The organism is Motilimonas sp. 1_MG-2023, assembly GCF_030547455.1.
In the GTDB taxonomy this organism is placed as follows: Bacteria; Pseudomonadota; Gammaproteobacteria; order Enterobacterales; family CBDFNC01; genus Motilimonas.
Genome location: NZ_JAUOPX010000012.1, coordinates 57,672 through 115,342 on the forward strand (window position 1 = coordinate 57,672; position 57,671 = coordinate 115,342).

General features: G+C 43.8%; 49 protein-coding genes and 2 pseudogenes (2 of these 51 cut by a window edge). 36 read left to right on the top strand and 15 right to left on the bottom strand.

All coding sequences use genetic code 11. The features are described from left to right. A protein-coding gene (sfsA, locus tag Q4519_RS08500; protein ID WP_232803499.1) for a DNA/RNA nuclease SfsA crosses the window boundary here: on the bottom strand, nt 1-334 show its beginning. The gene continues 383 nt to the left of window position 1, outside the view; the window shows 334 of its 717 coding nt (coding positions 1-334); its start codon is at nt 332-334; the stop codon falls past the left edge of the window. Between the two features lie 163 nt (nt 335-497). Between sfsA and hrpB the strand changes: the two genes are divergently transcribed. The 3 genes from hrpB (at nt 498) to Q4519_RS08515 (ending at nt 6,097) form a co-directional block, all read left to right on the top strand. Continuing rightward, nucleotides 498-2,957 (top strand): ATP-dependent helicase HrpB, encoded by a 2,460-nt coding sequence (gene hrpB, locus Q4519_RS08505; protein ID WP_303511577.1) that lies wholly within the window; start codon nt 498-500, stop codon nt 2,955-2,957. Between the two features lies 1 nt (nt 2,958). Continuing rightward, on the top strand, nt 2,959-5,301 hold the full coding sequence (gene mrcB / locus Q4519_RS08510) for a penicillin-binding protein 1B (protein ID WP_303511579.1): 2,343 nt from the start codon (nt 2,959-2,961) through the stop codon (nt 5,299-5,301). A 61-nt stretch (nt 5,302-5,362) separates the two neighbouring features. Next, nucleotides 5,363-6,097 carry an OmpA family protein gene (locus Q4519_RS08515; protein ID WP_303511580.1) on the top strand — a complete coding sequence of 245 codons (735 nt, stop codon included), beginning with the start codon at nt 5,363-5,365 and terminating at the stop codon, nt 6,095-6,097. A gap of 1,130 nt (nt 6,098-7,227) precedes the next feature. Here the strand turns inward: Q4519_RS08515 and Q4519_RS08520 are convergent. Then, nucleotides 7,228-9,669 carry a glycoside hydrolase family 2 protein gene (locus tag Q4519_RS08520; protein WP_303511582.1) on the bottom strand — a complete coding sequence of 814 codons (2,442 nt, stop codon included), beginning with the start codon at nt 9,667-9,669 and terminating at the stop codon, nt 7,228-7,230. Nucleotides 9,670-9,923: 254 nt separating this feature from the next. Then, nucleotides 9,924-11,204, bottom strand: a complete 1,281-nt coding sequence (gene hemL / locus Q4519_RS08525; protein WP_303511583.1) for a glutamate-1-semialdehyde 2,1-aminomutase — start codon at nt 11,202-11,204, stop codon at nt 9,924-9,926. Between the two features lie 278 nt (nt 11,205-11,482). Here hemL and Q4519_RS08530 point away from each other — a divergent pair, with 278 nt between their 5' ends. The 16 genes from Q4519_RS08530 (at nt 11,483) to Q4519_RS08605 (ending at nt 25,839) form a co-directional block, all read left to right on the top strand. Further along, entirely contained in the window at nt 11,483-12,352 is an 870-nt protein-coding gene (locus Q4519_RS08530) for a DUF6776 family protein (RefSeq protein WP_303511584.1), read from the top strand. Between the two features lie 108 nt (nt 12,353-12,460). Continuing rightward, nucleotides 12,461-12,811 carry an iron-sulfur cluster insertion protein ErpA gene (erpA, locus tag Q4519_RS08535; protein ID WP_232804087.1) on the top strand — a complete coding sequence of 117 codons (351 nt, stop codon included), beginning with the start codon at nt 12,461-12,463 and terminating at the stop codon, nt 12,809-12,811. A gap of 391 nt (nt 12,812-13,202) precedes the next feature. Continuing rightward, nucleotides 13,203-14,303, top strand: a complete 1,101-nt coding sequence (locus tag Q4519_RS08540; protein ID WP_232804086.1) for an efflux RND transporter periplasmic adaptor subunit — start codon at nt 13,203-13,205, stop codon at nt 14,301-14,303. Beyond that, nucleotides 14,296-17,442: an efflux RND transporter permease subunit gene (locus tag Q4519_RS08545; protein WP_303511587.1), complete on the top strand. Its 3,147-nt coding sequence runs from the start codon at nt 14,296-14,298 to the stop codon at nt 17,440-17,442. Before Q4519_RS08540 ends, Q4519_RS08545 begins: the two co-directional genes overlap by 8 nt. A 143-nt stretch (nt 17,443-17,585) precedes the next feature. Next, nucleotides 17,586-18,206: a trimeric intracellular cation channel family protein gene (locus Q4519_RS08550; RefSeq protein ID WP_232804084.1), complete on the top strand. Its 621-nt coding sequence runs from the start codon at nt 17,586-17,588 to the stop codon at nt 18,204-18,206. Between the two features lie 8 nt (nt 18,207-18,214). Beyond that, on the top strand, nt 18,215-18,718 hold the full coding sequence (locus Q4519_RS08555; RefSeq protein ID WP_303511589.1) for a nuclear transport factor 2 family protein: 504 nt from the start codon (nt 18,215-18,217) through the stop codon (nt 18,716-18,718). Between the two features lie 129 nt (nt 18,719-18,847). Beyond that, a complete protein-coding gene (locus Q4519_RS08560; RefSeq protein ID WP_303511591.1) occupies nt 18,848-20,218 on the top strand; it encodes a peptidoglycan DD-metalloendopeptidase family protein in 1,371 nt (456 codons plus the stop codon). A 143-nt stretch (nt 20,219-20,361) separates the two neighbouring features. After that, the gene (locus tag Q4519_RS08565) at nt 20,362-21,030 is read left to right on the top strand and encodes a hypothetical protein (protein ID WP_232804081.1); all 669 of its coding nucleotides are present in this window, start codon (nt 20,362-20,364) and stop codon (nt 21,028-21,030) included. Between the two features lie 297 nt (nt 21,031-21,327). Beyond that, nucleotides 21,328-21,678, top strand: coding sequence for a RidA family protein (locus tag Q4519_RS08570; protein WP_232804080.1), 351 nt, complete (start codon nt 21,328-21,330; stop codon nt 21,676-21,678). A gap of 136 nt (nt 21,679-21,814) precedes the next feature. Next, entirely contained in the window at nt 21,815-22,054 is a 240-nt protein-coding gene (locus Q4519_RS08575) for a YdcH family protein (RefSeq protein WP_233054117.1), read from the top strand. 189 nt (nt 22,055-22,243) lie between these two features. Beyond that, nucleotides 22,244-23,038: a nuclease-related domain-containing protein gene (locus tag Q4519_RS08580; RefSeq protein WP_303511596.1), complete on the top strand. Its 795-nt coding sequence runs from the start codon at nt 22,244-22,246 to the stop codon at nt 23,036-23,038. 311 nt (nt 23,039-23,349) lie between these two features. Beyond that, a complete protein-coding gene (locus tag Q4519_RS08585; RefSeq protein ID WP_233054115.1) occupies nt 23,350-23,919 on the top strand; it encodes a DUF4304 domain-containing protein in 570 nt (189 codons plus the stop codon). Nucleotides 23,920-24,017: 98 nt separating this feature from the next. Next, nucleotides 24,018-24,395 carry a hypothetical protein gene (locus Q4519_RS08590; RefSeq protein ID WP_233054114.1) on the top strand — a complete coding sequence of 126 codons (378 nt, stop codon included), beginning with the start codon at nt 24,018-24,020 and terminating at the stop codon, nt 24,393-24,395. A gap of 440 nt (nt 24,396-24,835) precedes the next feature. Beyond that, a complete protein-coding gene (locus Q4519_RS08595; protein ID WP_303511600.1) occupies nt 24,836-24,976 on the top strand; it encodes a hypothetical protein in 141 nt (46 codons plus the stop codon). 101 nt (nt 24,977-25,077) lie between these two features. Continuing rightward, the gene (locus Q4519_RS08600; protein WP_303511602.1) at nt 25,078-25,398 is read left to right on the top strand and encodes a hypothetical protein; all 321 of its coding nucleotides are present in this window, start codon (nt 25,078-25,080) and stop codon (nt 25,396-25,398) included. 150 nt (nt 25,399-25,548) lie between these two features. Next, nucleotides 25,549-25,839: a carboxymuconolactone decarboxylase family protein gene (locus tag Q4519_RS08605; RefSeq protein WP_232804074.1), complete on the top strand. Its 291-nt coding sequence runs from the start codon at nt 25,549-25,551 to the stop codon at nt 25,837-25,839. A gap of 79 nt (nt 25,840-25,918) precedes the next feature. Here Q4519_RS08605 and Q4519_RS08610 read toward each other — a convergent pair. After that, nucleotides 25,919-26,927: pseudogene (locus tag Q4519_RS08610) on the bottom strand (IS4 family transposase); the annotation flags it as partial. 673 nt (nt 26,928-27,600) lie between these two features. Here Q4519_RS08610 and Q4519_RS08615 point away from each other — a divergent pair. Next, a complete protein-coding gene (locus Q4519_RS08615) occupies nt 27,601-27,957 on the top strand; it encodes a hypothetical protein (RefSeq protein WP_233055136.1) in 357 nt (118 codons plus the stop codon). An 88-nt stretch (nt 27,958-28,045) separates the two neighbouring features. On the opposite strand, the pseudogene Q4519_RS08620 reads toward Q4519_RS08615, so the two are convergent. After that, nucleotides 28,046-29,246, bottom strand: a pseudogene (locus Q4519_RS08620) (IS4 family transposase). Nucleotides 29,247-29,539: 293 nt separating this feature from the next. On the opposite strand from Q4519_RS08620, the gene Q4519_RS08625 reads away from it, so the two are divergent. From Q4519_RS08625 to Q4519_RS08675, 11 genes are all read left to right on the top strand, one after another. Continuing rightward, on the top strand, nt 29,540-29,962 hold the full coding sequence (locus Q4519_RS08625) for a YbaY family lipoprotein (protein WP_303511604.1): 423 nt from the start codon (nt 29,540-29,542) through the stop codon (nt 29,960-29,962). 87 nt (nt 29,963-30,049) lie between these two features. Further along, the gene (locus Q4519_RS08630; protein WP_303511605.1) at nt 30,050-30,223 is read left to right on the top strand and encodes a hypothetical protein; all 174 of its coding nucleotides are present in this window, start codon (nt 30,050-30,052) and stop codon (nt 30,221-30,223) included. Nucleotides 30,224-30,532: 309 nt separating this feature from the next. After that, a complete protein-coding gene (locus Q4519_RS08635) occupies nt 30,533-31,099 on the top strand; it encodes a hypothetical protein (protein ID WP_232801792.1) in 567 nt (188 codons plus the stop codon). 106 nt (nt 31,100-31,205) lie between these two features. Beyond that, nucleotides 31,206-32,828 carry a hypothetical protein gene (locus tag Q4519_RS08640; RefSeq protein ID WP_303511606.1) on the top strand — a complete coding sequence of 541 codons (1,623 nt, stop codon included), beginning with the start codon at nt 31,206-31,208 and terminating at the stop codon, nt 32,826-32,828. Between the two features lie 68 nt (nt 32,829-32,896). After that, on the top strand, nt 32,897-33,466 hold the full coding sequence (locus tag Q4519_RS08645; protein WP_303511608.1) for a type II secretion system protein GspG: 570 nt from the start codon (nt 32,897-32,899) through the stop codon (nt 33,464-33,466). A gap of 202 nt (nt 33,467-33,668) precedes the next feature. Next, nucleotides 33,669-34,175 (top strand): endonuclease V, encoded by a 507-nt coding sequence (locus Q4519_RS08650; protein ID WP_303511610.1) that lies wholly within the window; start codon nt 33,669-33,671, stop codon nt 34,173-34,175. A gap of 234 nt (nt 34,176-34,409) precedes the next feature. Beyond that, nucleotides 34,410-34,772 (top strand): VOC family protein, encoded by a 363-nt coding sequence (locus Q4519_RS08655; protein ID WP_303511611.1) that lies wholly within the window; start codon nt 34,410-34,412, stop codon nt 34,770-34,772. Nucleotides 34,773-34,940: 168 nt separating this feature from the next. Next, entirely contained in the window at nt 34,941-35,336 is a 396-nt protein-coding gene (locus tag Q4519_RS08660) for a hypothetical protein (protein WP_232801799.1), read from the top strand. Nucleotides 35,337-35,517: 181 nt separating this feature from the next. Then, on the top strand, nt 35,518-36,474 hold the full coding sequence (locus tag Q4519_RS08665) for a S9 family peptidase (RefSeq protein ID WP_233051908.1): 957 nt from the start codon (nt 35,518-35,520) through the stop codon (nt 36,472-36,474). 365 nt (nt 36,475-36,839) lie between these two features. After that, nucleotides 36,840-37,457, top strand: coding sequence for a trimeric intracellular cation channel family protein (locus Q4519_RS08670; RefSeq protein WP_232801801.1), 618 nt, complete (start codon nt 36,840-36,842; stop codon nt 37,455-37,457). 210 nt (nt 37,458-37,667) lie between these two features. Beyond that, complete coding sequence (locus Q4519_RS08675; protein ID WP_232801802.1) at nt 37,668-37,841, top strand: hypothetical protein; 174 nt, start codon at nt 37,668-37,670, stop codon at nt 37,839-37,841. 124 nt (nt 37,842-37,965) lie between these two features. Here the strand turns inward: Q4519_RS08675 and Q4519_RS08680 are convergent, their stop codons facing one another. The 3 genes from Q4519_RS08680 to mtnN are packed head-to-tail and all read right to left on the bottom strand — an operon-like array spanning nt 37,966 to nt 40,053. Beyond that, the gene (locus tag Q4519_RS08680; RefSeq protein ID WP_303511618.1) at nt 37,966-38,358 is read right to left on the bottom strand and encodes a rhodanese-like domain-containing protein; all 393 of its coding nucleotides are present in this window, start codon (nt 38,356-38,358) and stop codon (nt 37,966-37,968) included. Nucleotides 38,359-38,386: 28 nt separating this feature from the next. Further along, nucleotides 38,387-39,355, bottom strand: a complete 969-nt coding sequence (locus Q4519_RS08685) for a cobalamin biosynthesis protein (RefSeq protein WP_232801804.1) — start codon at nt 39,353-39,355, stop codon at nt 38,387-38,389. Then, nucleotides 39,355-40,053, bottom strand: a complete 699-nt coding sequence (mtnN, locus tag Q4519_RS08690; RefSeq protein WP_232801805.1) for a 5'-methylthioadenosine/S-adenosylhomocysteine nucleosidase — start codon at nt 40,051-40,053, stop codon at nt 39,355-39,357. The genes Q4519_RS08685 and mtnN overlap by 1 nt, the downstream gene beginning before the upstream one ends. A gap of 480 nt (nt 40,054-40,533) precedes the next feature. On the opposite strand from mtnN, the gene tyrS reads away from it, so the two are divergent. After that, a complete protein-coding gene (gene tyrS / locus Q4519_RS08695) occupies nt 40,534-41,814 on the top strand; it encodes a tyrosine--tRNA ligase (RefSeq protein WP_232801806.1) in 1,281 nt (426 codons plus the stop codon). 74 nt (nt 41,815-41,888) lie between these two features. After that, the gene (locus Q4519_RS08700) at nt 41,889-42,161 is read left to right on the top strand and encodes a hypothetical protein (RefSeq protein ID WP_303511621.1); all 273 of its coding nucleotides are present in this window, start codon (nt 41,889-41,891) and stop codon (nt 42,159-42,161) included. 42 nt (nt 42,162-42,203) lie between these two features. Here Q4519_RS08700 and Q4519_RS08705 read toward each other — a convergent pair whose 3' ends face one another. The 6 genes from Q4519_RS08705 to gltB all read right to left on the bottom strand — a co-directional run bounded on the left by Q4519_RS08705 (nt 42,204) and on the right by gltB (nt 50,606). Continuing rightward, complete coding sequence (locus tag Q4519_RS08705) at nt 42,204-42,611, bottom strand: hypothetical protein (protein WP_232801808.1); 408 nt, start codon at nt 42,609-42,611, stop codon at nt 42,204-42,206. A 131-nt stretch (nt 42,612-42,742) separates the two neighbouring features. Next, complete coding sequence (locus Q4519_RS08710) at nt 42,743-43,126, bottom strand: hypothetical protein (RefSeq protein ID WP_303511623.1); 384 nt, start codon at nt 43,124-43,126, stop codon at nt 42,743-42,745. After that, nucleotides 43,108-43,734 (bottom strand): hypothetical protein, encoded by a 627-nt coding sequence (locus Q4519_RS08715; protein ID WP_303511625.1) that lies wholly within the window; start codon nt 43,732-43,734, stop codon nt 43,108-43,110. Before Q4519_RS08715 ends, Q4519_RS08710 begins: the two co-directional genes overlap by 19 nt. Nucleotides 43,735-44,170: 436 nt before the next feature. Then, entirely contained in the window at nt 44,171-44,578 is a 408-nt protein-coding gene (locus tag Q4519_RS08720; RefSeq protein WP_303511627.1) for a hypothetical protein, read from the bottom strand. 142 nt (nt 44,579-44,720) lie between these two features. Next, nucleotides 44,721-46,136: an FAD-dependent oxidoreductase gene (locus Q4519_RS08725; protein ID WP_303511629.1), complete on the bottom strand. Its 1,416-nt coding sequence runs from the start codon at nt 46,134-46,136 to the stop codon at nt 44,721-44,723. 9 nt (nt 46,137-46,145) lie between these two features. Next, on the bottom strand, nt 46,146-50,606 hold the full coding sequence (gltB, locus tag Q4519_RS08730) for a glutamate synthase large subunit (protein WP_303511631.1): 4,461 nt from the start codon (nt 50,604-50,606) through the stop codon (nt 46,146-46,148). A 382-nt stretch (nt 50,607-50,988) separates the two neighbouring features. Between gltB and Q4519_RS08735 the strand changes: the two genes are divergently transcribed. Both Q4519_RS08735 and Q4519_RS08740 read left to right on the top strand, forming a co-directional pair. Then, entirely contained in the window at nt 50,989-51,924 is a 936-nt protein-coding gene (locus Q4519_RS08735; protein ID WP_303511651.1) for a TIGR01212 family radical SAM protein, read from the top strand. 138 nt (nt 51,925-52,062) lie between these two features. Beyond that, nucleotides 52,063-54,501: a diguanylate cyclase gene (locus Q4519_RS08740; RefSeq protein WP_303511633.1), complete on the top strand. Its 2,439-nt coding sequence runs from the start codon at nt 52,063-52,065 to the stop codon at nt 54,499-54,501. Nucleotides 54,502-54,580: 79 nt separating this feature from the next. Here the strand turns inward: Q4519_RS08740 and folE2 are convergent, their stop codons facing one another. Next, nucleotides 54,581-55,507 (bottom strand): GTP cyclohydrolase FolE2, encoded by a 927-nt coding sequence (folE2, locus tag Q4519_RS08745; protein WP_232801814.1) that lies wholly within the window; start codon nt 55,505-55,507, stop codon nt 54,581-54,583. Nucleotides 55,508-55,690: 183 nt separating this feature from the next. Here folE2 and arcB point away from each other — a divergent pair, with 183 nt between their 5' ends. After that, a protein-coding gene (gene arcB, locus Q4519_RS08750; RefSeq protein ID WP_303511635.1) for an aerobic respiration two-component sensor histidine kinase ArcB crosses the window boundary here: on the top strand, nt 55,691-57,671 show its 5' portion. 344 nt of this gene lie beyond the right edge of the window; 1,981 of the gene's 2,325 nt are visible here — the first part of the coding sequence; it begins with the start codon at nt 55,691-55,693; its stop codon lies beyond the right edge, outside the window.

A 57,671-nucleotide genomic window follows, 5' to 3' on the forward strand; every position in this document is an offset into this window, starting at 1 on the left:
TCACTTCTGCTTGAATGGTTGAATATTGCGCGAGTTCGGGAATGCGCTGTTCAAGCAACGCTTGCTTTACAATTTGGTTCGCTCTTTGGGTGTTTACACAAATAAGCTGGCCAGTTTGGGTTTGGCTTAACTCCCAGCTATAAGCATATTTTCTTTTACTGTTGTCAGAATAACTTAGCCAAATAGTGTCACCTGGCGAACCACAGTTAGTCATGGCTCCTGTATTAGCAATGTGTACCGTGACTTCGCGGCCATCTTCTAGTATGACATCGGCTAAAAAACGTTTGTAGCGCTTAACTAATGTGGCGGCTTGTAATGGCGGGGTAAATTGCATGTATGCTCCACTGGCGATGGTAGATGGCAGGCAGGGTAAAGATCTTTCGTTATTGAGGCAATTTTTTTAAAGAGATAAATAAAATAGAGGGCGGGTTAGAGTTTTTAGTCAAGGGCGCTTGCGTTAAGATAGTGCCAGCTATTATCTAACTGCGGTCGTTGTTGTGTTGCCCATAGAAAGTATATTTCCAGTCTTACAGTCTAGCTTATCTAGTCATCAGCAAATTATATTACAAGCGCCAACGGGGGCGGGGAAGTCGACAGCATTACCTTTATTCTTATTAAATCTTACGTCCCATGTTCAAGGTAAAATTATCTTGTTAGAGCCTCGTCGGCTTGCAGCAAAAAATATTGCTTATTACCTGGCTGAGCAGCTTAATGAAGAAGTCGGTGATTCAGTGGGTTATAGAATGCGTGGTGAAACGGTTGTATCAAAGCATACGCGTTTAGAAATTGTCACCGAAGGTGTGCTCACTCGAATGCTACAGACAGATCCTGAACTGACTGGGATAGGGATGGTGATCTTTGATGAGTTCCACGAGCGTAACTTACAGGCAGACCTAGGTTTAGCGTTATGCTTGGATGTACAAGCTGGATTACGTGACGATCTACATATATTAGTGATGTCAGCGACATTGGATAACCAACCCCTTACTGAGTTAATGCCTGACGCTAAGGTGTTAACTTGTGAAGGTCGTATGTATCCGGTTGAGCTTCATTACCGGAGCCCGAAAAACCAGTATATAGAGCAAGATTTAGCGCTGTTGATCAAACAGATCGTTGCCAATGAAAGCGGTAATATTTTGGTTTTTTTAGCGGGTAAAAAAGAAATTGTTAACCTCGCTAAATTGTTACAGCAGCAAGAATGGCAAGATGTGAATATTTGCCCTCTTTATGGAGCGATGCCTCTCAATGAACAACGTCTTGCGATTGCTGAGCCACCAGCGGGTAAGCGTAAAATTGTGCTTGCTACTAATATCGCAGAAACCAGTTTAACCATTGCCGGCATCAGTGTAGTGGTGGACTCGATGCGCGAGCGGCGCTTAAAACTTGATCACAAAACCGGCATTGGCACCTTAACCACACGTTTGATTAGTCAAGCGGCTGCTACACAGCGTATGGGGCGAGCAGGGCGGATTCAAGCAGGTAGTTGTTATCGACTGATCAATAAAGAAATGTATGCGAGTTTAGAGCAATACAGTTTACCTGATATTATGGTGGCTGATTTGAGCGCTCTGGTGTTAGAGCTAGCGGGTTGGGGCGTGCAGCAAGCAAATGCGCTATCTTGGTTGACTTTACCGCCTGAGCGCAATTGGCAGCAAGCCGTTAACATACTCAATCAACTTGGCGCCCTCACGCCAGCGGGCCAGTTAACGGCTCATGGTCAAGCCATGTTAGCTTTTTCTGGCTCGCCGCGCGAAGCACATATGTTATTGGCCGCTAAGGAATTAGAGCAACAATTTAATCTGGTTGGCTTTACTGCGTTAGCAGCAAAATTAGCGGTTTTATTAAACCAGCAGCAAAGGGAATTTGATTTATCCCGCGCAGTGGAATCAAAGTTTAATAGGGTCGACCAGCAGCAGTATCTGCAAACCTTGAACAAGTTAGATTTAGTCCCCCCTGCGGCTTTACCCGTGGCATTAACAGGCCTGGCTTTGGTGCTGGCTTATCCTGATCGCATTGCTCGTAAGCGAGCGGGGACGAATAGTGACAATTGGCTACTTAGTTCAGGTTTGGGCGTGAAACTTTTTTCCGAGCAAAGCTTGTTTAATCATGAGTGGTTGGTGATCCCGCAACTTGGCGGTGTTGGCAAACAACAAGCGTTACAGGCTTTTACGGCTGCTCCTCTTGAGCTGTCAACCCTCAAGCAATATCAGCCACATTTATTCAACACGCATCAAGAGGTGTGTTGGGACAGCAGTAGTAATAAGGTAAAAGGAACGAAGCAGGAGCGTGTAGGGTCGATTGTATTAAGCAGTCAACCGCTGACAAAAATCAACGCTGAGCAGCGCTCCCAAGCATTGCTGCAAGGTATACTCGCTTTGCCCGAATTGCCGTTAAGCAAGGCTGCGTTAGCTTATATCGGGCTGGTTGAATATGCGCGGGGATTAATGCCTGAATTAGCGCTGCCAGTGCTCAATCAAGACAGCTTACGTCAGAATATTGATGCTTGGTTAGCACCTTATATCACGGAGCTCACCAGCTTAGAGCAAGTGAAAAAATTGGACATGTTAAACCTGATTAAACAAAGGTTAACTTGGCCACAACAACAAGCTTTGGCAGACTACTTTCCGCACAGTTACACTACGCCAGCTGGCTCCACGGTAAAAATAGAGTATGAGGGAAATAAGCCCCCTGCTATAGCGGTAAAAATGCAGCATATGTTTGGCTTAAGTGACACCCCAAAAATAGCCAATGGTCGTGCTGCAATCACAATTCTGTTATTGTCTCCGGCGGGTCGACCTCTGCAAACTACTCAAGACTTAGCGGGCTTTTGGCAAGGCAGTTATAAAGACGTGCAAAAAGAAATGAAAGGACGCTATCCCAAGCATTATTGGCCTGATGATCCTCGTTCCGCGCAGGCGACTACTAAAACCAAAAAATTCATGAATTCAGAGCAGTAATATGGCTACTCCAAAAAAAACAACGCTTCGAGCGCCGCGTAAGCGCAGTAAAAAAAAGCCAAAATCGAAATTTAATCGACAAAATATTTTTGCATGGTTTTGGAAAACAGGGCTTAAATTCAGTCTAGTGATGTTTGCTGGTGTGCTGATTTATGGCATTTATCTTGATAGCAAAATACGTACTCGAATGGATGGCCAACTGTGGCAACTTCCGGCGCAAGTCTATGCGCGCCCGTTAACCTTGTATCCCGGCATGGCGCTCGATAAAAGTGAAATGATCGCCGAGCTTAAGTTACTTAATTATCGCTATGTGCAATCACCGCGTCGAGCAGGGGAATATGCTCAATCAAAAACACGCATTGAGGTTGTGCGTCGTGGTTTTGTATTTAAAGATGGGCCGGAACCAGAAAAACGCATTTTGATTGAATTCAACGGCGCCACGGTGAGCACCATTACCTTAGTCGAAACTGGTCAAAAGCTTGGCTATGTTAGGCTTGAGCCATTGTTAATTGATCGTATTGGCACCAATAATGCCGAAGACCGCATGATGGTCACGCTAGATAAAATGCCTGATTTATTAATTGAAACCTTAATGCTGGTTGAAGATCGCGACTTTTATCAACATCAAGGCGTTTCTGTGATGGCCATTTTACGTGCCATGGTGGCTAATGTTCGAGCGGGGCAAACGGTGCAAGGCGGTAGTACTCTTACTCAACAGTTAGCCAAAAATATCTTTTTAACACGTCAGCGTTCATTGCTACGCAAAGCTCAAGAAGCTTATATGGCACTAATCATTGATTTTCGTTATGACAAAAATCGTATTCTTGAGGCGTATCTAAATGAGGTTTACCTCGGTCAAAATGGCGCCAATGGTATTTATGGCTTTGGCTTAGCAAGTCATTTCTACTTTGGTCGTCCTGTGTCTGAGTTATCTGCCGGCCAAATTGCGCATCTAGTGGCATTGGTTAAAGGCCCTTCTTACTATGACCCGTGGCGCGCACCTGAGCGTTCACTCGCAAGGCGAGACCTTGTACTTAAGCTAATGGCTGATAATGACTTAATTGAGCGCCATGAATATGATGTTGCTTCTTCGGCGGATATTGGTGTGATTAAACGCGGCGCGATGGGTAAGCAAACGGCGCCAGCATTTTTATCTTTAGTGCGGCGTGAACTGGAAGAAAAAGTGGGCGGCACAGACGTGATTCAATCTGGGGTGCGGGTTTTTACTTCTCTTGATCCTGTGGCGCAAGCCAGTGCTGAAAATGCTTTAGCCCAAGGTTTAACAGATATAGAAAAGGCGCGTAAGTTATCGGGACTTGAAGGGGCGATAGTCGTTTCAGACAAACGCAAAGCGGAGTTGATTGCGGTTGTGGGTGGCCGAGATGTGAAATATGCCGGATTTAACCGTGCCATGGATGCGGTGAGGCCGATAGGATCATTAGTAAAACCTGCCGTTTACGTTACTGCACTTGAGGGAGATTATAATCTTGCCTCTATCTTAAAAGATAAGCCGATTAAATTAAAAAATAAGTCTGGCAGCGTTTGGGTACCAAAAAACTATGATAAGAAATATCGCGGCAGCGTGTCGTTGCATGACTCTCTGAGTTCATCACTGAATATTCCGACTGTTAATCTTGGTGTAGCTGTTGGCTTAGATAACGTAGTGAAGACCTTAAATAAGATGGGCTTAGATAAAGCTGTTAAACCTTATCCTTCTTTGGTGCTCGGCAGTGTTTCAATGTCGCCTATGGCGGTTAACCAAATTTATCAAACTTTAGTTAGTCAAGGTCTCTACCAACCTCTTGTCACCATTCGAGCGGTTACAGACGGTGCCGGAAAGGTGATCTATGAAAAAAATGAGCGTGCTAAACGGGTACTTGATAAAGCTGCCAGCTATCTTACCTTGTACAATCTTGAGGAAGTGACACAAACCGGCACCGCCAAAAGCTTAACCTGGCGTGTACCTAAAGTGAAATTGGGCGGTAAAACGGGCACCACTGATGAGCTGAGAGACAGCTGGTTTGTGGGCTGGGATGACAGAGACCTTGTTTCTGTTTGGGTTGGCCGTGATGATAATAAACCCGCTGGGCTAACGGGATCGAGTGGTGCGGTGCCTGTATTTGCTTCTTACATGAAACAAAGACAAGGCAAGAGTAGCCAATTAGAAATGCCAGACAATGTCGTGATGGGGCGGTTCATTGCTAAAACAGGTCAATTAGTCAATGATACATGTGACAACGTGATTAAATTACCTGTTAAAAAAACGCAACTAGTATCACAAAAAGGCTGTACTAAACAAAATATCAAAGAGATTCCTAGTTGGTTAAGTAGAATTTTTGGTTAATCTCCTTATAATTAATTTACTTAGGGATGTTATTAACAATAAAAATATGGCAGGAACAGCAATGAATAAAAAAATACTTTTAGCCTCAGCGGTAAGCGCAGCGCTATTAACTTCTGGCTGTGCGACTAACGAAGAGCATAGCCCTAACAGCGAAGCTGCTCATCCAGCAATTTGTGCCATTGTTGGTGGTGGTCTTGGTGCTCTAGTTGCTGCCGGTGCTGATGCATCTGGTGCAATGGGGGCGGCATCAGTAATGACAGCCGCTATTGCTGCGGGATTATGTTATGACCCGGATACTGATCTTGACGGCGTGCCAAATAGTAAAGATGAATGTCCTGACACGCCTGCTGGCGATGTTGTTGACGAAGTTGGTTGCTCGGTGAAAGTTGAAGAAGAAGTAATGGAAGAAGTTGCTTTCTTCGTTCCTTCACAGTGTAAGAATTACGTACAAGCTGTTGATGGCCGCGTTGTTGGTTTTACCCCGTTAAAATTTGCATTTGATAATTACGAATTAAGTCGTGGTATGAAACACCACATGAGCTGTGTAGCCGATGCGATTAGCCAAAATGGCTTGAACGTTGAACTACAAGGTAACACTGATAGCTCAGGTACCGAGCGTTACAACATGTGGTTAGGTGGCAAGCGTGCAGAAGCTGCGTACAACTACATGACTTCTGTTGGTACTGACGCGTCAGCGTTAAGCACTAAGAGCTTAGGTGAAAGTAACCCAGCTTCAAGCAACGATACATCAGAAGGTATGGCGGATAACCGTCGTGTTGATTTTGTTATGAAATAATAGTCACCTTCATTAGTAAAAACCGCCAGATGGCGGTTTTTTTATGCCTAAAATATTATTTGAAGCGACTAGCTTCAAGTTAGGGAATTATAAGCGCGCTTTCATCACTAAAAACGACATTCTGCTGCGCTCGGCTTGTACAGAACTAAGATAATATGGCAAAGCAAAATAGTATTTTTAGTAGTGCTCTACATATTGTGATATTGGTTGAACTTATGTCTCTATGCCGTTTACGAACGATTATCTCTTCACAATATATGGCGGCCTATTTTTACTCGCTGTTTAAACTAGCCCTTGTTCCCCTGAGCCTTGTAATTACTAAATAACCTGAGTACTTCTGGATAAGCAAGACAGCTATTTCTTGCAAAAACACGGTAAATAGACCCAAGCAAGACCTAGAGAATAACGGTGAACTTTGTTTCTTGAGATTGTTCGGGTATACATCTCTTTACGCTTTACGCTTTACGCTTGCATCCCTGAACATGAAATTTCGCAGTAAAATTACTGTATCCGCTCGTAATTGGCTTAAGCAAAACTGAGGCTAAATACAGTTTTCTTGAAGCCATCCCTAGTGCTAATAAATAATCATTCACTACCATCTTGACGACTTAATTGAGAAGTCTCGTGCCAAAATTGAATTATTTTATGATTGAGCATTGTCATGATAGCGCTATCTTTTTTGTTTTCATTTTTAATTTAAACAATGCCTTACATTTTTTATTGGCGTTTTTGACGTGAATTTTTAACGTTTTTGACGTTTATTTTCGGTTGCTTAACGTAATTTACGCAAAGTTTTGTGGTTTTTTTAGGCAGAAATTTGTTATCTTTGCCATGCAGTCTTTTGAAGCGTTATTTTATTAGCTGTTGTGAATTTAGTGGTTGTAAGATGATTGCACCTCATCTTACATAAATTACCCACAGCAAGGATCGCAGTGGTAGCCCTACCAAGGGTAGATAAACGTGGATATTTACAAAGAGCCATTTCCTTTCCTTTGTAATGGTTTGTTAGTAGGGAGCTAGTTTAGCTCCCTTTTTTTTGCTCTGAAATTTGGCTAGACAGCCTAGTTGGTAGTGGCTTATCAGGCGTATTCCTCGCCTGTTACTATTTAATCACGGCAGATAAGCATGCTTTAGTAGGTGTCGCGCAGGTGGGTACAGGATAGAGAGGCCACTATCTCTGCTCGACTGAGCGCTTGTTCTGATTGAAAAAATATCTCTTTTGGCTGGTTGGGCAATAGGGTTAGGCTATTATCACTGAACTTTCCAGGTAATGCTGAGCTTAACTGCACAAAGAAAGCAGGGGAATCTGCTGTTAGCGTTAGGATAAAGCCATTGTCCATCTCACTCACGCACCATTCTACCTTGGCTTGCTCAAGCTCGCAGGCTTTCCACGGTACATTAATATAATCATTTTCAAGTACAATTTGGTGATTACTTGCCTCTGTTAATTTAACGTGCCAAAAATGTTGATTGTCTTCTTCATTTGGTAGCGAGTGAATAACCACACTTTGATCTTTTGGGCTGACAACGTCTAACTCAACTGTTTCTATTACGTCACCTGCAAAGTTGTATTTAACCAGTTCTCCATGGTATTTGGTATCGCTATCAAGATCGCTTATCAGCATCACATTCAACAGTTTCCCTTGTGGCACAAAGGTAACAAGGTTTGGTGCAAAAAAGCGTTTAGCGTGATAATGCAACTGCTTCCATTGGCCGGTATATTCAATACTGGACCAAGATGCTACCGGCCAAACATCATTAAGTTGCCAGTATAATATGCCCATACAAACAGGCTTGGTTGAACGCCAATATTCAGATGCTGTTTTAATAGCTAACGCTTGCTGCACTTGGCTTAAGTAGAGGAAATTCTCAAATCCTTGCGGGAATCGAAACAGGCGGGTAAACATTTCAATAATTTTAGAGTTGCCACCATTGTTGCGTTGGTGCCACTCCATCACTGGTGAAGTAATGTTCCATTGCGACTCTTCAGCATAGGTTTTTACCGTGCTAATTGAAGGAAATGACTGGTAACCAAACTCTGAACAGAATCGAGGGTTTACCTCACGATAAGCAGAGAACGATTTACCACTGTGCCATACGTCCCAAAAATGCATGTCACCCTTATTATCATCGTGCCATGCATCACCAAAATCTAACTCACCATTACAAGGGGAGCTGGGCCAAAAACGACGGCTCGGATCAAGCAGCTCGACCTTATGATCTAACGCTCGGTTTAATCGATCGTAGTTGACTGTATATTTCTGGCGGTTTTCTCGTGATTCGGGATACCAGCCAATTGAACCTATGACCTCGTTATCACCGCACCATAAAGCAATACAGCTATGGTGTTGAAGGCGCTTGAGTTGGTGGTTTAGTTCTCCCTCAACATCGGCAATAAATTCAGGTGTTGATGGATACTGGGCACACGCAAACATTAAATCTTGCCAAACCAATAAACCTTTTTGGTCGCACAGTTGATAAAAGGTATCAGATTCATAAATACCGCCACCCCAGACCCGGAGCATGTTCATATTAGCGGCGACGGCATCACTTAGTAATTGATCAACCTTTTCCACAGTGGCCTTACTAGGCATTGCATCAGCTGGGATCCAGTTGGCTCCCTTGCAAACAATATTTCGTCCATTCACTCTAAATAGCATACTTGAGCCTATTTCATCGGGCTCAGTTATCAGCTCTAATTCTCGTAAGCCAATTTGTTGCTGGATAATTTGATTAGCAACGGTGACAGTTAAATCATAAAGGGGCTGTTCGCCGTACCCTGCAGGCCACCAACGTTGCGGATCAGTAATAACAACATCGAACTTTATCGTGTGTAATCCTTCGTTTACCGTTACCGTTTTCTCAACCTGTTGCTCGCCTAATTGCAAAATAAACGTATGCGTGTCTTCACGATAAGCAAAATACTCAACATCAATGGATAATTGGCAACTATCTTCAGTGAAAACTTGCGTGTTCTCAACATAGCGCAAACTGATATTGTCGATGGGTTTAATCAGTGGTTTTTCGTATAAGCCTGCAACCAATAAACAAATGCCCCAGTCCCAACCGGCATGACACTGGGCTTTACGCACTGTGTTCATGTGTGGAACTTGATTATTACCCACAGCCCAAGGCACTGGAAAAGGAAGTTTTTCAGCTCGCTCTGCTGCGATGTTAGCAACAGGGTGGAACAAGATCTCTATTTCATTTTCACCTAAGGTAACCACAGGCTTGATATTGATAATATGACGTTGGAACTGATTACTGGCTTGATAAATTACTTGTTGATTTATCGACACAGTGGCAATGGTATCGAGGGACTCAAGCCATAATTCGAGAGCAGCTTGGTTAAGCTCTGATTCCGAGATAAAAAACGAACGTTTAATTTGCCAAGGTGTCTGTGCCACCCATTGCACTTGGCTCTCATTTTTACTGACATATGGATCTGGGATCTCGTTAGCTAGCAACAAAGCACTATGTATATCGCCTGGAATGCCTATGTCACATGAAATGTTACGTGAAGAGTCGGAAGATAAGCACCAAGTGCCTGCAAGAGTGATGTTACGTTTCATTCAGCCAGCCTTTCTAAATTACTGATTCATGATATGAACATATCAGAATTGATGGTTTATTCTGGATTCAGTGTCATATTTTCACTGTTGTAATGCAAATTAATGAAAACAAGGGTAATGATAGGGGTTTACCCTCAGTTTTAAGTGGTATTTGTTTTAGCTGTAAAACGTCGCGTTAGGAGGGGAGTGTATCGCGTGTTAAGGAATCGCTAAATTGCCCCACAATTAAGCAGGGCAACAAAGCTTAGTTTGCGTTACAGTGCTTTAAAGCAGTGTGCTGCAGCAGCGATGGTTTTGTCTAAATCTTCTTGGCTATGGGCTAACGATAAAAATCCGGCCTCATAAGCGGAAGGGGCAAGGTAAACCCCTTGTTCTAACATTAAATGGTAGAACGTCTTAAAGCGCTCGATATCACATTGCGTGACTTGCTCATAACGGGTGATTTTTTCCTTGGCAGTGAAGAAAAAGCCAAACATACCGCCAACGTAATTAATTGCTAATGGAATGCCTGCTTCATCTGCAGCTTGTTTAAGCCCTTTGGCTAAGTATTCTGTTTTTTCACTTAAACGCTGATACACACCTGGTTCACACAAAGCATTTAATGCCGCTAAACCTGCACTCATTGCTACAGGGTTACCCGATAACGTACCCGCTTGGTAAACAGGGCCCGTTGGCGCGATGTGATCCATTACCACTTTTTTGCCGCCAAAAGCGCCAACTGGCATACCGCCACCGATTACTTTGCCAAGTGTTGTCAGATCAGGGACAACATTATAATGGGCTTGTGCGCCGCCAAGGGCAACGCGAAAGCCAGTCATTACTTCATCAATGATCAGTAAGGCGCCCGTGTTGTCACAGATAGCACGCAGGCCAGATAAAAAGTCAGCATTCGGTGGAATACAGTTCATATTGCCAGCAACAGGCTCAACAATAATACAGGCAATCTCGTCGCCGTATTGGTCGAATAATGCTTCAACAGAAGCGAGGTCGTTAAAGCTAGCGGTTAAAGTATGCTTGGCAAAGTCAGCAGGAATGCCCGGCGAACTTGGTTGGCCCAAGGTTAATGCGCCAGAGCCTGCTTTAACTAATAATGAATCAGCATGGCCATGGTAACAGCCTTCAAATTTCACGATTTTATCGCGACCTGTGTAGCCACGAGCTAGACGAATAGCACTCATAGTCGCTTCGGTACCAGAGCTTACCATGCGCACTTGTTCCATCGATGGTACCAGTTGGCGTACTTTTTCGGCCATTTCAACTTCGATCGCGGTTGGCGCGCCAAAACTTAACCCGTTTTCTACTGCTGCGAGCACAGCCTGTTTAATACGGTCATCATTATGGCCAAGTACCATCGGTCCCCAAGAGCCAACGTAATCTATGTAGTCTTTTCCATCTACATCATATATATAGGCACCATTGGCTTTATCGATAAACAAAGGAGAGCCACCAACACCGTTAAATGCACGTACAGGTGAATTTACGCCGCCCGGGATGACCGTTTTTGCTTGTTCAAATAATTGAGATGACTGGCTCATGTTAGTCCTTGTGACTTCTTCAGAAAATGGTGGGCAATATATCAAAAAAACAAGTTACCTTGCACTGCCGTTGACAATTTATACCATTTCGCAGAGATAAATTTTACAGCGCAAAAAACGGGCTTTTGGTACCATGCTCACGTAATTGGACAAAAAACAAGCGTAAAGGGCTCGTTGGACATTTTATATATAAGCACCTTGAAGTCGTTCGGGTATAAATAAGTGCCATAGACCGAAGAAAATTATAAAAGCACTATAAAATTAAAGAGGTTATCAGCTTGAAAAAGTTAATTCGTTATACTTGGTGGGTGATGTTAGTTGGACTAGGACTCAGTGTTGGCTTCTTAACAGGACAAAAAGGCTATCAAGACACCACCGCCATTATTGAACCTCTACAGTTGAATATCGCGGCGCTCAATGAAAAAAACAATGAGCTTTCTAGTCAGTTAGCGGTCAAAAATACTGCGTTGGAAACTGAGCAAGTCGCATTAGCTGCTATTACACAAAATCTAACGCAAAGCCAAAATGAAATTTTTGAATTGCGTAAAGAGCTGGCTTTTTACCAAAAGGTACTATCGCCTGAACTGATGGTGGGGGGGGTGGCAATTGATTCATTGAACTTCTACGCCAATGAAAACCAAGTGTTACGCTATCGTTTGGTCTTAGTGCAATTGGCTAAAGAAAGAGGCGTGATTAAAGGCTCTTCGACGTTTGAAATCAATGGTGTTAATCAACAACAAGAAACCGTGACATTGCCTTTGGCGGAACTATCCCTTAATAAAACGGCTGATATTCCGTTAGACTTTACTTACTTTCAAGTGATTGAGGGAGAAATCCAGCTACCTGAAGGCATGACAGTGGCAAATGTAAAGCTCACCATTAATCTAGACAGTGATAACAGAGGCAAAGCACAATCTTGGTCAGCTGATTATCTGTGGTCTGAAGTGTATGTGCCACTTCCGGATCCTGTCGTGCTCCCTACAGCTGATTTAACGGTGGCCACGATGCCAGAAGTTACCGCTGAACCGAGTATTAGCCCAAGTATGGAATCCAGTACAGAGCCGAGCGGCAAGCCAACCAATGCGCCAAAGGCTGAAGTAAGCGCAGAGCCACAAAAAGACGCAATGACTACAACCGATCCGACTTAGTGATGGAATGATTTTTTGGACATTTTATTAGCGGCTGTCGATGAATACTTGAACTGTTTACTCAGGTATTAGATAATCGAAGTCAGATAGTGAGCTCAGAGGTTACAGATGTCGACAGATGTTGAAACAGCATTACCCATATATTTTAGTGATGCCGCAGCAAAAAAGGTCAAAGTACTGGCTGCAGAAGAAGAAAACCCAAATTTAAATTTGCGTGTTTATGTAACTGGCGGTGGTTGTTCAGGATTCTCTTATGGCTTTACCTTTGATGAAAAGGTGAACGAAGGTGATACCGTTGTCAGTAACGATGGCGTTTCTATGGTAGTAGATTCTATGAGTTTACAGTACCTAGTGGGCGGTACCGTTGATTACACTGAAGGTTTAGAGGGATCGCGCTTTTTAGTCGACAACCCTAATGCTTCGTCAACTTGTGGTTGTGGTTCAAGCTTCAGTATCTAACCAATCATAACGCTGTTACAAACCACCTTCCTAGGTGGTTTTTTTATGCCTGTAATTTTGTATTGGCATAGCCAAGCTTTTTCCCGCTTTATTTTTCCGCTTTATATTGTGCAAGTTTTACTTTTTTTATTAGATTCCTTTGATTTTAATTTGCTGAGTTGTATTATTCTATTTCATTGTTTTAGCTAGTTATGAGTTCATCAGCCAGTGCTTAATTTATGTTATTCACACTTTCGGTCAGATTGGCAGCCAGCGAATGCAATACCCTATGAAACAGCACAGGGTTAGCCCGCAAAATGTTAAGCACTCACTTTGTGCTTTTGTTTGATGGTTAACACATACAACGGATTAAGCGTGATGAAACGTCACTTATCAGTTTTAAGGAGAAACCATGCTTGGCTTTGCTGCTTTTTCAAATTGGCTTGCAACCAGACCCTATATTATTGCGTTAGTATTAACCTTGCTACTATTTGGCTGGATGTGGTCCGGTCATGCTGCTCAAGAAGAGGCAAAGCACCCAGCCAAAGCCGAGGAAGCTGAAGTGGTCTTACCTAAGGTTCGTATCGCTCGCTTTGTGTCGCAAGATGTGGTGAAAGATTTAACGCTATACGGTCGCAGCGAACCAAACCGACAAGCGATGCTGAGTGCCGAAGTCAGTGGTAAGGTAGTTGAAGTTTTTGCAAAACGTGGTGCATTAGTTAAGCAAGGCGAGCCTATTGTACGTCTTGAAATAAATGATCGAAAAGAGCAGTTAGCACGTGCTAAAGCATTACTTAAGCAACGGGAAATAGAATATAACGGTGCTAAAAAACTGAATGTGCAGGGTTTTCAGGGAAAAGCTCGATTAGCCGAAGCGGAAGCGGCATTGGTTGATGCGCGCGTTTCGGTTACGAGTTTAACCTTGCAAATTGAAAAAACAACAATCAAAGCGCCCTTTACCGGAATTTTAAATACGCGTCTTGTGGAAGTAGGGGACTTTTTAGGTATTGGCGACCCCATTGCCGAAGTATCCGATATTGACCCTATTATTGTGGTTGGTGATGTCACTGAAAAGGATATTTCTCGAATTCATCTCGGCCAAGAAGCATACAGCCGCTTAGTTAATTACGATAATGTAGCGGGTAAAATTAGTTATATTTCGTCAGTTTCTAACCCTGCCACTAACACTTTTCGCATTGAAGTGGCCATTGATAATCCAGACTTAACTTATCTTGCCGGTTTAAGTGCTGAGCTGAGTATTCCACTTGAGAAAGCGTCCGGTATTAAAGTGACGCCAGCGGTGTTAGCTTTAAATGATCATGGCGATCTCGGGGTTAAAACAGTGGTCGATGAACACGTTGTATTTACCCCCATTAAAATTATCAAAGCAGAGCCTGATGGTGTTTGGTTATCCGGCTTCTCTGGTCCAGTAGATGTCATTACCGTTGGCCAAGGTTTTGTCAATCCAGGTGATAAAGTCATCGCTGTAACGGCGGAGGCTGAACGTGGTTAATATGATAGATGCGGCCCTGAGCCGCGCACGCACAGTGGTAATGATGCTGCTGTTGCTGCTGATAGCAGGCTCAGTCACTTACAACAACATTCCTAAAGAGTCTAACCCTGATATTCAAATTCCCTTTCTCTATGTCTCAGTGCATCACGAAGGGATTTCCCCTGAAGATGCGGAACGTTTACTGTTACGCCCCTTAGAGCAAGAGCTTAAAGGTATTGAGGGGATCAAAGAAATGACCTCAATCGCTTTAGCTAGCCATGGCTCTGTCACCATGGAATTTAATGTTGGTATCGACGTAAAAGAAGCATTAGCTGATGTTAGGGAAAAAGTAAGTTTAGCCAAAGCCAAGTTACCGGATGGCACAGATGAGCCAACGATTCATGAAGTAACGTTTGCCAGTATGAATCCGGCGTTGACTGTGCTTATTTCGGGCTCGGCGCCAGAGCGTGCGCTAGTGGGACTTAGCCGGGACTTACAAGATAAAATTGAAAGCATGCGTGAAGTGCTAGAGGTTAAATTACAAGGCGATCGTGAAGACATGATGGAAATTATTGTCGATCCCTTGTTACTTGAAAGTTACAACCTAGACACCAGTGATATTTATCAACTTATTTCACGTAATAACCAAATTGTTGCCGCGGGAGACATGGATAACGGGCAGGGGCGCTTTCCGATAAAAGTCCCTTCTGTTTTTAGCAACCTACAAGATATTTACAGATTGCCCATAAAAGTGGATGGCGATACCGTGGTCACCTTTGCTGATGTGGCCAGTATTCGTCGTACCTTTAAAGATCCTGAATCTTTTGCCCGAGTGAATGGCAAAACCACCTTAGCATTAGAAGTGGTTAAACGCCCTGGTGAAAACATGATTTCCACTGTAGAAAAGGTGCGAGCCTTAGTCGCAGAAGAAAGCAAGCAGTGGCCATCGAATATTAAGGCTGACTTTGCTGGCGACCAATCCAAAGACGTGAAAAACATGCTTGGCGAGCTGCAAGCCAATGTCAGCTCCGCGATTATCTTGGTGGTCATTGTCATTGTCGCTATTTTAGGTGTACGCAGTGCTGCGTTAGTTGGGATATCAATTCCGGGATCGTTTTTAACTGGTATTTTAATCCTCGCCATTTTTGGTATGACCATTAACATCGTAGTGATGTTTTCCTTGATCATGGCAGTTGGCATGCTGGTGGACGGGGCCATCGTTGTGACAGAATACGCCGATCGTGAAATGTCGGAAGGCATTCCCAAGCAGCAAGCCTATCGTTTAGCCGCCAAGCGCATGGCATGGCCCATCACCGCATCTACCGCAACCACCCTTGCTGCCTTTGCTCCGTTGCTATTTTGGCCGGGGATCATGGGCGAGTTCATGAAGTATTTACCGCTTACCTTGATCTGCACGCTATTAGCGTCATTGCTAATGGCACTGGTGTTTGTTCCTGCACTTGGCGGTATTTTTGGTAAAGCACGTCCGGTATCAGAGAAAAATAAGCAAGCGTTACTGCAGGCCGAAACGGGTGATATTTTAACCCTACCGGGATTTACTGGGGTGTATGTTCGCCTACTTAATCGCGCGATAAAATACCCCTTTATGGCCCTAGTCACGGCCTTGGTGACAGCGGTCATTGTTATTTTCCTTTATGGCAATTCTCAATTAGGAGTAACGTTTTTCCCTGATATGGAGCCTCCCGGTTTTAACATCAAGGTTCGCTCGTATGGCGATCTTTCCGTCTATGAAAAAGATACCTTAATGGCTGAAGTAGAAGGCAGAATTCTCGGTATTGAGGACATCGACACCTTAGTGGTTAAAACGGGCAGTGGCGGTAATAACGAAGATGATCTTATCGGAACTATTCGAGTTAATTTACTGGATTGGCAACAGCGACGACCGGCTGATGAAGTCATCGCCGACATTCAGCAGCGCACTGACAATCTTGCTGGTATCACCATGGTGATAAAAAAAGATGAAGGCGGTCCACCATCAGAAAAAGATGTTTCTATTGAAATTAACTCGCGTTTTGCCGAGCTATTAGAGCCTGCCTCTAAGCTGATGCGTGAAAAAATGGTCAACTCGGGTTACTTCGTTAATATCGAAGATAACGGCGATAAACCCGGCATTGAATTTCAGCTAAACGTCAACCGAGCCGATGCCGCACGCTATGGCGCAGATGCAGCGTTAGTCGGCAGCTCTGTACAATTTATTACCTCAGGCTTGAAGCTCGGCGAGTATCGCCCTGATGATGTTGACGATGAGTTGGATATTCGAGTACGTTTTCCTGAGGACAAGCGCAGCCTTGCTCGCCTTGATGAACTCAGAATAAAAACGCCGCAAGGACAAGTTCCGATTACTAACTTTGTAGAATTAAGCCCGGCTCATAAACAGGCGACAATCCATAAAGTGGATGGTAAAAAATCGATCACTATAGGTGCCGATTTAGCCGGAGATTATCAGCTACATGATATTGTCCCTGCGATAGAAGCCGAGCTGGCAAAAATGGACATCGATCCGAGGTTAAGCATTAAAATACGTGGTCAAAATGAGGATGAAGCGGAGTCATCGGCGTTTTTGAGTCAGGCATTTGTTGTTGCTCTATTTGTTATGGCGATTATTTTGGTCACTCAGTTTAATTCTTTTTACCAAGCTGGCCTGATTTTAAGTGCGGTATTGTTCTCAACGGTGGGGGTGTTTTTTGCCCTTTATATCACGCAAAAACCTTTTGGCATTGTCATGTCGGGGATAGGCGTGATTGCCTTGGCTGGGATCGTGGTTAACAACAATATTGTATTGATCGACACTTTCAACTTTCTGCGTGCCAAGGGCATGAACATTAGAGAAGCTATTTTGCGCACTGGAGCGCAGCGTTTACGGCCTGTAATGATGACCACAGTGACAACCGTATTGGGGTTACTGCCAATGGTGTTAGAAACGAATGTTGATATTGTTAATCGAGTCGTGGAGTTTGGCGCGCCAAGTACCCAAATGTGGTCACAGCTGGCGACAGCCATTGCTGGTGGCTTAGCATTTGCAACCATACTTACGTTAGTGCTTACTCCTTGTTTATTGAAATTGGGCGCGAATGTGTCAAGTTTTTTTCATCGCCGTAAAACCAATAGGGTTGAGGCTAATTTGGTGAGTGAAAGCTAACTGGCAAGCACGAGCCACTAAGGTTTAACTGGTGGCGTTTGCAAAGCGATGCTGAGGCATCGCTTTTTTTTCGTGAAAAGATAATATTTTGTGAATGCTTAGGGTAAAATCGCGCCAATTTCCTACTAAAACACCACAAAGCCATGTTAGCCCAATTTGTATATTTTTCAGATTTACTCGGTTCTATCGTTTTTGCTATTTCCGGCGTACTGGTCGCAGGAAGGCTGAAAATGGATCCCATTGGCGTAGTTGTCCTTGCCTCTGTAACCGCTATTGGTGGCGGTACTATTCGCGATATGGCCATTGGCGCGACCCCAGTATTTTGGATCAATGATACTATCTACCTATACGTGATTTTTGCCACGGCTTTTATTAGTATGCTAACAGCCCGTAAGGCACATCGCCTGCCAAGCTTTTTATTGCCAGTACTTGATGCCTTCGGTTTAGCCCTGTTTACCGTGATTGGCGCTGAAAAAGCCCTATCTTATGAACTGCCGGCTGTTGTTGCTGTTGTTATGGGCGTGATCACCGGTGTGGCGGGCGGCATGATCCGCGATGTATTAGCGGGGCAAATACCGTTTGTATTACAAAAAGAAATTTACGCCACGGCGTCCATTTTAGGGGGAGTACTTTACACTGTTAGCTTATACCTAGGATTGGATGATGGCTGGGCACTGGGCATCGCAATGGCTGGTACCTTAAGCCTTCGCTTGGCAGCACTGCGGTGGCATTTATCTCTACCTGTATTTAACTTACGCCGCTAAGCAAAAAGATGAAAATATTAATACGCAGCCTGAAACGTTACGGTTATTATTCATTACTTGCCTACCTAATGCTGACGTTCAGGGTACAGGCGAATGAGTCGGACAAATTAACCCGAGAGCAATTGGCACAGCATTATATGCAGCTGTTGCTGGCGGGCGACTACCAACACATCGCTCAGTATCTCAATGATAACTCAACATTAGAAGATCGCACTGCGAGTAAAACCTATAAAGGTAAATCAAATATTCTTGAGTTCTGGCAATTAAGTACTCAAGGCATGACGAGCTACCATTTTGAACAGCAACGCTTCTATGTTGCTAAAAAATTGGCGGTGTTTATTGGCGTGTACCATTATCAAGGTGAAGGCAGTTTATACGGTTTTCCAGGTCAGCAGATTGAATTTAGCATCCCGGCGGTGACAGTTCTCACTATCGATGTTGATGAGCAACGAGTCACCTTGCACCAAGATTTTTTCGATTACGCCAGTTTAGCACCTAAAATCCAGCTGTGATTTATAAAACTGAGAGCTGAAACGGACGCCTTACGTAGCTAATCAAGCCATCAATAGATAAAATCGTAGCGCCTTATCTGGAATAAATTTGGTATAACTCTGGTTTTAGTCTGATTTAGTGTGGTTTAAATGTCATTTAGTGCCTTTTTTAAGAAAAAACATCTACTTCTTAGTTTGTCTTTATTTGCATTGCTGTTTTTAATTCTGCGCATACCAGTGCAAAGTGCCAGTGTAGAAAACGTTGCCATGGCCTCAACCACGACCAGTGTGTTATCCCATCAAGATTTAAATGAGTTGCTTGAGCCCGGCGAGCAAAAATATGTCATAGGTGAGAAGTACCCGCTTCCTTTGGTGCTAGAGCCAGACACGGTAAAAAAAGCAAATCCAACTATCTCTACGACTAAATCGCCCTCTACGGATCTGCTTACAGAGACCATCACCGTGGAGCAAGGTGATAGTTTAGCCGTTATTTTTCAGCGCGCAGGCTTAAGCGCCAAAACATTGTTTCGTATTGATAATCTAGGTGGTGACGCACACAAACTACGTCGCATTCACCCCGGTGAAAAAATAGAGTTCACTCTTACTTCTGAGGGGAAATTTCACCGCTTACGTTACCCTTATAACAGCACTGAAACCTTAGTGGTTAATAAAGAGACTAAAGGCTTTAGTGCTAGTATTGAAACCTTAACCCTCGAAGCGCGCACCGAATTTATCCGCGCCGACATTGTCTCTAGCTTCTGGAACGCAGGCATGAACAGTGGCCTTGAAGTAGGGGTTATTATGGATCTTGCTAATATTTTTGGCTGGGATGTAGACTTTGCCTTGGATATTAGACAGGGAGATAGCTTTGCAGTGCTTTATGAGCGTCTTTACCATGAAGGTGAGTTTGTAAAAACAGGCAAAATACTTGCGGCTGAATTTATTAACCAAGGTGAGGTGTTTCAAGCCGTGCGCAGTGAAGATGGCAGTTTTTACACCCCTGACGGTAAAGCTATGCGCAAAGCTTTTTTACGTGCGCCAGTAAACTTTAAATACATTAGTTCTAGCTTTAACCCGAAACGTCGCCACCCAGTTACAGGTAAAATTCGCGCCCATCGCGGCATTGATTACGCTGCCCGTACTGGTACTCCAGTTGTATCAGCAGGTGACGGCAAGGTAATCACCTCTGGTTACAACAAATTTAATGGTAACTATGTGGTGATCAAGCATAGCTCAAGCTACATCACTAAATACCTGCATTTAAATAAGCGTTTTGTTAAGCAAAACCAGCGCGTTAAACAAGGTGATAAAATTGGCACTGTCGGTGCAACAGGGCGGGTTACCGGGGCGCATTTACATTATGAATTTTTGGTTAACGGTGTACACACTAACCCCAAAACGGTGAAACTCCCGCAAGCTGAATCATTATCAGGCCAAGCCAGAGATGAGTTTATCGCTTATTCAACGCCTTACATCTCGGCATTGAACACGCAAAACCGCCTAATGCTCGCCAATAACTAAGTCTTCTGTATCCGTTTTATGGCGGTTAAACTGCCATGAAACGCCTTTCTAGTTAACCTATAAATATCCCTCGCTTGCGTAAAATTTTCCCGCTATAATCCGCCGCCGGCAATTGGCTGGTCACTTTCTTGGAGCAACACATCTTGGGTAAACTGATACTCAAACCTCGCCGTTACCTGCACTTGGTATGGCTCGCTTTATTGCTAAACGCCTGCGCCGCCCCACTGCTGTTAATGACCCCTCAAGGTCAGTTAATGTGGGCACTAATGAAACCGTTAGTAGGGTTAGACCCTAATGACGTTAACTTGTTAGAGCAACCCCTGATTAAAAACCGGATGGAGCCATTACTGGGCGAGCACTACCAGACCGCGGTAAGCCTGCTTAAAACGGCTGACGAAATTCAGCAGCAAGGGCCGCTGTATTATGTAATTTCTAACCATACTCCCGTTCCAGAGTTAGCGGAAAAAGCGGGTTTGGTATGGAATGCTGACACCAACCAAATGGCAGTGATGTTGCTAACAGGTGGCTCACCGCAAGTGTTTGCCGAGCAATTGCTCAATCAGCAGATGGAAGAAATTGTGCCGATATGGCCAACAGAATTATTGCAATACACCGATCCAAAAATACTGCAGCAAAAGGCCGCAGAGCAGTTAATTAAGCGTCAGCAAGATGCCGAAGCCGAATTAATTAAACAGGCACAAGCACAAATTCATGCGGGAGGGAAATTAGTTACCGAGCAAGTTTTGCCGCTAGAATTTAACGAGCTACCCTTAGAAGAGCTACTTGAGGCGCAAAGTGCAATGCCAGAGTAACAGGCCCATTTTCTAGACGCCTTAATTAATCTCCAGTCTGGTTAAGGGTATTACCAATGGATATCGTATGAATGGGTAGCAAAACGTGGTTTTCAGGGATGAAAACGCGGATCGTATAGAGATATATTCACCGCGTTTTTAAGGATTATTCATACGACATGACTTATCCAAAGCTCATGTTAATTAACAAATAGGCGGCGTCACTCGCGACTTATTCCACGTTTAGTTTGATGAAAACTCAAGCAAAACTGATTATCATAGTGGCCAATAATCAAGCTTCTAATATTAGGAATGAAAATGGATATTCAACGTATTAACCCAGATGTGCGCTGGTCCGACGTGACTGTATTTAACGGCATTGCCCATTTTGTTGAAGTGCCAGAAGGTGACTTATCGGCAGGTATTTCCGCACAAGTGCAACAAGTGCTGGCGCAAGCCGAAGAAAGGCTAGCGAGTATTAATAGCGACAAAACCCGCATACTATCAGTAACTATTTACATTACGGATTTTGCTAACCTAGCAGCGTTAAATGAAATTTGGGACGCTTGGTTTCCAGCTGGCACCGCGCCAAGTCGTGCCTGCGTTAAAGCCGAACTGGCCGACCCTAACTATTTAGTCGAAATGGCGTTTGTGGCTGCCGCCAAATAGCCGAACGTAGCGTGAAAACCTCTTTTAATCTGTGCCATAACCAGTATGAAAAAGTCAGTAAAACTATCTACACTTAAAACTACGTGTTAACGGTTTATGTGCTACCAACTGCTTATCGTCAATAAAAGAGGTGTATATGTTAGGTGAAAATCATTCACTCCGAGCTGAATTTCCAGAACATTTGTCAACCATTAGTGATTTGATTGCCAGCGATGAAAACTTTGCTGAGCAGGTCAAAAAGTACGACTCCCTTGATAAAGAAATTCGAGTGCTCGAACTTAATGGCGCCCCCATTGGTGACCAAGCCATGAACCAACTTAAACTGGATCGTGCCGAGCTGAAAGATTGGCTGTTTCTGCAGCTAAACAAAGCCTAATAAACCACATGAGAGCCAGAGTGGCTCTCTTTTTTTATCGTAAAGGGTCGCAGGGATCTGTCTCTATCCCCTTAGTGTTTTTACCCTTACAACGACGCTTTTATTACAAACATGTTATTCATTTAGACAGCAGGTTTAAACAAAGCTGAAGCTCGTTGAGTTAAATGAAATGGAGCTTAAGGAGCGCTGATGACCCCGAACCCTGTCGACTTAATGACGTTAGTCGTATATCAAGTTTGGTATGTGTTGCCCGTCCTCATTTTTATCTTAGTGCTAAAAAGCCGCTGGTTTAAAGGCCGGTTGGGGGAGTTTATTGTTAACCGCATGTTAGCCACTTTGCCCAAAGCCCATTACACCCTCGTTAAGGATGTAACATTAGCGACGGTCGATGGCAGCACGCAAATTGATCATATATTAGTTTCGTCATTTGGTGTGTTTGTTATTGAAACTAAAAACATCACAGGTTGGATCTTTGGCTCAGCCAAGCAGCGCCAGTGGACTCAGCAAATTTATCGCCACAAAAATCAGTTTCAAAACCCACTACATCAAAACTACAAACACCTTAAAACTTTGCAAGCCATACTCAATCTGCCTGATCATGCTATCCACTCGCTGGTGATTTTTATTGGCAATAGTCAATTTAAAACCCCGATGCCAGCTAACGTTACCTATGCTCGCGGCGGTTTACGTTATATAAAATCTTTTTCCGATAGAGTTCTTACACAAGCTCAAGTAAGGGATATTGTCGCGTTAATTAGCACTCATCAACTTAGCAAAGGGCTTAAAACCAATCACGTCCACAACCAGCATGTTAATAGCCTCAAAGCAAAACCTCAGGTGAGTAAGCCGTCTGTTACTAACCAGCCATGTCCTAAGTGTGGCTCGCCGATGTTGATCAGAAAGGCCAAGCGCGGCAACCAAATAGGTAATCAGTTTTGGGGTTGTAGCCAGTTTCCAACATGTCGCAGTACCTTAAAGTATTAAGCCTAAGTTAGCGCTGTGGTTTACTTGGTACTTGTATCTCTCTTTGTATGGAAATAGACCCGTTTAGCGCTAATGGCGTGCTTACACCTTTATATTTAGTGTTGGTTTGTTGTTCATGCCAGATGTTTTTGCCGTATAACATTATTCGCCGCCGTTTTGTCGGAAAATAACATGGCTTAAATCAAACACCTTGTAATGTGTTGTTTACAATATAAAAAATCAATGGGATTATTCAGGCCATGTTATAGACGCCGTTTTGGGGTGTTTAACCCCCCATTTTGGGATCTAAGAAGCTGTTATGTGAATAAGTCATGAAAGAGTTACTCAAAGAAATTACACCAACGATAAGAAATCTTGGTTTTAAAGGCTCAGGCCAAAACTATTATTTGATTGATGAAGACGTTGTTATGGTGGTTAACTTCCAGAAAAGCTCTGGGGGAAATAGGTTCTATATAAATCTAGGCGTAGAGCCGCTTTGCCTTATCCAAGACCAAGAACCTAAAAAAGTAAAAGAGTACCAGTGCTCATTTCGGAAAAGAGTTTCACCTCCTGAAGACCTGTTAGGTTGGCCATATGAACTATCAAGCCAAGAGGTTGACGAAATTAATGATAAATTGATATCTGGCTTTAATAATTATTTAACTCCTTTAAGCAAAATACGTATGGCTATAGCAGAGGCTGAGCCGAATAAGCTTTTAGGTAATGATAATTCCAATATTTATGGGGGCGAGCATGCCCTAACTTATTTAAAGCTAGCTATGCTTGCCTATGAATACGCGCAAGAGACAAAGGCTCAAAAATACGCTCAATTAGGGTTAAACATATGCAAGCCACAAGCAGAAAGTTTATTGGCATCATTAAAAAAACTAGCAAGCACATAACAAGTTTAGGCAAAGGACTGGCAAATCTGTCACTTAAATTGCTTACGCAATTACGTGCCAGCTTCACCAGCCCATGCTAAAGGCGTTAACTGCAAAGAATGAAAACTTACTCAGAAAGAACCAGAAGGCCACCAGATTTTATTGTCGAATATCGGTTTCTAACCCATGACGAAGGCGGTAGAGAATCGCCACCACATCAACATACTAGATGGGATTTCCTTTATGCAGGTGATGACCCAAAGGTAGATGGTATCAATATGATCTGGCCTGAATTCATTTCTGAGGCAGGAGAAGTCCTACCTGAAGGAGAAGTTTCATCATCAGGTAAGGCTCTTATGTTTATACTAGTTGATGAAAGGCGTGAGTATCATTCCAGTAGAATAGCCGTCGGAACCATGGGTTACTTTACTGAAGGAAGTAAGAAGGTTGCTGAGTGTAAGGTAACTGATATTGTAGGTTTACTCGAAAGCAGTTAACAAATAGTAGCTGCATTTGGCCCGCTTTTTACCGCTGTCGCGGCAGGCCATCGACTCACTATCGTTCGCGGCAGTACAACGACGTTAGGTGGCGCAAAGCTTCTGTTTTTGGCTGGTCGCCACAACAGAGTTTGGTGCTGGTACGCGTGCCAACTCTTAGAATTTCGCTAGCCGGTAGAGTATCGTTAGCTAGAAATAGGGCGCACAAGGTTGAGCGTTTTCAGGTCAAAATTGCAAGGTAATCATAGTGGCACTTCTTCGTGCTGATCCTTTCTGAATTTTGCCACTACTGGCTTCCCGCATGGGTGTTGCTAAGTCTGCCAACCTAACCAGTCCGCCCAAGCGACAGCATGAGCTGTCATAATTTTTGTAAAACAACAAAAATTCCGCCAGCTGCACGCTGCGCATGGCGGAAGCGTTAACCCTCATAAGGAGAAACCATGAGCGAATCAATTTATCAAACCCCGAATTCGAGCCAAGCGAGCTACAATTCAATTGAGCGACCACGAGTGAGTAAGCGATTTATTCACGTAGATTGGTACTATGCGCGTGTTGATTTACACGCGAGAGTATATAACTGAAGAGCCGGATGCGGTAATTCCGCACGTCCGGATCTGTGTGGGGTCGGCCCAGTAATGGGTCGCTCTACCACGATTTGAAGCGTTAGAAGCCAAAATTACAAATGATCGAGATTGAAAAAGAAGATTTTAGGTTCTGCGCCAAGCCGTATGACTGGAAGCTGGGAATAGCCGTCGAAATCGAAATATACAAAGGTTCGCAGAAAGTTGGTGGAGTCCGCTTGTTAAGTGCAGAGCACGAAGAAGAGTTCGAGAAAATTAAGGGGCTGCCGCTAGAAGACTTGCTTAAGGGGGCGTTGGATGGTTTTGTTTCAAATAAGACTAAAACCAGCACTGATAAAGTTCTTGAATGGCAGAGGCAAATTAAAGAAATGGATCATAATTATGTTTCACCTATTTATGCTAACTTGGCGTCCTACTTCTAACAAGTTTGTCCATCCGACGTTTTGGTCTCAGCTCCTTTTTGTGCTGGCCTACGGCCATTTTCGCACAAAAATCCACTACAACAAAAACGCGGCTGACAAAGGCGTTAGAATTCACTCGTAATTTTACAATACCATGCAAAGGATATGTTTGTGCTTACTGAAAATCAGCAAAATAAATATGAAGAGTTTTATGAATCTACTCATGAGAATGAGTTTCTAGATTCAAAGACAGAGGTTCTTGTTGGGCTGGCTGCGTCAATCGCTATGAATTGCAAACCTTGTACAAGTTACTATTTACATCAGGCAAAAAAAGTAAACATTGTAAAAGGTGAAATATCTGAAGTAATCGCAAAAGTTATGGCTGTTTCGGCTGGTCAAAAAAGATTACAAACAAGTGCGGTTTTAAAGGAACATAAAATTGATCTTGATAGCTTCACTTAATATTCCAGAAAGGCATTTAAATGTAGCAAAAAAACAGTGGTTTGAGTTTTATTTTGCTACACGTTATAACCCGCTTTTTTAGTCCAATACACCAAAGCACAATCTCAGCCAACAGGCTGATGAGTAGCAAAATATCCAATCGTTTCGTGCTGCGACTCCGGCAATGGCGTAAGCCAAAGCCATAAGCAGGGCTTTTTAAGTCCCGAAATGATTCTTCGATTTGCATCTGTTTGGCGTAGAGTTTAACGACTTGTTTTGCAGTAAACATGGCGGGGGGCAAGTTGGTGGCAAGCATCCATGGCTCTTTCGCTGAACGTTGATATAAGTGTTGAGCAGAATGCTTTTGACCCGTTCGGCTATGCCTCTTACCTTTGCGTTTCTTATCCGCCCCTTTGTACAAATAAAGCTGGCATGCAAGAGGACTCTTCTTTGCGATGACAGCAGGCCCGAGGTGCTGAGGCTGTGTATTCGCTTTGGTGAAAAAGCTTTTATTCGATAGCCAGCCTTGCTTGGCTAGTTTCACACCCACCTCACCGCGTAAACGGCCAAGCCAATACCAACCAAGTGCTTCAACTTGGCGAAACCAGGTATTTCGGTAACCGGCATCGGTGATCAGAATGGGTGTGCAACTGGGTGGCATCACTTGTTTTAATTCATCCAAGAAACGTTGATGGCTGCGAGGAGGGTTGTAATGCTTGAATTCAAAGGTGCGTTCATACAAAACAACACTGCGACCATTGACGGCAATGGATGCGCGTAATGTCATCATTCGCAGCTGTTCACGCACGTCAGCCCAGTCGATAAGGACAAATGGAAAGGGGTTGAGGCTGCAAGTTAGCTGCGCATGCCAACGATAAATAGCGATGCGATCGCGGTGTAGCTGCGCATTGCCAAGCAACCTATCAACACGCTTAATGGCATGCTTAGCGGATGTCTTACCCGTCATGGAGCGGCCAAGTTGAGTAAGGGTGAGGCGATCACCGTTGAGCAATGCTTGGGTAGAATCGATGAGGGATTGAAGTCGTTTTTTTGTGAATGAAAGGGCATTGATTTTGTAGCTGTTGGTGTATGATATTAAGTTCACGCATCTCGTTGTAATCTGGTTTGTTTTTGGCGAAATTAATTAGATCACACAACGAGGTGCGTTTCTATGTATTTGATAGTGAAAGATATTTTGTGGGGATTCGCTAGATTGCGGCGTTAAGTGTCATCGGTAAATTTATGTTGAGTGCCATATACGAAGAGAAATGTAGCGGTTGCAAGAGAGATTTAGAGTGTCATCTTTGCACAGAGCTTCTTTGTGAAACGTGTGCGGTTCAAGTAAATGGTAAGCAGTGCTGTAGACCGTGTTCGGCCTCGATAAGAAACGATGAAAGTTTAGTCTCCCATTTTATCCAATGGCATCGCAAGGCTAGTCTTGGCAATGTGGCTTTATCGAAGCCTCCGATATTGGTATCGCATGAATACAAAATAGGAAGCACATTTTCGGTAGCGGAGTTCGAAGGAGAGGATATTATCGGTTCCATCACATTTCGTTCTGATGCTCAATGCGACGCTGATGCAATATTTATCTCTTCGGAAAAATCTGTATTCAATGAATATCGTATATTGGTAAGCAAAAGTGAAATAGACGAATTCCTTGCATCGGTATACGCTAGTGTCCAAGGGTAAAACACTTAACAAACGCAGTCTGTCGGAGCGCCTTTCCGTTCCTTCGTCACTACAAGGCGTCCGCAGCTGCGGGCGTTAGGCATCATGAATATGAATCTTGAAGAGTATTGGAAATCTTACCTCGGGTACTGTTCTGAAAAAACAGGAGCAGGCTCAATACCCGAAATGATAGGTATCCCTCTCGTTGTGGCTCCATTGGTAGCTGCGGGCTATGAGATCAAATTGCCTGTCGAAGAATTATCGAACTTTATAAACAAGTTTCGTGAAATAGATGATGTCACTCGCAGGTTAACGGTCAGAGAATTGGAATCAGAGAAAATAGAAAAGATCACTGAGGCCTTTAAAGCGGGGTGTACTTATTCAAAAGAAGTAATTCCTCAAATATTTCAAAAAGATGAGGTTGCTAAACAGTATCATGAGATCATGTTTCCCGAACCAAATGCCTAACAAAGCTATTAAAAATCGTTCCGGCCAAAAAACGGCCTCCACTGGACGCGCTAACGCGCGCCTTTTATAGCGGCGCTGACGGATCCCCTCATAATTTAAGCATCGCTGTTTGATGGTTCACCCGTATATATTCGTAAATTGCCCACTCTATATCCGCGCTACTTCTTCGGTGGTCCCGCCGCCTTAGTACCTCTTTTGCGAGCCGTGTTATTGATAAAACATGGCGGGTTTTGATGGTGTTAGCTTGAAACTGATATTGCCAATTTTGCTGCCTAGCAATCAGTCCAATACACCAAAGCACAACCTCAGCCAACAGGCTGATGAGTAGCAAAATATCCAATCGTTTCGTGCTGCGACTCCGGCAATGGCGTAAGCCAAAGCCATAAGCAGGGCTTTTTAAGTCCCGAAATGATTCTTCGATTTGCATCCGTTTGGCGTAGAGTTTAACGAGCTGTTTTGCAGTAAACATGGCGGGGGGCAAGTTGGTGGCAAGCATCCATGGCTCTTTCGCTGAACGTTGATATAAGTGTTGAGCAGAATGCTTTTGACCCGTGCCGGCTATGCCTCTTACCTTTGCTTTTCTTATCAGCCCCTTTGTACAAATAAAGCTGGCATGCAAGAGGACTCTTCTTTGCGATGACTGCAGGTCCGAGGTGCTGAGGCTGTGTATTCGCTCTGGTGAAAAAGCTTTTATTCGATAGCCAGCCTTGCTTGGCTAGCTTCACACCCACCTCACCGCGTAAACGGCCAAGCCAATACCAACCAAGTGCTTCAACTTGGCGAAACCAGGTGTTTCGGTAACCGGCATCGGTAATCAGAATGGGCGTGCAGCTGGGTGGCATCACTTGTTTTAATTCATCCAAGAAATGTTGATGGCTGCGAGGAGAGTTGTAATGCTTGAATTCAAAGGTGCGTTCATACAAAACAACACTGCGACCATTGACGGTAATGGATGCGCGTAATGTCATCATTCGCAGCTGTTCACGCACGTCAGCCCAGTCGATAAGGACAAATGGAAAGGGGTTGAGGCTGCAAGTTAGCTGCGCATGCCAACGATAAATATCGATGCGCTCGCGATGCAACTGCGCATTGCCAAGCAACCTATCAACACGCTTAATGGCATGTTTAGCGGATGTCTTACCCGTCATGGAGCGGCCAAGTTGAGTAAGGGTGAGGCGATCACCGTTGAGCAATGCTTGGGTAGAATCGATGAGGGATTGAAGTCGTTTTTTGTGAATGAAAGGGCATTGATTTTGTAGCTGTTGGTGTATGATATTAAGTTCACGCATCTCGTTGTAATCTGGTTTGTTTTTGGCGAAATTAATTAGATCACACAACGAGATGCGTTTCTATATATTTGATAGCGAAAGATATTTTGTGGGGATTCGCTAGAATGCGGCGTTGAGGCTGTAGAATTACTCGATTTTAAGAAATATAGCCTGTTTTATGGGTTCCAAATGCATTACCTATTGTCTTAAAAGCGCTTAGGCTTGATTGCAGGGCCCCGTTTTTTAGTCAAATCTGGCTGTTGGAGTTATTCTACAGTCTCGTTAGGCTTAAAATTATCAGAGGTAATATCCGTATGAAAGTTTTACTAATTACATTTTTTAGTATGGTATTTCTAGTTGCATGTAATGAAAGTAATGATAACGCTACCGTAAAAGATCCCAATGTGTATGGAGTAATTGAACTCAATGGTTTAATTGAATTTAATGATATTTTAAGGATGGAAGTCCAAATTATAGATTATTCTATTGGCGATGCATCAGCTGTAATAGTAGGTAAAACTGAAATCGAATTAATTGATAGCTTTCCTCTTAGTTACAAGGTTTCTTATAAAGCCGAAGATATAAATGAAGGAAATTTATATTCTGTAAGGGCGTCTTTAATTTCTGTGAGGGATTCTGGAGAAGAGTTTGCTAAATTTATAACTACTCAAGCTTACCCAGTTTTAACTAATGGGGCTTCATCTGAAGTTGATTTATTGCTTGAGCCAATAGAATAAGCCTAACAGATAAGAATAGGTGTCGCGAAGCCGACACCCTATATTCAAGTGTTGGGCAACGCTCGGATTATCCCCGGAGCCTCGCTGATGTCACGTTCACTCGGTCGCAGGATACCGATGCTGCGCATGCAGTGTTGGCAGCAAGGGCAAGTTCGCGTCGGTTGGCTCGGAGCCCAATCCCCAGTAACAGTTGCAGCAATGGCAATAGTCAGCACTGTATTTGGTGCTGTAAACTTTCGCCGGCCCCTGACAAAAGCTTAAGCCTAGATAGGCTGTAAATTTATGTGCTGCACAGTTTATACAAATGGCTGAATAGGCGCAGTGGTAGGCGAAGTTATAACTGGAGTAATTTCAAGAAGATGCTAATGTATTATGCAATTGAGCGACCACGAGTGAGTAAGCGATTTATTCACGTAGATTGGTACTAGGTGCGTGTTGATTTACACGCGTGAATATATAACTGAAGAGCTCAAAAGCTCGATGCGGTCTTGTGTTTTAAAAATAAGCGCACGTCCGGATCTGTGTGGGGTCGGCCCAGTAATCGGTCGCTCTACCACGATTGAGTAGACCATGATCGAACAATTGCGCAAGAAAATGAAATCACTAGCTTTACTCGATGCGATTATTGAGCAAGAGTGGCAATACAGATATTTCTCTTACAATTCGAATTGGTCTGATTCAGAAGAGATGGGTTCGCTCCGTGATGGATGCGGTGGCGAGTGGTTTCTTTGGTTTTCCGGAGAATTAGCTGGCTATAAATGCTTGAGCCCAGAAGATGGATTAATGCCAGAATTACAAGAAGCTAAAGAAAGTGCTTCTGAAGCCTTTGGCAGTTTTATAAATGAGCCTGCTTTTAGCATGGATCAAGCTACCTGTATTTGGTTTCTAGAGAACTCCCAATGGACGGAGCATGGAAAGCCTGTCAAATGGCTGATTGATTTGAAGGCAATAACAAACTGGGAAGCCAGTGATTACCATGCTTGGGCAACTGAATACTATGAGCGTGAAATAGACTTAGAAGCAGTCGAGAAAATACTTAGCGGTGAATTTAGTGAAGATCTCGCTAAAAAATTAAATCCAGATATAGAAATGAGCGAGCTATTGGCAGAGCTACCAGAAATTGGCATCAACTCATAACAAGGCAATGGTTCGGAATTTTAAAAGCTCCGGCTTCGCCTCCATTTTTAAAATCCGCACATTGCGGCGTTATGTGTAAAGCTAGGCAAAGCACCAAGGAAAAATGATGAGCACAAGTGTAGACATGGATGACTTTCTGCAATTTGTTAGGGATGAATTAGGAGAAGGAATCTGGATCCCCCTCCACAAAAATCTTAATAAAGATGATAAGTCTGAAGATGGCTCTTTGTATTCTTGCTTAGTTTCTCCAGATGAAACAGAACAAGCAATGGATGGGTACGGATGGGATCTATTACCTGGTGATGGAGGTCCGTCCATAGTATCAAGTGGTTCAGATAATATTTGGTACGAACCAAACTGTTCAAAATATACACCTTTAGTCATTTATAGGGAATTTCACGGGAGAAGAGAGCCTTATCGTGAAATTTTACAAGAGTTAGTCCTATTCCTTGAGCTATATCATGACTCCGTTAACTGCAAGTATGTTGTGGATGATGAAAATGGCACTGAAATTGATGTAATCAAGTATTCAGAAAAAGAAACAGTAATAAGAAAGTCATTCTTGAGAGCATTCATGTCTGCAAAACAGATGAACCTGCTCCTATTTTTCGAGAACTCAAGGCATAAGAAAGGAAGTGAGAGACTGGTCGATGAGCACGTAAATGAACCCGCCATTTCATATACTAGGTTCTGGGATAGTTCATATGTTAAAGGGTTTAATACTTTCACTAGGGTGCTTGGAAAAAAACTTTTTCGATGCTTGCCAAGAACAGAAGAAAACTATAGTCCATTCAAAACTGAAAGAGAATATGAGTCATTTATTATAGAAGGTGACGCTCATGACAATAGAGTTTATTCAAGTGATCCTTCACAGCTTTCTGATTATTTCGGGAAAAATCAGGGTGCGCCACATTATCTAACGCCTGTTTACTTTGATAAAGCTGTTCTCCAAAAGTATTTCGGAGCGGCAAGTGAGTATGAGGTTCAGGATAGCGTAATTTATAAGCATGGTTATTGGAGGTTGCGCTTTGATAATAATTCACCTGAACACGTATGTGTGTTTTTAGGTGATTTGGGGCGAGATATTCCTCATTCTGAAGCGATTTATTGGAAAAGCTTTAACTTACCACCAGAAGGGAGGGGGATGAGTGGAACTTACTTTAAGCGCAGTATTATGGGAAATTTTGCAGATGCAGAAAGCCCAGACTTGGTATTTAAAACTGAATTTGAACGCTTCCAAAGTCAGTGGTTGGAAAAACACGGATGGCCACTATTTCTGCCATTAGTCGAAGCTGACAAGCATTGTTTTAAAACTTTGCATTGTTTAACAAAAAACGAACAGTCAGAGTTTGACTCTCAAGTCCTGTCATTAGTGAAAATCACCATAGATTCTATTAATGTCAAGGGGCTTAAAGAGCATGTGTCTGTCGATGAAAACGGCTCTATAAAGCTTTTATCAGCTTTTCTTAAAGCTGGCGGTGTGAAATTCGACGTTGCATCTTTTTTCGGTGGCTTGCAAGGAGTTCGGTCAACTGGTGTGGCTCATAGGCGTGGCTCTAAATACGAGAAAACAATAGAAAGGCTAGGCATTGATGATGGTGCATTGATACAGGCGTTCGATCATATTTTAGTGCAAGCAATTGAGTTGCTAAGAGAAATTAGTCAAGTGCTTATTAGAGCTGACGCTGTTAGTGATTCAACCACATATCAAAGCGCTGCTGTCGGATAAATTTTCCGCTGCGCTCCAAATTTGCTGCAGAGCGCGGCGTTAACTAGGCTGCAAGGATTATAAAGTAAATGGAAGATGTTCAACAGAATATGAATCAACAACAAAAGTCACCGGGTTGTTTAGGCTTCGTAATTGGCGGAATGTCATTTATTCCGTTAATTGGAGTATTTTTTGGTATTGTCGCGATCGTTTGGGGATTCGCAATAAAGAGTACAAAGCTTAAAATTGTTGGCTTTGCCGGTATTTTATTTACGGTTGTTGTCTATGGTGCTCTTGGGTACTTCGGGTTCGTTGAAAAGGGGGGCGTATATGATGATCTCCGAACAAGCCTTGCTAAAAGCACATTAAGTAGTGCGGTCCAAGCTATTGAGTTTTACAAAGTTCAACATGGTCATTACCCCGCTTCATTAGAAACACTTGAAAATTCATTACCTGAAAATTCGATGGTGTTTTTGCAAGACCCTAGTTTGGTAGAAAGCAGCGATTCTAAGTACTTCTATTATGTTTTAATTAATGAGAATGAATATCACATTAGAGCCTACGGACGTGACGGTATATTGAACACTAATGATGATGTATTGCCTGAGCCGATTGAAAAAATAGGTTTGGTTGTTAATTACACGCCTGTAAGTAACTAGTGACATAAGCAGCCGACCATACAAATTTGGGGCTGGTTGGCTAAAGGTTGGTCGATACTGAAGAAGGGCTCAATGATAGGGCCGGATCGTACTTTGTTTGAGCCTTTAGCATATGCTTTCCGGCAAAATAACCATATATTAACGCCTGACGAATAGCCTTTTGGATCCTGATGATGACGATTACAGAGTGCAATAATTTATAATGAAGCTAGTAATAGATGTTCACTACAATAACAATGAGTACGCAGTTGCATCTGGGGTGCTATTTTCTGATTGGGAATCTTCATCCTATAGCAGCAAGTTAAGTGTCAAGATTAATGACATTGAACCATATCAACCAGGCAGTTTTTTCAAAAGAGAATTGCCTTGCATTTTGGCCCTTCTTAACGAGATCAAAGAGGACGTTGAAGTCATCGTGATTGATGGTTATGTCACCCTTGGGGAGGCGCGACAAGATGGGCTAGGCTCTCATCTTTACAATAACTTGAATACAAAAGTACCGATAATTGGTGTAGCAAAAAACAGATTTGCTGGAACGCCAGAGCAATGTGAAGTTTTACGCGGTACCAGTAAAAAGCCTCTTTATGTAACAAGTATCGGTATTAGCCAGTCTGAAGCGAAGAAGTTTATCCAACAGATGCACGGTGAATATAGAGTTCCAACTTTACTTAAACTAGTCGACTCTGAGTGTCGAAATGAAATCGCTTAATGAGACGCTTTCATTGGGCTTTTGACTGAAAGCTAAGTAGTAGAAATCAGGCTAAATTTGAAGCTATTAGCATTTGTATTTTAGAGGGGGCAAATTTGCCCTGATTCATCCCGCCACTCAAAATTTATTAGCATAAAAACTGCGTACAGTAGTTGCTTAGTGCAACCCCACTGACACTCCCTGTCAGTGGGGGCAAGGTATGCTTGGTTTTCTATATAGTAGGAGACTAACGACATGAAAATGAACTACTTTGTACTTGGTACCAACAACATAGAAGCTTCGACTTGCTTCTATGATGCACTCTTTGAGCAAACAGCGCTTAGCCAAGTTTTAGCAAACGAAAGGATGACTTTCTGGCAAGGTGACGATAAAGACTCGGCATTTGCCATCGCTATTCCCTTCGATGAAGCACCTGCGACCAATGGCAATGGTAGCATGATTGGTTTTAGTGTTGGCTCTGCTGATGAAGTAATAAGATTGCATCAAAAGGCCATTGCATTAGGTGGCACTTGTGAGGGGGAGCCTAATCAAAGAGGGCCTCGTTTTTCTGCGTATGTCAGAGATCTAGATAAAAATAAGCTAGTATTTTCTGCTTAAAATACGCACCCGTTATTTACAAACAGCAACTGATAGCCTGTGCCAACGAGTTTGAGCGTGTTATTGAGTTGTTTCAAATAACCATTAGACTATTTATAAACAGGGCTCTGTAAGGTACTCATACTTTTTTATTTATTGGCTGCTTCTCATTGTGCTAGAGGTAAGAACATGAAATGCTTAATATCTTTCATTTTAATCATACTTTATGTCCCGCTTTTGCAGGGTGAAGAGCAGCCTGAGCTGACTCGCTTCATAATGGATTACCCTCACGGAGAAGAAAGAATTTTATCAAACAGCGATGGTGCCGCGTATTTATACTACGGTGCTCATCCAAGAGCACAAGTGATAAAAAAAGGGACGTTTTCACCACTGAGCTTATATCACCAATTCAAGGCGCATTTACAGGAAAACCAGCCAGGGGAAAAGCGATCAGATTCAAATGCTACTTATGGCATGGTAACGCTGGTGTACAGCGATGGTAGTACGTCTTCCCACCTTATTTTTGATGTAAAAAGTTTAGCTGAACGCGTATTTAGAAAGGCCCATGACAATATTGTTCAGTGATATTTTCCCCTTTTCCCCTAATTTTAGAGTCATTACTGATGAAAGCTCGAGTGGCTAATATCTGACGCTTTAGCGGGACGCTTCATGCCGAAATGGTTGTGAAAACGACGGGTGGTGTATTTAAAAACTTTAAAAAACAACTTATTATACATTGTCTTAGAATGGATATTGGAGTGACTTCATGAAGTATCGACTACTCGCCATACTTTTAATGGCTTTTAATATTAACGCACTTGCTGACTCTGTAGATGCCACCACACTGACAACGAATCGAGCAGATGGCACGAAAATAAATTACTACCTAATTGATCAAAAAGAAGACAGCAAAAGTGATACCTTGTTGCTCATCTTGCAAGGTTCAGATTGTAATAGTGCTCTGAATATCAAATCCATTTTTACGGATTACAAAAATATTTGGCCACAGTCTGATCTTTTATTAATCGAAAAATATGGCATTGATAAAAGTTTAGTTTACAGCGCTGATGCGGAGCGTAAAGACTGTCCAACAGCCTACTTAAAGAAAGATAACCCGAAGCAGCGAGTTGAAGACATCGCCGCTGTGCTAAGTACGATAAATAAAGAGCGTAATTATGACAACTTGGTTGTTATCGGGGGAAGTGAAGGTGCAGTGATCGCCAACTTACTTGCTGCAAGTAATCATGATGTGGATGCGACTATTTCTTTTAATGGTGGCGGGCAATGGTTTATTGATGATGTATTACATAGCATCAGTTCTGAGCAGACAGATGTAGATAAAACTAAGGAAAGCGTTGAGGGCTTTAAAGGCTTTGCTCAACACATATTAAATAGTGAACCGTTTGATATTGAAGTGAGTGGTCATGGTTATAATTGGTGGCGGCAGATGCTATCAATTGATCAGCTTAGTACACTGAAAAGTGTTAATACGCCTTTGCTCATCGTACAAGGGGGGATTGATAAGTCTGTGTCACCGCAAAAAGTGACAGACATGATGTCTGAGCTACAAAAATCAGGCAAAGAAAACATCGAATTTCGTTTTTATGAAAATCTAGATCACCGCTTTAACAATTCTGCAGGCCAAGAGCAGTTAGCAAACGTCATTACTGACATGAATAGCTGGCTAAAAAAAACGCTAAATGCAGACCAAACACATGAATGAGCCACTCGTGGCTGCATCTTTTAGCAAGGGGCGTAAATTCTTTTTCAAGAGTTGTTATTTGCTGCCTGCCACCTTAACCGTTATTAACGCAGTTGCGGTGCCAATGGTGATGAATTCTGTCTAGGGCCAAGTTGGGCCCTAATGAAGCAATCATTGGCAGGCCTGAGCTTTGTTTAAGTCGGGCTCGGTTAAACTGTATTAAATAAGTTAGTGGCAATTTATTTTTTATTGTTATTGCTTTGGTTTGTTTAAATGCTGTTTATTGGTTTTATTTGCAGTGTAAGGTTCTTTATTTCTCGTTTTTTGTGGGCTTTGTATCTACAATGCCCCCTTTATTTTGCGAAGAAAATTTAAGCGATCGAACCATGTTACTAAGCATTATTTACATTATTGGAATTACCGCAGAAGCAATGACTGGTGCGCTCAGCGCTGGTCGAAGAAACATGGATTGGTTCGGTGTCATGCTTGTTGCGAGTGCAACGGCAATCGGTGGGGGCAGTGTAAGAGATATTTTATTGGGTAACTATCCTTTAACTTGGGTCGCGCACCCTGAATATTTATTGATCACTTGTGTTGCAGGCATAGTGACCACTTGGTTGGCAAAGTGGGTTGTAAAATTTAAAGGAGTGTTTATACGCTTAGATGCGCTCGGGCTGGCAGCATTTAGCATCATAGGTTGCCAAGTTGGACTAAACATGGGGTTACACTACGGTATTTGTGTCGTGGCAGCTATTGTCACGGGGGTATTTGGTGGCCTGCTGCGCGATTTAATATGCCGTCAAACGCCACTGGTTTTGCATCAAGAATTGTATGCTTCTGTGGCATTAATTGTTGCTTGCTTGTACTTAACGTTAGCGCATTTCGCCATTGATGAAAGCATCTCAATTATCGCCAGTTTATTGGTTGGCTATTTAGTCCGTATGGCTTCGGTTCGATTTAAATGGCGTCTACCTAGGTTTAACTTATTAGAGACTGCAAGGTAAAACACTTTGGCCTTGCAGTTACGGCATTTGGCTTGGTGATGTTGTTTCGCGCGGTGGCAAGAGGATACATCAACTTGGGTAGGCTAAATTAAGGTGCTAAGAACCAATAACAAGCAGCCATGTTGAACAGGTACCTTAGAAAGGGCATTTACCGTGGCTTACTTATCGAGCCTTCTTTGGTGATGGTATTTATCTGATATAGGCTAATTAATGAACTATAAGACGTTATTATTTTTTTGTTTGGGCTCGGTGAGTGCTGTTGTCGGCACAGCTCTTTTTAATGGCGATCAAGATTGGCTATTGGTTCTTTATACCATCATTGGTATCTCGCTCATTTCTTTGCTGTTGGCGGGAATACTTTTTCTGTGTGGCAAGGCTAAGTGAGCTATCTGCTTGGCAGCGTTCAACTTAATATTGTTAATATTACAAAAAAGCCACTTCGAAAAGTGGCTTTTCTCTTAGAAGGCTGGGTTACTTTATTGTTGAAATAAACGGTTCAGTGATAGGATTACTCAACTACTTCAACGGGCAACCCTTTAGCTTGCCAGCCCAGCATATCGCCTTCTAGGTGTGACACCTTTAACAACCCATTGCTCATTAACACGTCTTCAGCAATGGCGGCGCGGCGGCCTGAGCGGCAGTAAACCACTATCTCGGTATCTTTATCTAGGCTAGCTAACTGTTGGTCTAATTGGTCGTATGGGATATTAATTGCGCCTTTAATATGACCTTGGGCAAATTCGGCAGGAGTGCGCACATCTAACAATTGCATTGGCTTTTCTGATTGCTGCCAAGCCACTAACTCGCTTTGGCTGACGACTGGCACGCTGTTTTTAGCCACAGTACTGTGGGTGAAAAGAATAATAAGTGTTAATAAGCAAGCATTTAATAAAGCTTTCATGAGTTAATCCTTGTAACCGCGTTGAGTGTTAGTAGCGGGGCTGCTGTATTAGCCACCAGCAAATATTCAGTACAACATAAACAATTATCCATAACCAAGCGGCGTGATTTAAACGTTGCTTTAATGGTGTTAAATGGCCTTGGCTAATGATGTCACCCGTGCCCATTAACGCAAAACGTACCTTGATGGTTTCATACATACGCGCGCCGCCAAGTTGTATTTTTAAGCTACTGGCTAAGGCTGAAATAACCAAGCCGGAGCTTAACATTGGCCAGCTGGCACCTTGGTGAAATAGGTTTTTTAAGGCGTAGCGGGTGTTGCCATAACAACTTAAGGTGAATGCGAGTAATAAACAGGGAATGAAGCTCACTGTTTGGTAAGCTTGTTGTGCGGCGATACCAAAATGGCGAAAACGTGTTTTTTTTCTGTTCCAATAAAAATTACACAGCTGTAATAGTCGGCAGGCCAGTGCGCCATAAATACCGGCAACGGCAAACCAAAAGAACACCACAAACCAACGATGGGCTAAATGTAACGGCAGGCTTTCGGCGGCCGCTTTTTGCAGGCCTAACTGCGATAGGGCATCTACATCACGCAAAGTAATAAGATCCAAGTTATTTCGTGCTTGGCTTTTGTCGGTTACAAGTAAAGACTGTCGGCTGTGGTCAAACGCGGTGACATAAGCTCGCCATTCAAATAAAAACAGCAATAATAGAAAATCAAAAAATTCAGCAAATATCAGCACTTCTTTCAGTGCCACAACAAGGGCAAGACTGGGCAATATCACTAACATTAATGCGAGCAAGCCAGCGAGTTGTTGTTGCGAAAAACTATTGCTTGGATTGGCAACCTTGTTACCCAGTAATTGTAATATATGGCCAGCGCCTGTGGCGGGGTGGTAGCGTAGCGGCAGGGGAAAAAATAATGATGCCAATGCAGCTAATAACAGCATTAGCTGATTGGGCATCATTTGGTATAGCTCAAGTAAGCTAGGCATTAGCCGAGACGCTTAACCATTTCCGCAATCATTAAGCTTGAGTGTTTCGCGGCTACCACTAGGTATTCATCAAATGATTGGCTTGATTCTTTACCAGCGATGTCAGACAGCGAACGAATGATCACAAATGGCACGCTAAATTGATGACAAACCTGTGCAATGGCCGCGGCTTCCATTTCAACTGCCGCCATGGTGGGGAAGTTGTTACGGGCGTATTCCACTTTTACTGGATCGGCCATAAAAGTATCGCCAGTACAAATTAAGCCTTCAATCACCTTTACCTGTTCATCAACGGCGGCAACCGAGTCTTTCGCTACTTGCACTAACTTCGCATCGGGTAAAAATGCTGCTGGCAGTTGTGGTACTTGGCCTATTTCATACCCAAAGGCGGTCACGTCAACATCGTGATAACGCACTTCAGATGAGATCACCACATCGCCTACTTGTAGCGCTTGATCGTAACCGCCCGCAGAGCCGGTGTTAATCACAGTATCGGGTTGGTATAGCTCAAGTAATAAGCTAGTTGCTACCGCAGCAGCCACTTTACCTATGCCTGATTTAGTTAAAATTACTTCCACGCCGTGTAGTTTACCGCGGTAAAATTCACAGCCTGCGATGGTTTTGGTTTCTACTTGTTCAAGTTGTGCGCGCAGTAGTTCAACTTCTTGTTCCATTGCGCCGATAATGCCTATTTTCATCTTGATGATTCTGCTATGTAAAATAATTAACTGGATATTAGCATATACCCAATAAACTTGAAGATGCATGTTTCAGAGCACTGCCATGTTTTCAATACTAGGCACGCTAATGCAGGAATGTAGACACCTTTTAAATGAGCGTAACAACACTTTTTGATTTGAAATCAGGGAAACACGGCGGCGCTCCCAAAGGGCAAGTTTTACACGCGTTAATGCTGCGTTATTGATTTTAATAAGGGGAAAGCCATTACCTGCAATCAATGCCTTACCTAAACGCGTGTAAAATCTTGCTGAAATCAAGCATCTTGGGTATGAGCAAAATTGATAGAAACGCCATCCGCTTACAACAATCGCTTAAATGCGGCAGAAAAAGCCACGAAAAACCATAAACAAGCGGGGTTTGGCCTGTTTTTTGTCAGGTCAAATGTGTAAAATCGAGCCCCATTTTGGATTTAAGCAACTTAAAATACAGGTTTCGCGATGACAGCAACAAATGAACTATTGAAAGACTTACAAGCCCGTGGGCTGATTGCACAGTGTACCGCTGATGAAGAATTAGCTGAGCACCTTTCAACAGGTTGTCGCACTTTGTATTGTGGCTTCGATCCCACTGCCGACAGCCTACACATAGGTAGCCTAGTACCACTATTGGTACTAAAGCGTTTTCAGCAGTTTGGTCATAAGCCATTAGCCCTAGTTGGCGGCGCAACGGGCTTAATTGGTGACCCAAGTTTTAAAGCAGCAGAGCGTCAGCTAAACACCACCGATGTAGTGGAAGGCTGGGTAGAAAAAATTAAAGCACAGGTCAGCGCCTTTGTTGATTTTAACGAATCAGAGAACGGCGCCGAGGTGGTTAACAACCTAGATTGGATCGGTAAGATTGATACCATCACCTTTATGCGTGACATAGGTAAATACTTCAGCGTTAACGCGATGATCCAAAAAGAGTCGGTTAAACAGCGCATTGAGCGTGAAGGCTCGGGTATCTCATACACTGAATTCAGTTACATGCTGTTGCAGTCGTACGACTTTGCGGCGCTAAACCGTGATAAGAACTGTACTTTGCAAATCGGCGGTTCAGATCAGTGGGGTAATATCACTGGTGGTACTGAATTAACTCGTCGCATGAACAAAAACCAAGTGTTTGGTTTAACGTTGCCATTGGTAACAAAATCAGACGGCACTAAGTTTGGTAAAACTGAGTCTGGCACCATTTGGTTAGATGAGAACAAAACTTCATCTTACTCTTTTTACCAGTTCTGGTTAGGCACGGCTGATGCTGACGTGTACAAGTTCCTACGTTACTTTACTTTCTTAAGCATTGAAGAAATTGCAGCCATTGAAGAAAGTGATAAGGCGATTCAAGGTCGCCCTGAAGGCCAGCAAGTGCTTGCTCGTGAAGTCACCCGTTTAGTTCGCGGTGAAGAAGGCCTAGCCTCAGCTGAGCGTATTACTGGCGCCTTGTTCTCTGGCGATTTAACCTCACTGAGTGAGTCTGATTTAACCCAACTTGCTTTAGATGGCTTGCCAATCACTGAAGTAGAAGGTGATTCACTTTCTCTGGTTGAGCTATTAACTTCTTCAGAGCTTGCTAAGTCAAACAAGATGGCACGTGAGTTTATCGGTAATGGCGCGGTATCGGTTAATGGTGAAAAAGTAGCTGATACTGAAGCTGTATGTAATAAAGCAGATGCTATGTACGGCAAATTTACCTTAATCAAGCGCGGTAAAAAACTATTTAACTTATACATCTGGAAGTAATACTTGCCGGTAGATAAGTGAGTAAAAGGAGAAGCTAAGCTTCTCCTTTTTTGTTTGTGAAATTGGAGCGAGCAGTGAGCAAACCCAGTTGCGAGCAAGTCCTTCAGGAAGTGATAGCTAAAGTAAAAGCAGAGTTTCCGTTTCATGCGCCCGAGTCGAGCATTTGCAGCGACCATTGTGAGGTCTGCACTAAGAAGCTATTAGAGCTGGTGGAAATGGAGATTATTGGCTGGCAAACCCGCTTAGACCAAGGTGATAAGCCTAACTTTGCCGAGTTAAATCAATTTGTTAAGTTATGTAAAAACGTGCGCCGAGCACTGGTGCGTAATGGCCTATTAGTTAAATAGTCAAGTAATTAAGGGCTGTTATCAGCCCATGTTGTAAAAAGCTTACTGTTGAAACTCCGCCACTTGTTCTTTGTTTTCAGGATCAAGTAGAGGATCTTGGTTAATGAGCTTAATCCGACGAATATCTTCTATGCGAAAAATAAGATTACCTGAGTCTTCGGCATCTTTGTAATCATGAACCCGATCATCATCACCCCAGTAACGCACTTGCTTCATTAACACAAAGCCACTGCTTAAACGGTTATTGCTTACCTGCTCGTATAGGGATTTAGCGACATTACCGTAGTAATAATAAGTTTCCATGCCATCATTTTCTTCTGGCACGTTAAATTGGGCAAACACCCAAACGCGCTCTTCACTGACATTACTAGTGGCGGCATCCACTTCTTCGGAAAAGCGGCAGCCTGAAAGTAAGGTGAATACGCATAACAATAAAACTTTTAGTTTCATTTTTTCCTCGTCACAGCTGATAGGGTCATATTTAAGGCGCTATTATGGTCTAACTGGGTTGTAAAAGTCGATGATGTTTTTGTGATGGGGTGTTGTTTTTGGCATGAATCTAGTCATGCCAAAAGCCATTCTCAGCCAGCCGTGCGTTTTAACAATGTCAGCACTTCGCTGTGATGGCTGTGAGGGAACATATCAAATAGTTGCGCTTTTTCTAATTGATATTGTTCAAGCAAACGTAAATCAGCCACTAAGGTGGCGGGGTTACAACTCGAATAAATCAGCCAAGCAGGTTGCAGTTGATTAATGGAGCCGCACAACTGTTGGCCTAAACCTCGTCTTGGCGGATTAACTACAAGAAGCTCAGGTGGTTGGTTTTGTGCCATAGCAAATGCTGTTGAATCAAGCGCCTGAAAGGTAAAATCACTGATACCCATTTCACTGGCTGAGCGTGTAGCACAATCGATGGCTGAAGCCGATATTTCAATGCCTGTTACCTTTAAGTCTCTGCTGGCCAAATGCAAAGCGAACCCTCCGACCCCAAAAATAGGTCCCAACAGTTAGATACTTCTAATGACTCACTCCAGTCTTTGGCGGTTTGGTACAGTTTGGCCGCGACCGTATTATTGGTTTGAAAGAAGCTTTGTGGCTGAATGTATAAAGGCACATGATTGAGTTGCTGTGACAACATCGTCTCAGCGGTCAGGATTATTTCCGTTTCGCCTTCAAGGATCGCTTTGTGCTCAGGCTGTAAATTTACCGAGCAGACTTGAAGCTCGGGCCATTGGATTTGTAGCCAAGGTAAGCATTTTCGGATTTTATCCAGATGATTTTTTGAGCGCAGCACCAGGCGTAGTAGCCAAGTCTGTTCGGTTGGATTATAGGTGAGTAGCACAAATTTAAGTTCGCCGCGGCGTGTTTCAATGCTGTAGGGCTCTAATTTAGCAAAGCTAATGAAGGCTTTTACTTGCTCAAAAGCGGCTTTAAATGCAGTCGGGTAAAGTGGACAGTTGACTAAATCCACCGCCTGCTTTTGATGATTAATGATACCAAGTATGGGGTGTTCAGACGTGCCTTGTACCACCATTTTAGCTTTGTTGAGAAACCCTTGTGGTAAGCTGGCCAAGGGGGAAAAATGATGTTAGTAGGAGAAAATGGCGCAAGTAGACTCGTTAAGTTTTGCTGCTTCTTGCTTAATTGTTCAGGGTAGGTGACATCGATTTGCGAACAAGACTGGCATAGTCCAGCAGAATAGTATTCACACTGCATGTGAAGGTGGCTCTGACAAAGAAAATAAAGCGGAATTTATACAAAAATACGCTTTGCGCCAAGTAAAACTCGTCGCTGCCTGACTAAATTTCTATGCCTTCGTTAAGGTTGTTAAACCTTGCTGATATTGCGTGGTTAGCTAGCTGGGTAAGCCTAACGGTTACGTCATGAATTTGTGCCTGCTCGGAAACCTCAGTTTTACTTAAGCCCATTACGAGCAGATTGGATAGTGCTATTCATGTCGTGACTGCCGTTTCGGGCTCATCATTTAGAGAGGCGCACCGCAACGCTTATTACCACTCTTTAGTTGATTGACAAGTGCCATAATACTGCTTGGCAAATAACTTGCCTTGCAAACTCACTCGGTGGCTAGAATGCACTGAATTTAGGTGACGATCGATTGAGGTGACAAGCACTTCACCTGTGCTGGTTTCATCAATAAAGGCAGCGCCATTGCCTTTGTAAACAAGTTTCACCGGTTTGATTGAGCCGTTATCAGCGATAATAAATCCACTTGGGCCTTGGGGATCGATTTCAAATTTGAGTTTTAGCTCTGCGTTACTTTGACCAAATTGGTCACTGTAGCGAGTATAGATGCAATCGATAATTGGATTCGCGCCAATAGCAGCGAAAGCTTGGCTGAATGGCAGCATAGTCAGTAGGATGAGGGCTTTTACAGCATGTGAATACTTAGCTTTCATAAATTAATCTCGTTATTTCCTTTAATATCAAAATATTGAAGGGTAATGTGCCTAGGCTGAAGATATCACACCCTGCTCGGCTCTAACATCAAGACTTAAACATGCTTGATGCTAGTTATCCGAGTAGGAGGAAGATTAATGTTTACACGCCAAGGTAATCCATGATGCCATCGGCTGCTTTGCGGCCCTCGTCAATGGCTGTTACCACTAAGTCAGAGCCACGCACGGCATCGCCGCCAGCGAAGATTTTTTCATTACTGGTTTGAAACGCAAAGGCCCCTTTTGCGGGCGCTTTAATGCGTTGCCACTGATCAAGCTCGACCCCATGTTGACCGAGCCAAGGTGCTGGACTGGGCTGAAAACCAAACGCCATGATAATAGCATCTGCCGCGAGCACTTCGTCAGAGCCTTCGATAGGCTCAGGGCGACGACGGCCATTTTCATCAGGCTCGCCAAGTTTGGTTTTAATAATCTTAACCCCTGAGACTTCACCTTGGTTGTTAAGCTCAATGGCAGTAGGTTGTACGTTAAAAATAAACTCGACGCCTTCTTCCTTGGCGTTTTGTACTTCGCGTTTTGAGCCGGGCATGTTGGCTTCGTCACGGCGATAGGCGCAAGCTACACTGGCTGCACCTTGACGTATAGAGGTGCGAACGCAGTCCATAGCGGTATCACCACCGCCCAGTACCACTACTTTTTTATCTTTCATATCAATGAAATCAGCGGGTGAGTTTTCAAAACCCATTAAGCGATTAATGTTTGCAACTAAAAAGGGCAGGGCATCGTAAACACCGGGCGCACTTTCGTTTTCCAGATCGGCACGCATGTTGGTGTAAGTCCCGGTGGCGACAAACACCGCGTCATATTGACTGAGTAAATCTTCAAAAGCGATATCTTTACCGACATCAACATTGAGTTTGAATTCAATGCCCATTGAAGTGAATACTTCACGGCGGCGGATCATGACTGATTTTTCCAGCTTAAAAGGTGGAATACCGAACGTAAGTAGGCCACCAATTTCGGGATAGCGATCAAACACCACGGTTTTTACGCCGCCGCGCGCTAATATATCGGCGCAGGCAAGACCTGCAGGCCCCGCGCCAACAATGGCGACTTTTTTATCGGTGGCAACCACTTGTGACATATCAGGGCGCCATCCCATTTCAAAGGCTTTTTCGGTAATGTATTTTTCTACGTTACCTATGGTAACCGCACCAAAATCATCGTTTAAGGTACAAGCTCCTTCACATAATCTGTCTTGTGGGCACACGCGACCGCACACTTCAGGCAAACTATTGGTTTGGTGACATAACTCTACAGCTTCTAAAATTTTTCCCTCCGTCGCCAACTTTAACCAGTTTGGAATGTAGTTGTGTACCGGACACTTCCATTCACAATAAGGGTTGCCGCACTCAAGGCAGCGGTCTGATTGCATTTGTGCTTGGCTATCGTTAAAGGGTTTGTAAATTTCAATAAACTCTTCTTTACGCACGGTGATCGGTTTCTTCGGCGGATCAATGCGTTGTACGTCAATAAATTGAAAGACATTCTGGCTCATAATAATTCCTTATTGGGCTTCAACCCGTAGCTCGGCAGTGGAACGACTACGGTGGCCTAACAATGATGAAAGCTCCGCGGACTTAGGTTTAATTAATCTAAACAGTGGTAAATATTGATGAAATTTAGCCAAGATTTGTTCGGCGCGCGCACTGCCCGTTTCATCGAGATGCAAGTTGATCAGGCCGCGTAAGTGCTCTTGGTGAATGATTAAATCATCTAATTCAATCGCCTCAACCAGCTCTGGGTTTAGCTTCTCGCTAAAGTTACCTGCCTCATCAAGAATGTAAGCAAAACCGCCCGTCATCCCTGCCGCGAAGTTAACGCCCACTTCACCTAACACAGTGATAATACCGCCGGTCATGTATTCACAGCCGTTGTCGCCAATGCCTTCCACCACGGCATGGGCGCCGGAGTTACGCACCGCAAAGCGCTCACCCGCGCAGCCTGCAGCAAATAACTGACCACCAGTCGCGCCGTATAAGCAGGTGTTGCCGATGATGGCGGCCTCGTGGGATTTAAACGCCACGCCCGCATGAGGGTGGATCACTAACTTACCGCCCGCCATGCCTTTGCCGACGTAATCGTTGGCGTCACCAGTGAGATATAACTCGACGCCGCCAGCATTCCACACGCCAAAGCTTTGCCCAGCGGTGCCGTTCAGTATAATTTTTATAGGATCGCTCGCCATGCCTTGATTGCCATGGCGCTTGGCGATAATGCCGGAAATCATCGCGCCGACCGAGCGGTCGGTATTGCGAACCGTATGGCGATAGACGCCGCCTGATTTGTGCGTAATCGCATCACTTAATTGCTCGGCCAATTTGCGGTTAAGCTCGCCTTTATCAAACGGCGGGTTGGCTTCGGTGCAATATAATGGATGCCCTTTGGTACTTTTTGGCGCATACAAAATGGCAGACAAATCTAGCTTACTTTGTTTTTGGCTTTCACCATCTTTAACTAATAATAAGTCGGTGCGGCCAATTAAATCCGTTAGCTGTTTTACCCCTAATTGCGCCATCAGCTCACGGGCTTCTTGGGTGATAAACTTAAAGTAGTTCATCGCCATTTCCGGCAAGCCGTGATAATGATCGCGGCGCAGTTTTTCATCTTGAGTTGCCACACCTGTGGCGCAGTTGTTGAGATGGCAAATACGCAAATACTTACAACCTAACGCGACCATAGGGCCGGTGCCAAAGCCAAAGCTTTCCGCGCCGAGGATCGCCGCTTTGATCACATCTAAACCAGTTTTAAGGCCGCCATCCACTTGCAAGCGCACTTTATGGCGCAAGTTGTTGGCAACCAGTGCTTGATGGGTTTCGGCAAGGCCGAGCTCCCAAGGGCTGCCCGCGTATTTGACCGAGGTTAATGGGCTTGCACCCGTGCCACCGTCATAGCCAGAAATGGTAATCAAGTCGGCATAGGCTTTGGCTACGCCCGTAGCGATGGTGCCGACACCGGGCTCAGACACTAATTTAACTGAGACTAAGCAATCTGGATTAATTTCTTTAATATCAAAAATCAACTGAGCTAAGTCTTCAATAGAATAGATATCATGATGAGGTGGTGGTGAAATTAGCGCCACACCGGGCGTGGAATAACGCAACTTAGCAATTTGCGCGGTGACTTTATGGCCGGGTAATTGGCCGCCCTCACCGGGTTTGGCCCCTTGCGCCACTTTAATTTGAATGACTTCGGCATTCATTAAATAGTGCGGCGTAACGCCAAAGCGTCCTGAGGCAATTTGTTTGATTTTTGATAGACGTTTGTTGCCAAAGCGAGCGGGGTCTTCACCGCCTTCTCCTGAGTTAGAGCGCCCGCCTAGGGTATTCATTGCAATTGCTAAGGCTTCATGGGCTTCAGGGCCGAGCGCACCAATGGACATGGCGGCAGAGTCAAAACGCTGATACAAAGACTCCGGCGCTTCAACTTGATCAAGGGCAATGGCTTTGGTATCGCTGGTAAGATTAAATAAATCGCGCAGACTGGAAACGGGGCGCAGATTGACCGTATCAGCAAACACTTTATAGTCTTGGTAATCACCTGACTTCACCGCCACTTGTAGGCTGGTCACCACATCAGGGTTGTAGGCGTGGTATTCACCGTCATGCACGTATTTTAGTAAGCCGCCTTGTTCGAGTGGCTTACGATGAATGTAGGCTTGTCGGTGTAAGCGCAGGGCATCTTGTTCAAAATCAGTGAACTTAGCGCCAGCAATACGAGAGGTGACGCCTTTAAAGCAGCGCTCAATGACTTCGTCATCAATGCCGATGGCTTCAAATAACTGCGAGCAGCGATAACTGGCGACCGTTGATATGCCCATCTTCGACATGATTTTGTATAAGCCTTTATTAATACCGTTACGATAATTTTCAAGGGCATCACGTAGGTTAAGATTTAAGGTGCCGTTATCAACCAATTGCCCTAACGTTTCATAGGCTAAATAGGGATAGACAGCCGTTGCACCAAAGCCGAGTAACACGGCAAATTGGTGTGGGTCGCGGCAGCTGGCGGTTTTAACCACTATGTTAGTGTCGCAGCGTAGGTTGTTATTTACCAGTGCTTGCTGTACTGCGCCCACCGCCATCGCGGCTGGGATCGGCAGCTGATCTGGTGAAATGTTCTTATCTGATAACACCAGTAATACCGTGCCACTTTGCGCTAACGAAACGGCTTGTTGTGCAATGCGCTCAACCGCCGCGCCTAAGCCTTCGTCGACACTAAAGGTGAGATCTATTTGGCCATGTTGGTAATGTTGTTGATCCAGTGCTAACAATTGCTTAATGTCGCTGTAAAGTAGAATCGGCGAGTCAAACATCACACGGTTGGCGTGGCCGGTAGTTTCATTAAACACATTTTGCTCTTGACCAATGCAAGTGGCCAAGCTCATAACGTGATTTTCACGCAGTGGGTCAATCGGGGGGTTAGTGACCTGGGCAAATTTTTGTCTAAAATAATCATACAAGCTGCGTGGCCGCTGTGACAGCACCGCCATCGGCGTGTCATCGCCCATTGAGCCGGTAGCCTCTTGGCCGATTTCGCCAAGCACACGGATCACTTGCTCAATCTCTTCGGCGGAATAGCCAAACGATTTGTGATAGCTTTTCAGTGTGAGCTCATCCATTTGCCGAGCGCCAATGGCATTGTCGGGTATTTGACTAAATGGCTGCAAACGTTGGCTGTTGGCACTGAGCCACTCGCGGTATGGGTGGCGGTTTTTTAAGTCTTGGTCAATTTCAAATGAGGTCCATAGCTTGCTGGTTTTGGTGTCGATAACAAACAACTCACCAGGGCCAACGCGGCCTTTTTCAACTACCTCATCGGGTTGGTAATCCCAAATACCGACTTCAGAAGCAAGGGTAATAAAGTTGTCTTTGGTGATCACATAGCGAGCAGGGCGTAGGCCATTACGGTCTAAGCCACAACCGGCAAAACGACCGTCGGTCATCACGATGCCGGCAGGACCATCCCAAGGCTCCATGTGCATGGAGTTAAAGTCGTAGAAGGCTTTGAGGTCGTCATCCATTGAAGGGTGCTTTTGCCAGGCGGGTGGCACCACCAAGCGAAAAGCGCGGAAAAGATCCATGCCGCCAGCAAGGAATAATTCCACCATGTTATCTAATGAGGATGAGTCTGAGCCAGAGGTGTTCACAAAGGGCGCAGCATCTTGCATGTCGGGTAATAGCGGCGAGCCAAATTTATAAGAGCGTGCCTTGGCCCATTGGCGGTTGCCTTCGATAGTGTTGATTTCACCGTTGTGAGCCAATAAACGAAATGGTTGTGCCAATGGCCAGCGTGGTGAGGTGTTGGTTGAGAAGCGCTGGTGGAATAGGCAAATGCTGGTTTCCATGCGAATATCGGCCAGATCCAAATAGAAAGTAGGTAAATCCTCTGGCATCACCAAGCCTTTGTAGATCACCACTTGATTCGACAAACTGGCGATATAAAAGTCGTCATCATCGTTGATACGTTTTTCAATGCGGCGGCGTACCAGATAAAGGCGACGTTGCAAGTCTGACGCGCGCCAGCCCGTTGGTGCGTTAATAAAAATTTGCTGAATATCAGGTACGCTTTGCTTAGCAATATCACCTAATACATTGATATCAACTGGTACTGTGCGCCAACCTACCAAGGTCAGGGTTTCGCGGGCGAGCTCTTCAGTGATGATTTGTTTTGCACGCTTCGCTTTTTGTGCATCTTGGCTTAGAAAAAGCGTACCAATGGCGTAATTGCGACCTAAGTTCCAGTTGTTTTCTTTGGCGACGGCACGAAAGAAGCTGTCGGGTTTTTGCATTAATAAACCACAGCCATCACCGGTTTTGCCATCAGCAGAGATGCCGCCGCGATGCTTCATTCTATCTAATGCTGAAATAGCAACGCGCACCAGCTTATGGCTAGTTTTACCCTTAGTGTGGGCGATTAAGCCAAAGCCACAATTGTCACGTTCAAAAGAGGGGTGGTAAAGAGACATAACTTTGCTCCAATTCCTATCATCGCCATCTCTAAAATATGTGGGATTAGCTTGCGATGATGCGTATTCGTTAAGTTGGCGAGAAACTAACCAGAAAAGCACAAGGAGTCAAATTTCGTTTACATTTAGTTAGGCTTGTTAACATTTATTTTTATTTAACCTTTTCAGCTGTCTATCCAGTTACTTTCTGGCAGTAAATTGTCAGGTGCGCGTTATTCTAGTCATTAAACTTAAGTTTAGGCTGTTTTTTGAACAAAAAGTTTACTGCTTTGTTAAAAATATAATAAACCCTTACTTAGTGCTTGTTTGATTTACCTCTACAACTTACTCCCTCTAGCTGATTAGCATGTCGACTTTGATTGAAGGGATAGAAGTAAACGCTATGCAGTTACATCATTGGGTAAATACCTTAGGCCAAGATTTAAAATCTCGTTATGGAGAAACGGTGCGTAAGCTCACCATACATGGCAACTTTACTTGCCCAAATCGCGATGGGACATTAGGCACTGGTGGCTGTACTTTTTGTAATGTGGCGTCTTTTGTCGATGAAACCACTGCTGTGCAATCTATCGCGCAGCAGTTAGATGTTAAAGCCGAGCAGCTTAAGGCCAAGAGTTCGAAATATTTAGCTTATTTTCAGGCTTATACCAGCACTTACGGTGAGGTACTTGAATTAGACAGGCTATATCGGGAAGCCATGGCGTATCGCAATATAGTGGGATTATGTGTTGGCACTCGGCCGGATTGTGTGTCTGATGTGGTGTTGAATTTACTCTCAGGGTATCGCGAGCAGGGCTATGAAATTTGGCTTGAGCTTGGCTTACAAACCAGCAATGATAAAACCCTAAAGCGCATTAACCGTGGTCATGGTTGGGCCGAATATGAACATGTCTGCCTGAAAGCAAGAGCGTTAGGAATAAAAGTGTGTACCCACTTAATTGTCGGTTTGCCCGGCGAGGGTTGGCAAGATTATCAACAGACCATAGATAAGGTTGTCGCATTAGGGGTTGATGGACTTAAATTGCATCCTTTACATATTGTTATAGGTTCAACTATGGCGAAAGCTTATGCTGCAAATAGGTTAGCTGCTATTACACTTGAGGAATACGTTGCCGTTGCGGTAATGATGATCCAGCGCACGCCTGCTGAAGTGGTTTATCATCGCGTTTCTGCAACAGCACGAAAGCCAACCTTGATTGCGCCTGCGTGGTGTGAAGATCGTTGGCAAGGTATTATTGCTGTTGCCAAAGGGTTAGCTGCGTCAGGTTCACAAGGAAGTCAAACAAACTCCCGCTATCTATTTCGTTCTGTGAGCTAACACGGATGTTTCAACGGATAAGTTGTTTAAGGCTGGTTAAATGAGCGCAGTCATTCATAATAACAGTGGAGTATGGATAAGGGGGCGCAGAGCCACTATTGCATGTTTAATAAGTGTTTTAATTTAATAATTTATTGCTTGTCTGTTGTTCTATTTGCAGGCTCAAGTGGCTTTGCCTATAGTGCCGATAATCTATTAGATACCGAAAAGCCAAAATCTATTAATATAGTCGTACCAGATGGGCATGTACCCTTTGGTTTTTATCAAGACGACTTATTAACGGGGGTGCTAACGGATTATTGGGCTCTTTGGGCGGAAAATACAGGCATTGACGTGAACGTGCTGGCGCAAACTGAGGCAAGCTTTGGCGATGCGCGCAATATTCAGCTTAGCCTCTCATCACAAAGTTATAACCCCGATGTATTACGTATCCCGTTAGTGGGGTTAAAGGTCAAGTTATACTATTTAAAGAAAAACCAGCGGCTTATTTCTCGTGCGCTACAGGATAAGCAAAATCAAGTTCGCTTAGGGTATGTTGAACGTAAAGGTTTTTTACGTGACAACGTAGAGCGGCAAATTAACATTCAAGCTAACGCTTATGACTCTTCTATTGTGCTTATGTGGCATTTAATCCAAGGTGATATTGATGCTATTGCAGCGGTTAGTATTGATACTGGTGCTGGCCAGAGTGATGATCTACTTACTTTATTCATGAACTCTTATCATTTAGCTGAACTAGACGTGGTCGCGCAGGTTGAGCCGACTCAGGGTGAGTTAATTGATTGGATAAGTTGGGGCGCTAATCTGATCAGCTCTTCTGAGTTGCAAAAACTCGACGCTAAATGGCTTTCTTTATCTGGCATGTGGTGGTGGATATTTTTACCCATCGTTATTGCGGTGGCGTTAACTATCTTTATCGTGCGAGGGGTTAAGCGTAGGGGGCAAAATAAATCGTTTTCACTTGCCATGATGCCTTTTGCTTCTGTGGTGATTAGTCAAGATGGTAAATATTTACTTGAAGCGAACGCCATGGCTCAAGAGCTGAAACTGTGCCCGGAAGATCCCTATAAACAGCCGTTACCTGAGTGCCTACAGCCTGTCGCGAGTTTAATTCAAACCAGTTTGGATGAGGGTGAAATTGTAAACCAACAAATTGGTTTAACCTGTTTATCGGGGAGTTGGCACTTTTTCATTTTAAACGCCAAGCGTATTCAGCGGGGTAAACATCATTACTGGTTGTGCCAACTTTGTCGGTTAACGGCGCAGCCTGATTTTCGCCCTTTACCTCAACAACAAGCCTTATTACGTGATGTTTTAGCGGCAATTACCAGCCCAGCTTGCATTAAAGATAAACAGGGTGTGGTGCTCGCCTGTAACAAGCTTTGGTCCGATTTGGTTGGTTTAAAAAACGGTGATGTTATTGGCAAACGTGACAGAGATGTACTGTCAAAAGATGAATTAGCGCGTCAGCGGCCTTTAGAATCAAAAGCTTGGCTGGGGCAAGTACAGCGCGGTGATGATATTATTGTCTACCCAATGGAAAACGAACAGCAAAATATATACGCTTTGCTGGTGGTTCTGAACCAGTCTCAGACCCTTACTCGACAAGAATGTGATGCCGAAAAAACGCAATATTTAACCGCTTCTTTAATGGCCATGTTTAATGATTACCCTGATCCGGTTGCGATTGTGACACAAGCGGGTTTATGTAAAGTGGCTAACAATGCATTTGCTGATGCCATGGTGCAAAAGCCATTAACTGATGTTATTAACCAAGCTGTCGCTAATATTTTGCCAAGCGATAAAGTTGACTGGAATCAACGTCAGCACAAACAGATATTTCGAGCTAAAGATAGTGTTAAGTATGAAGAGCTGGTGTTTTTACCTCAAGGCCAGCAGCAATGGCTTGAAGTAGTGAAGAACCCATTTGTATTTCCACTTGATAACGAAGCCGCTATTTTGATGGTCACCCATGATATTACCGAACGTAAGGATACGGAGCAGCAACTGGCTGACGCAATTGGTAAGTTAGAAGAGCTTAGTTTTATTGATAGCTTAACCCAAGTAGCTAATAGACGTAGTTTTGATGAACAATTACGTTATTACTGGCGCAGCAGTATTAGCCAAGAGCAATCGATGTCACTTATCTTACTGGATATCGACTTTTTTAAGCCGTATAACGACAATTATGGCCATCAAGAAGGCGATCAAGCGCTGACCTTAGTCGCTAGCACCATTAAGAATGCATCCAAGCGAGCAACCGACTTAGTGGCACGTTATGGCGGGGAAGAGTTTGTTATTTTATTGCCCGACACTGATAAAGCAGGTGCAGAGCATATTGCTGAACTGATCCGCCAAGCGGTAGAGGATAAGAATATTCCCCATGCTCATTCACAGGTCGCTAACCATATTACGGTGAGTTTAGGCATCGCCACCCTGACGCCCGATCCAGACTTAGATTACGACACCTTAATTGAACAAGCCGACTTAGCGTTATATCAAGCCAAAGACAGTGGTAGAAACCAACTACTGCATTTTGAACAGTTGGCAGGCATGATGGATGAAGCGAGCGACTAAGGGATAAACTAGCCACTAAAGACAGCTAATAAAAAAGGCGCTTATTTGCGCCTTTTGTATTTCGACTAAACAATTACTCCTAGGGCCTAAAGCCGCCTGGGACACCTTTTGTTGTTACCGCAACCGCATCATGGGCGTGAAGACTTTCATAATGGTTTACGCGTACCCAAAAGTCGGCAAATTCAGCGCGTGGCGTTAATGCATGCTGCAAACGACGTGCTGCATCTTCACAAAACATTAGGTTTTGGCCATTTAAACGCGCAAATTCTTGCTCATCTTCACGCTTAACCGCCGCTTGTACTGGCGTTTGCAGTGCTTGCTCAACTAAGTCAATGATTTCAATAATAGGTAAATATTGGTTTTCATTGGTTAGTTTTACTTTCACCTGAGCATTACTGCGCTGACTGTGAGGCGTGGCTACTATGCCTTGTGTTGTGCCTAACCATGCATGAACTGCTTCTTTGTCTAGGCTTTCGCCTGTGGCAAAGTTGTCGTTAAAAGCTTGTTGGATCAACTGGCGCGCTAAGGCTGCAGAGCAAGGGCAAGTAGACGAATAAGGTACGTTTAATTCAAGCTCAAGTTCAAAGTTGTCGTCCTCTTGGCGTGCGGTAAGTACCACAGGATAGGCCTTCCAGCCTTGCTTACCACTGATCAGTGATTTGCGACGTAAATGATAATCAAACGACAATTTTAAATGCGCTTGATTACTCAAGTCTTCGTGACTAACTAGAAAATCATCTAATAATTGTTTTAGGCTCGCTAGGGTCACTTCGCCATTAACTGATAATTCATCAAGTAATAAATACAAGCGTGACATATGAATGCCTTTAGCTTTGGTATCAGCGAGATTAACAAAAGCTTCTGCCTTTGCACTGACTTGACGCGCGGCTTGATTATCACTTGAAACCATCAGAGGTAACTCTATTTGGCTCATTCCAACCCAGTCTAATAGCCCTTCTTTTTGGGCGAAGGCACTATTGGCAACGTCCGGCATTGATGATGACATTAAGGCGATACTCCTGATTACTACTAAAACAGACCCAATTCTATCACTGAGCGAAGGTGTTTTGGCTCAAATTTTGATAAGGCCGCGAATTATAAACCCCTTAGGGCAGATTAAAAACCATAAAAAACCAAGGTTTTTCACTTTAGGTCGTTTATTATTGGGGCCATAAAAGGGAGCGTTTGCATGAAAAAAATGAAAGTCTGGTCGCAGTTTTATGTTTCATACTTAACTCGTTTAGGTATTTTTAAGTTCAGTTTAATGATGGCCACCTGTCTGATTTTGCTGGCGCTTTTTGTACAGATAGCCGTCACTTTATTTTTGTCGGGAGAGGTTAAGCAAATAGACCTGATCCGTTCGGTATTTTTTGGCCTGTTGATTGCGCCTTGGGCAATATACTTTTTTTCGGCCGTGGTAGATCAATTGGAGCTGGCGCGAAAGAAATCAAGTCTGATGGTAAAAAAACTGCAACAGATGCGCGAGCGAGACCTAGAGCGCGCCCAAGAGCTAACCCAAACCATTGAACAAATGCACCAAGAATTTGAGCAGCGTAAAAAAGCAGAGCGTGCTCGCAGTGCAGCGATGACAGAGTTAGAAAATGAGATAAAGCAGCGCGAAGAAGCGCAGCGCACCTTAGAGGATAAAACGGCACTACTGCGCTCTTTCATTGATAGCTCCCCTGATTTGGTTTACTACCGCAATGAAGATAGTTGCTTTTCCGGTTGTAATAAAGCGGTAGAAGAGCTGACGGGACGCACCGAGTCACAATTAATCGGCTTAACGCCAAGGGATGTTTATCGCTCTGATATCGCTGATAAAATAATTGAAACCGATGCCGCTGTATTTGAATCCAATGAGCCCCTTACCTATGAGCAATGGCTGGAGTTTCCATCAGGGCGTAAGGCTAATTTTGAATTAAGTAAGGTGCCGTTTTTTGATCAAAAGGGTAAACGTTTGGGCTTATTAGGCTTTGGTCGCGATATCACCGAGCGCAAAAAATACGAAGAAAAGCTCGAAAAAGCCAGCCGTGATAAAACCACTTTTATCTCTACTATTAGTCACGAACTGCGCACGCCTCTTAACGGTATTGTTGGCTTAAGTCGCATGTTGCTCGATGGTGAGCTCAGTCAACAGCAACGCAAGTACCTTAAAACCATTCATGTTAGTGCCACCACCTTAGGCAATATTTTTAACGATATTATTGATTTAGATAAGTTGGATCGAAAGCGTTTAGAAATCGTCAAGCAGCCGCTCAATTTTCATGACTTTGTTTCAGATTTAGAAAGTTTGGCGCATATCCAAGCGCAGCAAAGAAATCTTTATTTAGCTTGTGAAAATGCCCCTAATCTGCCGGATTATATCGAAGCCGATGGCACCCGTTTACGCCAAGTAATGTGGAACTTGATCAGCAATGCGGTCAAATTTACCGATCAAGGGCGCGTTGATATTCGCGTTAGTGCGATGGCATTAGGTGAAGATAAAGCGCGCATTCGCATGGAAGTACAGGACTCAGGTATTGGTATACCGGAAGATCAAATTAAGAAAATATTCTCCATGTATTATCAGGTTAAAGGCACCAAGCAAGCTACCGGAACCGGTATCGGGCTAGCGGTGTCACATAAGCTAGTGAGCGCAATGGGCGGTGAAATTTTGGTGACCAGTGAGCTAGGCAAAGGCTCAGTGTTTGCGGTTGAGCTGACAGTTGATGTACCGAAAACACTTAATGAGTTAAGTGAGCAAGTTAAGGCCTTGCCCAATCTTGATATTTTGCTGGTGGAAGACGTTGAGCTGAATGTCACCGTTGCCAAAGCATTACTGGAAAAGCTGGGTCATCAAGTCTCGGTCGCCATGACCGGACAAGCGGCATTAGATATGGCAGAGCAGCATGCTTATCAACTCATTTTACTCGATATTCAATTACCCGACTTCAGTGGTTTTGAAGTAGTGGCTAAATTGCGCGATCGTTTTGGCGACGATCTATGTCCTGTGGTAGCGCTGACCGCCAATGTGATTAATGATCGAACGGAGTATTTTGAACAAGGCATGGACGATGCCATTAGTAAACCCCTTAGTGTTGAAGCGGTTGCCGCCATGGTGAGTGAGCTATTCGCCCATGAGCCTTTACCGGTTGCTGTTCATCGTCATGATCACGTTGAAGTAAAACTGG

Excerpts from the sequence above, each read along its gene's own strand:
- mrcB (WP_303511579.1), top strand. The coding sequence starts at position 2,959 with ATGGCTACTCCAAAAAAAACAACGCTTCGAGCGCCGCGTAAGCGCAGT.
- Q4519_RS08515 (WP_303511580.1), top strand. The coding sequence starts at position 5,363 with ATGAATAAAAAAATACTTTTAGCCTCAGCGGTAAGCGCAGCGCTATTA.
- Q4519_RS08520 (WP_303511582.1), bottom strand. The coding sequence starts at position 9,669 with ATGAAACGTAACATCACTCTTGCAGGCACTTGGTGCTTATCTTCCGAC.
- hemL (WP_303511583.1), bottom strand. The coding sequence starts at position 11,204 with ATGAGCCAGTCATCTCAATTATTTGAACAAGCAAAAACGGTCATCCCG.
- erpA (WP_232804087.1), top strand. The coding sequence starts at position 12,461 with ATGTCGACAGATGTTGAAACAGCATTACCCATATATTTTAGTGATGCC.
- Q4519_RS08540 (WP_232804086.1), top strand. The coding sequence starts at position 13,203 with ATGCTTGGCTTTGCTGCTTTTTCAAATTGGCTTGCAACCAGACCCTAT.
- Q4519_RS08550 (WP_232804084.1), top strand. The coding sequence starts at position 17,586 with ATGTTAGCCCAATTTGTATATTTTTCAGATTTACTCGGTTCTATCGTT.
- Q4519_RS08555 (WP_303511589.1), top strand. The coding sequence starts at position 18,215 with ATGAAAATATTAATACGCAGCCTGAAACGTTACGGTTATTATTCATTA.
- Q4519_RS08560 (WP_303511591.1), top strand. The coding sequence starts at position 18,848 with ATGTCATTTAGTGCCTTTTTTAAGAAAAAACATCTACTTCTTAGTTTG.
- Q4519_RS08570 (WP_232804080.1), top strand. The coding sequence starts at position 21,328 with ATGGATATTCAACGTATTAACCCAGATGTGCGCTGGTCCGACGTGACT.
- Q4519_RS08575 (WP_233054117.1), top strand. The coding sequence starts at position 21,815 with ATGTTAGGTGAAAATCATTCACTCCGAGCTGAATTTCCAGAACATTTG.
- Q4519_RS08580 (WP_303511596.1), top strand. The coding sequence starts at position 22,244 with ATGACCCCGAACCCTGTCGACTTAATGACGTTAGTCGTATATCAAGTT.
- Q4519_RS08585 (WP_233054115.1), top strand. The coding sequence starts at position 23,350 with ATGAAAGAGTTACTCAAAGAAATTACACCAACGATAAGAAATCTTGGT.
- Q4519_RS08590 (WP_233054114.1), top strand. The coding sequence starts at position 24,018 with ATGAAAACTTACTCAGAAAGAACCAGAAGGCCACCAGATTTTATTGTC.
- Q4519_RS08595 (WP_303511600.1), top strand. The coding sequence starts at position 24,836 with ATGAGCGAATCAATTTATCAAACCCCGAATTCGAGCCAAGCGAGCTAC.
- Q4519_RS08600 (WP_303511602.1), top strand. The coding sequence starts at position 25,078 with ATGATCGAGATTGAAAAAGAAGATTTTAGGTTCTGCGCCAAGCCGTAT.
- Q4519_RS08615 (WP_233055136.1), top strand. The coding sequence starts at position 27,601 with ATGAATCTTGAAGAGTATTGGAAATCTTACCTCGGGTACTGTTCTGAA.
- Q4519_RS08625 (WP_303511604.1), top strand. The coding sequence starts at position 29,540 with ATGAAAGTTTTACTAATTACATTTTTTAGTATGGTATTTCTAGTTGCA.
- Q4519_RS08630 (WP_303511605.1), top strand. The coding sequence starts at position 30,050 with ATGTCACGTTCACTCGGTCGCAGGATACCGATGCTGCGCATGCAGTGT.
- Q4519_RS08635 (WP_232801792.1), top strand. The coding sequence starts at position 30,533 with ATGATCGAACAATTGCGCAAGAAAATGAAATCACTAGCTTTACTCGAT.
- Q4519_RS08640 (WP_303511606.1), top strand. The coding sequence starts at position 31,206 with ATGAGCACAAGTGTAGACATGGATGACTTTCTGCAATTTGTTAGGGAT.
- Q4519_RS08645 (WP_303511608.1), top strand. The coding sequence starts at position 32,897 with ATGGAAGATGTTCAACAGAATATGAATCAACAACAAAAGTCACCGGGT.
- Q4519_RS08650 (WP_303511610.1), top strand. The coding sequence starts at position 33,669 with ATGAAGCTAGTAATAGATGTTCACTACAATAACAATGAGTACGCAGTT.
- Q4519_RS08655 (WP_303511611.1), top strand. The coding sequence starts at position 34,410 with ATGAAAATGAACTACTTTGTACTTGGTACCAACAACATAGAAGCTTCG.
- Q4519_RS08660 (WP_232801799.1), top strand. The coding sequence starts at position 34,941 with ATGAAATGCTTAATATCTTTCATTTTAATCATACTTTATGTCCCGCTT.
- Q4519_RS08665 (WP_233051908.1), top strand. The coding sequence starts at position 35,518 with ATGAAGTATCGACTACTCGCCATACTTTTAATGGCTTTTAATATTAAC.
- Q4519_RS08670 (WP_232801801.1), top strand. The coding sequence starts at position 36,840 with ATGTTACTAAGCATTATTTACATTATTGGAATTACCGCAGAAGCAATG.
- Q4519_RS08675 (WP_232801802.1), top strand. The coding sequence starts at position 37,668 with ATGAACTATAAGACGTTATTATTTTTTTGTTTGGGCTCGGTGAGTGCT.
- Q4519_RS08680 (WP_303511618.1), bottom strand. The coding sequence starts at position 38,358 with ATGAAAGCTTTATTAAATGCTTGCTTATTAACACTTATTATTCTTTTC.
- Q4519_RS08685 (WP_232801804.1), bottom strand. The coding sequence starts at position 39,355 with ATGCCTAGCTTACTTGAGCTATACCAAATGATGCCCAATCAGCTAATG.
- mtnN (WP_232801805.1), bottom strand. The coding sequence starts at position 40,053 with ATGAAAATAGGCATTATCGGCGCAATGGAACAAGAAGTTGAACTACTG.
- tyrS (WP_232801806.1), top strand. The coding sequence starts at position 40,534 with ATGACAGCAACAAATGAACTATTGAAAGACTTACAAGCCCGTGGGCTG.
- Q4519_RS08705 (WP_232801808.1), bottom strand. The coding sequence starts at position 42,611 with ATGAAACTAAAAGTTTTATTGTTATGCGTATTCACCTTACTTTCAGGC.
- Q4519_RS08720 (WP_303511627.1), bottom strand. The coding sequence starts at position 44,578 with ATGAAAGCTAAGTATTCACATGCTGTAAAAGCCCTCATCCTACTGACT.
- Q4519_RS08725 (WP_303511629.1), bottom strand. The coding sequence starts at position 46,136 with ATGAGCCAGAATGTCTTTCAATTTATTGACGTACAACGCATTGATCCG.
- gltB (WP_303511631.1), bottom strand. The coding sequence starts at position 50,606 with ATGTCTCTTTACCACCCCTCTTTTGAACGTGACAATTGTGGCTTTGGC.
- Q4519_RS08735 (WP_303511651.1), top strand. The coding sequence starts at position 50,989 with ATGCAGTTACATCATTGGGTAAATACCTTAGGCCAAGATTTAAAATCT.
- folE2 (WP_232801814.1), bottom strand. The coding sequence starts at position 55,507 with ATGTCATCATCAATGCCGGACGTTGCCAATAGTGCCTTCGCCCAAAAA.